A 57,059-nucleotide genomic window follows, 5' to 3' on the forward strand; every position below is an offset into this window, starting at 1 on the left:
TCGGCTCCCTACGTGTCGTTTCCGGGGCAGGAGACTTTCAAGGGACGGTTGTTCCATACGGCGCGCTGGCCGGAGCAACCTGTCGACCTCGCAGGCAAGCGCGTCGGAGTCATCGGCAACGGTGCGACCGGCATCCAGGTCATCCAGACGATCGCCGGCGATGTCGGCCATCTCAAGGTGTTCATCCGCACGCCGCAATACATCATCCCGATGAAGAATCCGAAATTTGGGGCCGCGGAGGTCGAGGACTACAAGTCGAGATTCAAGTCACTCACCGAACGCCTGCCGCGCACATTCACCGGCTTTGAATACGACTTCGAGCACGCCTGGGCAGACCTCACGCCGGAGCGCCGCCGCGCGGTGATCGAGGCCTGCTGGAATGACGGTTCTCTGAAGCTATGGATATCCTCGTTCGCCGAGCTGTTCTTCGACCCGGAGGTCAATGCCGAGATCTCCGAATTCGTGCGCGGGAAGATGCGCGAGCGGCTCGGGGATCCGAAACTGTGCGATGCGTTGATTCCTGCCGATTATGGCTTCGGAACGCACCGTGTGCCGCTCGAGCAGAACTTCCTCGAGGCCTTCCATCGCCCCAACGTCGAGATCGTCAGCGTCAAGAGCAATCCGATCGATCGCGTCACGCCCACTGGTATTCAGACCGCTGACGGTACGGTCCATGAGCTGGATGTCATTATCCTAGCAACCGGCTTCGACGCCGGCACCGGTGCCTTGACGCGCATCGATATCAGGGGCCGCGACGGCCGATCGCTGAGGGAGGACTGGGGCAGGGACATCCGCACCACGATGGGCCTGCAGGTTCACGGCTATCCCAACCTGTTCACGACCGCCGTTCCGCTCGCTCCATCGGCCGCGCTGTGCAACATGACCACGTGCCTGCAGCAGCAGGTCGAATGGATCGATGACTGCATCAAGTACATGCGCAGCAAGGATCTGAAGATGGTCGAGCCGACAAAGGACGCCCAGGACAGCTGGGTGGCCCATCACGATGAGATCGCAAACGCGACGCTGATCGCGAAAACCAATTCCTGGTACCTGGGCTCGAACGTCGAAGGCAAGCCGCGCCGTGTCCTGTCGTACTGCGGCGGCGTCGGCGCGTATCGACAGAAGTGCGACGAGGTCGCGGTGAACGGTTACGAGGGCTTCGCGATGCAATGAGCGCTCGCGACGCGAGCGTCGACCACATCAAACAATCCAGCACGGGAGGACGATCATGATCATGAATTTTGGCGCGACGGCAGATGCCGTTCTCGACGGCGTCGTCACATCCACGCCGCGCGTGCCCGGCGTTGTCGCGATGATGACGGACCGCCGGCGCAACATCTATGAAGGCGCAGCCGGCAAACGCCGTCTCGATCGGCCGGCGGACATGACCACCGACAGCGTCTTTGCCCTTTTCTCCACCACCAAGGCGATTACCGGCACGGCCGTTCTGCAACTCGTCGAGGAGGGCAAGCTCGATCTCGATGCGCCCGCGAAGCGTTACGCGAACGAGATCGGAAAGCTGCAGGTGATCGAGGGCTTCGATGCAGCGGGCGAGCCGATCCTGCGTGCACCGAAGCGCGATATCACCACGCGCATGCTGATGACCCACACGGCGGGCCTGAGCTACGATTTCATCAACCACACCTACAACCGGCTGGCGCAGGAGAAGGGGCAGCCCAGCGTGATCACCGCGACCAAGGCCTCCCTGATGACCCCGCTGCTGTTCGATCCCGGCGAGCGCTGGGACTATGGAACAAATCTCGACTGGTGCGGCCAGATCGTCGAGGCCATCACGGGCAAGCGACTCGGTGAAGTCTTCAAGACACGCATCTTCGAACCGCTCGGGATCGAGGACATGACCTTCGAGCTGACCGATGCGATGCGCCAGAAACTGGCCGGCATCCACGCGCGGAATGCCGACGGGTCCCTGGCGCCGATGGATTTCGAGCTTCCGGCAAAGCCCGAAGTCCATATGGGCGGCCACGGCCTGTACGGCACGCTCGGCGACTACATGCGTTTCATCCGCATGTGGCTGAATGATGGGGTTGGCGAACACGGCCGCGTGCTGAAAGCCGAAACCGTTCGGATGGCGGAAAGGAACCATCTGGGCGACAGGAAGGTAACGCCGATCACGGGTGTCATCCCGTCACTGTGCAACGACGCGGAATTCTTTCCGGGCCAATCCAAATCCTGGGCGTTGAGCTTCATGGTCAACGACGAGGAAGCCCCGACAGGACGTCCCGCCGGCGCGCTGGGCTGGGCCGGGCTTGCCAACCTGTTCTACTGGATCGATCGGCAGAACAACGTCGGCGGGTTCTGGGCCACCCAGATTCTGCCCTTCGGTGATCCGACATCATTCATCGGCTATATGAACTTCGAGACGGCGCTCTACCAGAGCCTGAGGCAGCGCTTGGCAAGCTAGGACCGTGCTGCGAGAGCGGCCTCGTCGCTGTCGACCGAGGCCGTTTTCTCTTGATGGTCACACGTGACCGAGCATGCCCTAGCCCCGCCCGCGATAGGGCGCCACGCCTTGCTCCGGCACCCAGAGTCCCTTCGGCACGCGGCCGGTCTGCCAGAACACGTCGATCGGGATGCCGCCGCGCGGATACCAATAGCCGCCGATGCGCAGGAATTTCGGCTTGATCTCGGACGCGATACGCTTGCCGATCATCACGGTGCAGTCCTCGTGGAAGGCGCCGTGATTGCGGAAGCTCGCGATGTAGAGCTTGAGCGATTTCGATTCCAGCAGCCAAGCGCCTGGCGCGTAGTCGATCATCAGATGCGCGAAATCCGGCTGGCCCGTAACCGGGCAGAGCGAGGTGAATTCCGGCACGGTGAAGCGCACCAGATAATCCGTGCCTTTCTGCGGATTGGGCACGCGGTCGAGTTGGGCCTCTTCCGGCGTGTGCGGCCATTCGACCGCGCGGCCGAGCTGGAGGGACTTTTTCGCCATCGTCGTCAACATCCTGTGGAGCATGATCCGGAAAAGTGGGCACCGGTTTTCCGAAAGATCATGCTCAATTAAGCAATAGGAGCGCGATAAGATCGCGCTCCAGAGGATGCCGGGATGGACGCAAACGGGCTCGTCGTCAACCGGCGGCGATTGTCTGGATCATGACGATGCGGTCGTTGCCGGACTCGCAGCCCCAAAGCTCGCCCGGCCGCCCGTCGAGCTGGCGGACATTGGCGTTGGCCTTGTCGCTGGCGAAGACGTTGAACTTCTCGGTGGCGGGATCGAAGCGCACGATGGCGTTGGCGGAGAAATCGGTCAGCCAGACCTTGTCCTTGTCGTCGACATAAACGGCATAGGCGCGGGGACGTTCGCCTGGCAGCTTCCAGGTCTTCCACGAGCGGTCCGCGGGATCATGCACCGAGACGTGGCCGCTGTTCCACTCGCTGACCCAGATCCGGCCCCTCGAATCCGACCAGACGCGCCGCGACCCCTGGTTCGGGGTCGGCGGCTCGACCACGGTCGCATTGCCGCCCGCGCGGTCGATCTTCGCGATATGGCTGCCGCCGAGGGAGGCGTACCAGATATCGCCCTTGGGCGTGACCGTGATGCCGTAGGGGCCGACCCCCTTCGGTGCCTTGAACACGTTCATCTCGCCGGTCTTCGGAGACAGCCGGCCGTAATAGCCGGACTGGCCGGTGAACCAGTAGGTGCCATCCCTGTCGAACACGCCGGTGTTGAGATTGGCGGAGGCTAACTTTTCCGGCAGGCGGAACAGCGTCACCTTGAGATCGGCAGGGTCGACCCGCGCAATCGCGTTCTGGCCGCCTTCGGTGATCCAGGGCGCACCGTCGGGCCCGACGGTCACGCCGTGTGGGGCTGCGCCCTGGCCGAGGCTGACCGTCTTGAAACGGCCATCGCGTGGATCGAGACTGCCGAGCAGACCCTTGCCCTGCGCCGTGAACCAGATGGTGCCGTCAGGGGCGGGCGTGAGATCGTGCAGGCCGATACCCGGACTGATCGGGTAGTATCTCGTCCGGAACGGGCCTTCCTGCGCAAAACCTGGGCGGGCGGCAAGCAGCGCGGCACTCGAAGCAAGAAATTGGCGGCGATTCATGGCGTTACCCCGACTGTTTGAGATTGAGGTTGGGCACGCGGACCAGATGCGGTCGAGCATATTCTGAGGCGCCTTTCGCGTCAGTCGGAGCCGTGCGTCCAAGCGTTCACATTTGCTTGCGGCCCGTGTAAGACCCGCGGCACCGATCAGCCCCAACGAACGGAAGTGGACATCATGACCGCCATCATCGACATCATCGGCCGCGAAATTCTCGATAGCCGGGGCAATCCCACCGTCGAGGTCGATGTCGTGCTGGAGGACGGGGCGCTCGGCCGCGCCGCGGTTCCGTCCGGCGCCTCCACCGGCGCCCATGAGGCCGTGGAACTGCGCGACGGCGACAAGGCGCGCTATCTCGGCAAGGGCGTGACCAAGGCGGTCGGCGCCGTCAATGGCGAGATCTTCGAGGCCCTGAGCGGCCTCGATGTCGAGCAGCAGGCCCAGATCGACCAGATCATGATCGACCTCGACGGCACGCCGAACAAGAGCCGGCTCGGCGCCAACGCCATCCTCGGCGTCTCGCTGGCCTGCGCCAAGGCGGCCGCGAATTCGCTCGACATGCCGCTCTATCGCTACGTCGGCGGCACCTCCGCGCGCCTGCTGCCGGTGCCGATGATGAACATCATCAATGGCGGCGTGCACGCCGACAACCCGATCGACTTCCAGGAATTCATGATCCTGCCGGTCGGCGCCTCGAGCTTTGCCGAGGGCCTGCGCTACGGCGCGGAAGTCTTCCACACGCTGAAGTCCGAATTGAAGAAGGCCGGCCACAACACCAATGTCGGCGACGAGGGCGGTTTCGCTCCGAACCTGCCGTCGGCGGACGCCGCGCTCGACTTCGTCATGAACGCGATCGGCAAGGCCGGCTTCAAGGCGGGCACCGACATCATGCTCGGCCTCGACTGCGCCTCGACCGAGTTCTTCAAGGACGGCAAATACGTCTATGAAGGCGAGGGCAAGACCCGCTCGATCTCCGAGCAGGCGAAGTATCTTGCCGACCTCGTCGCGCGCTATCCGATCGTGACCATCGAGGACGGCATGTCGGAAGACGACATGGACGGCTGGAAGGAGCTCACCGACCTGATCGGCAAGAAGTGCCAGCTGGTCGGCGACGACCTCTTCGTCACCAACGTCAAGCGCCTTGCCGAAGGCATCAAGACCGGCCGCGCCAACTCGATCCTGATCAAGGTCAACCAGATCGGCACGCTGACCGAGACGCTCGCCGCGGTCGAGATGGCGCACAAGGCCGGCTACACCTCGGTGATGTCGCACCGCTCCGGCGAGACCGAGGATTCCACCATCGCCGACCTCGCGGTCGCCACCAATTGCGGTCAGATCAAGACCGGCTCCCTTGCAAGGTCCGACCGGACCGCCAAATACAACCAGCTCTTGCGCATCGAGCAGCAGCTCGGCAAGCAGGCGCTCTATGGCGGCAGGGCGGCACTGAAGGCGCTGGCGTAAGCCGGCGTCTCGATCCGCGCGAACAGAAGGACAGGGGAGGATCGACATGAGTGACGGCAAGACCGGACTGGAATTGCGTTCGCTGCTCAAGAAGAGCGGCGAGCTGGAATTGTCTCTCGTGACGGTCCCGATCGCGGAGCCGGCCGACGATGAGGTCGTGGTTCGCGTCGAGGCCACCCCGATCAACCCGTCCGACCTCGGGCTCCTGATCGGTCCCGCCGACATGTCGGCCGCCAAGGTCTCCGGCAGCAAGGAGATGCCGGTCATCACCGCCACGATGCCGGAGGCGGCGATGCGGATGATGGCGGCGAGATTCGATCAGTCGCTGCCGGTCGGCAACGAGGGCGCCGGCACGGTGATACGGACCGGATCGTCGGATACGGCCAAGGCCCTGATGGGCAAGACGGTGTCGATGATCGGCGGCGCGATGTACACGCAGTACCGCGTGCTCAAGGTCCGCGACGTCATGGAGCTGCCGCCGGGCACCACGGCGGCGGACGGCGCTTCCTGGTTCGTCAATCCGCTGACTGCACTCGGCATGACCGAGACGATGCGGCGGGAGAACCACAAGGCGCTCGTGCACACGGCCGCAGCCTCCAATCTCGGTCAGATGCTCAACAAGATCTGCATCAAGGACGGCATCGGCCTCGTCAACATCGTCAGGAACAAGGAGCAGGCCGACATCCTGCACAAGATCGGCGCAAAGTACGTCGTGGATTCCAGCGCGCCCAGCTTCATGGACGATCTGACCAACGCGCTGGTCGAGACCGGCGCCACCATCGCCTTCGACGCCATCGGCGGCGGCAAGCTGGCGAGCCAGATCCTGACCGCGATGGAGATCGCGGCCAACAAGACCGCGAAGGAATACAGCCGCTACGGCTCCAACGTGTACAAGCAGGTCTACATCTATGGCAGCCTCGACACGCGGCCGACGGAGCTGAACCGCTCGTTCGGGCTCAGCTGGGGCGTCGGCGGCTGGCTGCTCACGCCATTCCTTCAAAACATCGGCCCGGCCGAGATCGGCCGCCTGCGCCAGCGCGTGGCATCCGAGCTCAAAACCACCTTCGCCAGCCATTACACCAAGGTTGTCTCGCTCGCCGAGGCGCTCGATCCCGCCAATATCGCAGTCTACGCCAAGCGGGCCACCGGCGAAAAATTCCTGATCAACCCGAACAAGTGATCGCTTCGGACCGTTACCGACGGACATCAGGCCGCCGCTTGGCGGCCTGATTGCTGTTGATCTTGGCCGGATGAAGCGCGCGCGCACCCATTTCCAGAAACGCAGCGTTTCCAAATCGGACCAGTTCATGCACTTGCATCTATTGGCCCGGATGGCTTAAGTGCCGTTCCGGCATTTCCGCTCGAGCCTTCAAGGACACCCAATGGCCTACAACATCGTCACGATCGCTGGCAGCCTGCGCAAGGACAGCTTCTCGCTCAAGATCGCCAATGCGCTCGCCAAGCTTGCGCCTGCCTCGCTCAAGCTCGAGGTGATCACGCCGGCCGGCATCTCGTTCTTCAACCAGGACCTCGAGAGCGCGCCGCCCGCGGACTGGCTCGCCTTCCGCGAGAAGCTCAAGACGTCGAATGGCGTCCTGTTCGTCACGCCCGAATACAACCGCTCGATCCCGGGCGTTCTGAAGAATGCCATCGACGTCGCCTCGCGCCCCTACGGCAAGAGCTCGTTCCTCGGCAAACCGGTCGGCATCATCTCTAATTCGCCGGGGCTGCTCGGCGGCGTCAGCGCGGCCAAGCATCTGCAGAACATCCTGCCGGGCATTTCCGGTCCGGTCCTCCAGCAGCCGGAAATCTATCTCAGTAGCGTCGGCGATGCCTTCGATGCGGACGGCAACCTGACCAAGGACTCCCTCAAGACGGTGCTGCAGCAATACATCGACGCCTTCGCCGCGCATGTGGCGAAGAATCAGGGCTGAGCTTCCGGCCAAGCCGACGCTCCGTCATGCCCGGGCTTGTCCCGGGCATCCACGTTCTTCGTTATCGCCGGCAAAGCACGTGGATGGCCGGGACAAGCCCGGCCATGACGCGTCGTGGGGATAGTGCCTCTTTCTGGCAATTAGCACTCCCTTAACCAACCTGTCCCATCTTCCGAAGATGGTCTCCCGCGCGCGCCTGAAATCGATCCTGACCGGTCTTGCCCTCTATGCGATGGCGGCGGCGATCGTTGGCTATTTCGGCGTCAACGCCTACACCGGCAAATACGGTCTCAACGCCCGCCAGGAGCTCGACCAGGAGATCATCGCGCTGACCAGCGAGCTGGCTCAGCTCAAGCGCGAGCGCGCCAGAAGCGAACAACGGGTGTCGCTGCTGCGGTCCGAGAAGATCGACCCGGACATGCTGGACGAGCGGGCGCGCTTCCAGCTCGACTATGTCCATCCGCGCGATCTCGTTCGAATGATCCCGGCGAACTAGCGGCATCCGCAGCTTTCGAACGCCGCAGGGAAAGTCGCTGCTGACATCCGACCACCACAACTTTGCCTCCTCCTGCGAAGGTCGTAACCCCCGAACCGGGCGGTTCCCTTGACGGCGGCGCCGCGGCGGGCTCATGCCTTTGCTGGCGCGCGCTGAAGTTGACGCAGATCAACCGGGGAGCACCGGCGCGTCCTACAATCGATATCCGGAGGAAACTGTGATGAATGGGACAATGCCCCGGCATCACGCGGCCCGCGTCGAGGCCGCCATCGCGTCAGGCCAGGCGGCCCGGTCCGCGCTCGTGGCCTCGTGGCGCCGTTCCTCCCGATTGCACCATCTCGATCCCGGCGGCCACGCCGCGCCGATGCGGCTGACCGAGGCCGAGCTGCAGCAGGCGCGCGAGCGCATCGCGCCGCTTCTGGCGGCCGCCCAGGGCGCCATGGACCGGCTTTATCAGGCTGTCGGCGCTGCGGGCTGCTGCGTGCTGCTCGCCGATCGCGAGGGCGTGCCGGTCGATCGCCGCGGCACGGTGGCGGACGATGCGACGTTTCAGTCCTGGGGCCTTTGGACCGGTGCACTCTGGAGCGAGGAGCACGAGGGCACCAACGGTATCGGCACCTGTCTCGTCGAGCAGCGTCCGCTGACGATCGATCGCGACCAGCACTTCTTTGCGCGCAACACGCTTCTGAGCTGCACCGCCGTTCCGATCTACGATCACGAGGCGGCGCTCGCGGGCGTGCTCGACGTCTCCTCCTGCCGCGCCGACCGCACCGACGCCTTTGCCAGCCTGATCGCGCTCGCGGCAGGCGAGGCGGCCAGGCGGATCGAGGCCGACCTGTTTCGCAAGGTCTTCGCCCATGCCCGCATCGTGCTGACACAGGCGGCGGATGGAAGCTGCGGCGGCCTCGTTGCGGTCGATGCGGACGATCTCGTGATCGGCGCAACGCGCTCCGCCCGGCTGGCGCTCGGCATCGCGCCCGGCGGTGCGTTGCGGCCGGTGCCCGCGGCCGATCTTCTCGGCGGCGATGCCGCGCGCGATCATCTTGCCGGCGGCCAGCGCGCGGTGCTGCAGCGGGCGCTGCTCCGCGCCGGCGGCAATGTCTCCGCCGCCGCCAAGGCCCTCGGCGTCAGCCGCGCCACGCTCCATCGGAAGCTGAAGCGGTTCGAGCTGAACCACTGAGTTCATCCGTCATTGCGAGCGCAGCGAAGCAATCCAGAATCTTTCCGCGGAGGGACTCTGGATTGCTTCGCTGCGCTCGCAATGACGGTAGGGTGGCCGTGAGCGCTCCATCTCACGCTTACCTCGTCCACGACTGTCGCAGTTCTGCGACAGGTCCGCCCCACCATCGCTTCCGCCCGGGCTGACAGAAAACACCTCCCGCATCATCGTCGGCGCAAGTCGCGAACAGGCGACGACAAGCGCAAACAGCAACATCGGGAGTGATCAATGAACAAGGTGGAATTCCTCAGCGTCACCAAAGTGCCCTTTGCCGAACGCTACGACAATTTCATCGGCGGCAAGTTCGTCGCGCCGATCTCCGGGAAATATTTCGACAATGCCTCCCCCCTGACCGGCCGGGTGGTCTGCAAGATCGCGCGGTCCGACGCGCAGGACATCGAGGCAGCGCTCGACGCGGCGCATGCCGCCAAGTCCGCCTGGGGCTGCACCAGCGTCGCCGAGCGCGCCGCGGTCCTGAACCGGATCGCCGACCGCATGGAAGAGAACCTCGAGCGCCTCGCGATTGCCGAGACCTGGGACAACGGCAAGCCGATCCGCGAGACGCGCGCCGCCGACCTGCCGCTCGCGATCGACCATTTCCGCTATTTCGCCGGTGTCGTCCGCGCCCAGGAAGGCTCGATCGGCGAGATCGACCACGACACCATCGCCTATCATTTCCACGAGCCGCTCGGCGTGGTCGGCCAGATCATTCCCTGGAACTTCCCGCTTCTGATGGCCTGCTGGAAGCTCGCGCCGGCGCTGGCCGCCGGCAATTGCGTGGTGCTCAAGCCCGCCGAGCAGACCCCGGCCTCGATCATGGTCTTCGCCGAGATCATCGCCGACCTGCTGCCGGCCGGCGTGCTCAACATCGTCAACGGCTTTGGCCTCGAGGCCGGCAAGCCGCTGGCGTCGAGCCCGCGCATTGCCAAGATCGCCTTCACCGGCGAGACCACGACGGGCCGGCTGATCATGCAATATGCCAGCCAGAATCTTATTCCGGTCACGCTAGAGCTCGGCGGCAAGTCGCCCAACATCTTCTTCAAGGACGTCACCGCCGAGGACGACGATTTCTTTGACAAGGCGATCGAGGGATTCGTCATGTTCGCGCTGAACCAGGGCGAGGTCTGCACCTGTCCGAGCCGGGCGCTGGTCCACGCCGACATCTATGACCGCTTCATGGAGCGGGCGCTCAAGCGCGTCGCTGCGATCAAGCAGGGCGATCCGCGCGATCCCACCACCATGATCGGCGCGCAGGCCTCCAGCGAGCAACTCAGCAAGATCCTCTCCTATATCGACATCGGCAAGCAGGAGGGCGCCAAGGTGCTGGCCGGCGGCGGACGCGCCGATCTCGGCGGCGATCTCACCGGCGGCTTCTACGTCCAGCCGACCGTGTTCGAGGGCCACAACAAGATGCGAATCTTCCAGGAGGAGATTTTCGGCCCCGTCGTCTCGGTCACGACCTTCAAGACCGACGAAGAGGCGCTCGCGATCGCCAACGACACGCTCTACGGCCTGGGTGCCGGCGTTTGGAGCCGCGACGCCAATCGCTGCTACCGCTTCGGCCGGGAGATCCAGGCCGGCCGGGTCTGGACCAATTGCTACCATGCCTATCCCGCCCATGCGGCGTTCGGCGGCTACAAGCAGTCGGGCGTCGGGCGCGAGACCCACAAGATGATGCTCGATCATTACCAGCAGACCAAGAACCTTCTGGTCAGCTACAGCCCGAAGAAGCTCGGCTTCTTCTGATCGGATCGGAGAGGGCGGCGCCGCTTCGGCGCCGTCCGCTCCGCATGTCGGGATTGGCGTCGTGCACTGTTCTTGATCCGGTCACGAATCTGCGCGCGCGATGGCGCTCATAGATTTGTTGCCCGATCAGCGCCAAAGATTTTGCAATATTTCGATCACGTTGCAGTGCGGCATAATGAAAGTCGTGCCATGCCGCCGCGGTGCTTTCCAAGGGCGTTTGACTTGGGTTAGAGAGGGCGAAAGTTTTCTCTGACCCGGAATTCCCATGGCCGCACCCAAGAAAGCCGCCGCAAGCGCTCCACAGGACAAGACCGACGGCGGTTCGCCCCCGGAATTCACGCAGGAGCAGGAACTCAAGGCGCTCCGCGACATGCTCCTGATCCGGCGCTTCGAGGAAAAGGCAGGCCAGCTCTACGGCATGGGTGCCATCGGCGGCTTCTGCCACCTCTATATCGGCCAGGAGGCCGTGGTGGTCGGCATGCAGATGGCCCTCAAAGAGGGCGATCAGGTCATCACCGGTTATCGCGACCACGGTCACATGCTTGCGACCGGCATGGATGCCAACGGTGTCATGGCCGAGCTGACGGGACGCCGCGGCGGCTATTCCAAGGGCAAGGGCGGCTCCATGCACATGTTCAGCAAGGAGAAGCACTTCTACGGCGGTCACGGCATCGTCGGCGCCCAGGTCTCGCTCGGCACCGGCCTTGCCTTTGCCAACCACTATCGCGGCAACGACAATGTCAGCGTCACCTATTTCGGCGACGGCGCGGCCAATCAGGGCCAGGTCTATGAGAGCTTCAACATGGCGGAGCTCTGGAAGCTGCCGGTGATCTACGTCATCGAGAACAACCGCTACGCCATGGGCACCTCGGTCTCGCGCGCCTCGGCACAGCAGGATTTTTCCAAGCGCGGTGCGTCCTTCAACATCCCGGGCAAGCAGGTCGACGGCATGGACGTCCGCGCCGTGAAGGCGGCGGGCGAGGAGGCGGCGGCCTGGTGCCGTGGCGGCAAGGGTCCTTTCATCCTGGAGATGCAGACCTACCGCTATCGCGGCCACTCGATGTCCGATCCCGCAAAATATCGTACGCGCGAGGAGGTCGAGAAGGTTCGCCACGACCAGGATCCGATCGAGCAGGTTCGCAATCGGTTGCTCGCCGCCAAGGTCAGCGAGGCCGATCTCAAGGCGATCGACGCCGAAGTGCGCGACATCGTCAACGCCTCCGCCGATTTCGCCCAGCATGATCCCGAGCCGGATGCCGCCGAGCTCTGGACCGACGTGTACCGCTGAACGCGCGCGCAAGCTTTCTTTGGAGAAGATATGCCAATTCAAGTGCTGATGCCCGCGTTGTCGCCCACGATGGAGAAGGGCAACCTCGCCAAATGGCTGAAGAAAGAGGGCGAGACGATCAAGTCCGGCGACGTCATCGCCGAGATCGAGACCGACAAGGCGACCATGGAGGTCGAGGCGACCGACGAGGGCACGCTCGGCAAGATCCTGATCCCCGAGGGCACCGCCGACGTCGCGGTGAACACCCCGATCGCGACCATCCTCGCAGACGGCGAGAGCGCGGCTGATCTCGCGAAGGCACCCGCAGCGGCGGCGAAGGCTGCGGAGTCCGCGCCGCCGGCCGCAGCAAACGCCGAGGCGCCCACGCCGAAAGCCGCTCCTGCTCCGCAGGCCGTCGCCGAGCCGGATCCGGAAGTCCCCGCTGGCACCGAAATGGTGACGCAGACCATCCGCGAAGCGCTGCGCGATGCCATGGCCGAAGAGATGCGCCGCGACGCGGACGTGTTCGTGATGGGCGAAGAAGTTGCCGAATATCAGGGCGCCTACAAGGTGACCCAGGGCCTGCTCCAGGAGTTCGGTGCCAAGCGCGTGATCGACACGCCGATCACCGAGCACGGCTTCGCGGGCGTCGGCGTCGGTGCCGCGATGACCGGTCTCAAGCCGATCGTCGAGTTCATGACCTTCAACTTCGCCATGCAGGCGATCGACCAGATCATCAACTCCGCGGCCAAGACGCTCTACATGTCGGGCGGCCAGATGGGCTGCTCCATCGTGTTCCGCGGTCCGAACGGTGCGGCCGCGCGCGTCGCCGCCCAGCACAGCCAGGACTATTCGGCGTGGTATTCGCACGTCCCGGGCCTCAAGGTGGTGGCGCCGTATTCGGCCGCGGACGCCAAGGGCCTGCTCAAGGCTGCGATCCGCGATCCCAACCCGGTGATCTTCCTCGAGAACGAGGTGCTGTACGGTCACACCGGCGAAGTGCCCAAGCTCGACGATTTCATCATCCCGATCGGCAAGGCGCGCATCGTCCGCGCCGGCAGCCACGTCACGATCATCTCCTGGTCGAACGGCATGACCTATGCGCTGAAGGCTGCGGACGAGCTCGCCAAGGACGGCATCGAGGCCGAGGTGATCGACCTGCGCACGCTGCGCCCGATGGACACGGAGACCATCATCAACTCCGTGAAGAAAACGGGACGTGCGGTTACGGTGGAAGAGGGGTGGGCCCAGAGCGGCGTCGGCGCCGAGATCGCCGCGCGCATCATGGAGAACGCCTTCGACTATCTTGATGCGCCGGTGACGCGCGTGTCTGGCAAGGACGTGCCGATGCCCTATGCCGCGAACCTGGAGAAGCTCGCGCTGCCCTCGGCGGCGGACGTCGTCGAAGCCGCCAAAGCCGTCTGCTACAGGTAGATCATGGCAGGCCCCAAGGAGCAGCCACTGCCGCCAGACGTCATGACCCGCGACGACGCGGTCGAGATCCTGCGCGTGTTCGTCCTGGATGGTGGGCTGTCGATGGCGTTCCAGCGCGCCTTCGAGGAGCCGGACATGTGGGGCCTCCTGCTCGTCGATCTCGCCCGTCATGCCGCGCGCGCCTATGCGCGCGAGAGCGAATATACCGAGGAGGACGCGCTGAACCGGATCCTCGACATGTTCCAGGCCGAGATCGAGCGTCCCACCGACACGGGCACCACCACGCCACGTGGCAAGGGGCACTGACCATGGCGATCGAAGCCTATCATTACGATTTCATGCTGGAGGCGATCCGCGAGGCGGAAGCCTCGATCGCGCAGGGCGGCTTGCCGATCGGCGCGGTGCTGACGCGCGACAACAAGATCATCGCCCGCGGCCACAACAACCGCGTGCAGGAGAACAATCCGATCCTGCATGGCGAGATGAGCTGCCTGCGCGAGGCCGGCGCGATCTCGTTCCACGACACCGTCATGTACACCACGCTGTCGCCTTGCTCGATGTGCGCCGGCGCGCTCGCGCTGTTCAAGGTCAAGCTGGTGGTGATCGGGGAATCCGTCACCTTCGAAGGCTCCAAGGACATTCTCGACAAGTTCGGGATTCCGTGGATCGACCTTGCCGACGACCGCTCCATCACCATGATGAAGAATTGGCGTTCCATCCCAACCAATGAGCGCCTGTGGCAGGGCGACATCGGCAACTAAACCTGGTCTGTTCGTCTTCACATCGAGGACGACGTTTTTGAGAAGTTCTTCGTGAGGTCAGCATGCCCATCAACATCCTGATGCCCGCTCTGTCGCCGACGATGGAGAAGGGCAACCTCGCCAAGTGGCTGAAGAAGGAAGGCGACAAGGTCAAATCCGGCGACGTCATCGCCGAGATCGAGACCGACAAGGCGACCATGGAGGTCGAGGCGATCGACGAAGGCACGATCGCCAAGATCCTGGTGCCAGAGGGTACGCAGGACGTTCCGGTGAACGACGTGATCGCGGTACTCGCCGGCGAGGGTGAGGACGTGAAGGCTGCAGGGAGCGCCAAGCCCAGCGCTTCGGCCGCGCCGCCGAAGGCTGCTGAGGCTCCTGCTTCGCCGGCTCCCGCGCCTGCGCCTGCCGCACCGAAAGCTGCTGCGCCCGCCGCGGCACCCGCGCAGCAGGCTGCAGCTCCGGCAGCGCAAGCCAATGGTCATGGCGGCCGTGTATTCTCGTCGCCGCTGGCGCGCCGTCTCGCCAAGGAGGCCGGCATCGATGTCGCCCTGGTCGCCGGCACCGGTCCGCACGGCCGCGTGGTCGCCCGCGACGTCGAGCAGGCCAAGTCCGGCAAGGGTCTGAAAGCGCCCGCCGCGGCACCGTCAGGCGCGCCTGCGATCGCGCCGACCATGTCGGACAAGCAGATCCTGTCGCTGTTCGAGCCCGGCTCCTACGACATCGTCCCGCATGACGGCATGCGCCGCACCATCGCCCAGCGCCTGACCGCATCGATCCAGAACGTCCCGCACTTCTACCTCACCATCGACTGCGACATCGGCAAGCTGCTCACTGCCCGCGAGGAGATCAACACCGCCGCGCCGAAGGACAAGGAGAAGAAGCCGCTCTACAAGATCTCGGTCAACGATTTCGTCATCAAGGCGATGGCGGTGGCGCTGCAGAAGATCCCGAACTGCAACGTCAGCTGGACCGAAAGCGGCATGGTCAAGCACCACCATTCCGACGTCGGCGTCGCCGTCGCGATGCCCGGCGGCCTGATCACGCCGATCATCCGGAAAGCGGAGACCAAGACGCTCTCGACCATCTCCAACGAGATGAAGGATTTTGCCGCGCGCGCCCGCTCGCGCAAGCTCAAGCCGGAGGAATACCAGGGCGGCACCACGGCCGTTTCCAACCTCGGCATGTACGGCATCAGCCACTTCACTGCGGTGATCAATCCGCCTCATGCCACGATCCTTGCGGTTGGCACCAGCGAGGAGCGTCCCGTGGTGCGCGGCGGCAAGATCGAGATCGCGCACATGATGAGCGTGACCTTGTCCTGCGATCACCGCGCCATCGACGGCGCGCTCGGCGCCGAGCTGATCGGCGCGTTCAAGCAGCTGATCGAAAACCCCGTGATGATGATGGTCTGAAGCGGCGGCAGAGGGGGCAACCTTGCATGTCCGGACCCGCTGGCCATGGATATCGCTATTGCTCGGAGTCATCGTCGCGCTCAACCCCGTCGGGCTCGATTTTCTTCACTCTGCGTTCTTTGCCGGCGAGCAGCTGGCACGGAACATCGCTCAGCCGATCGTGCTCACTGCGCTTGCCATCATAGTCCTGGTGGTGCTGCTCGAATGGCTGGTGAGGTCTTTTCTGGTCAAGCGCCGCGCCCGCGGCGCTTCTTGAGTTGAACGGGAGCCGCTATGGCCGACACATCCTTCGACGTCATCATCATCGGCTCCGGCCCCGGCGGCTATGTCACCGCCATCCGCGCCGCGCAGCTCGGCTTCAAGACCGCGATCGTCGAAAAATCCTATCTCGGCGGCATCTGCCTCAACTGGGGCTGCATTCCGACCAAGGCGCTGCTGCGTTCGGCCGAGATCTACCACTACATGCAGCACGCCAAGGACTACGGGCTCTCCGCCGAGAAGGTCTCGTTCGATCCGAAGGCGGTGGTGCAGCGTTCGCGCGGCGTCTCCAAGCGCCTCAACGACGGCGTCGGCTTCCTGATGAAGAAGAACAAGGTCACCGTGATCTGGGGCGCGGCCTCGATCGATGCGCCCGGCAAGGTCACGGTGAAGAAGTCCGACGTCGAGGGTCCGAAGGGCGCGCTGGGCGAGGGGACCTATCAGGCCAAGCACATCATCGTCGCAACCGGCGCACGGCCGCGCGTGCTGCCCGGCCTCGAGCCCGACAAGAAGCTGGTCTGGACCTATTTCGAGGCGATGGTGCCGGAGCGGATGCCGGAGTCGCTGCTGGTGGTCGGCTCCGGCGCGATCGGCATCGAGTTCGCCTCGTTCTTCCACACCATGGGAAGCGACGTCACTGTGGTCGAGGTGCTGCCGCAGATCCTGCCCGTCGAGGACGCAGAGATCGCGGGCCTCGCCCGCAAGCGGCTGGAGAAGCAGGGCATCAAGATCATGTCCTCGACCAAGGTCACCAAGCTGGAGAAGAAGGCCGACAGCGTTCTCGCCACCATCGACGACGGCAAGGGCAAGCCTGTCACATCAGAGTTCGAGCGCGTGATCTCGGCGGTCGGCGTCGTCGGCAACATCGAGAATCTCGGCCTGGAAAAAGTCGGCGTGAAGACCGACCGCGGCATCATCGTGGTCGACGGCTACGGCAAGACCAACGTCCCCGGCATCTACGCGATCGGCGACGTTGCCGGCCCCCCGATGCTGGCGCACAAGGCCGAGCATGAGGGCGTGATCTGCGTCGAAGCGATCAAGGGCCTCAATCCGCATCCCCTCGACAAGAACATGATCCCGGGCTGCACCTATTGCCACCCGCAGGTTGCATCGGTCGGCTTGACGGAAGCCAAGGCCAAGGAGAACGGCCGCGAGATCCGCGTCGGCCGCTTTCCCTTCGTCGGCAACGGCAAGGCGATCGCGCTCGGCGAGGACCAGGGCCTGGTCAAGGTGATCTTCGACAAGAAGACCGGCCAACTGCTCGGGGCCCACATGGTCGGCGCGGAGGTCACCGAGCTGATCCAGGGCTACGTCGTCGCCATGAATCTGGAGACGACGGAAGAAGAGCTGATGCACACGGTCTTCCCGCATCCGACCCTGTCGGAGATGATGAAGGAAGCCGTGCTGGATGCGTATGGACGGGTGTTGAACATTTGAGGGGCGAGCGCGTCGCCCGCCGCCGTCATTGCGAGCGAAGCGAAGCAATCCAGACTGCTGCTGCGGAAAGATTCTGGATTGCTTCGCTTCGCTCGCAATGACGAGCAGAGAGAGCTGTTTGCAGAACAAGAAGGAAATCATCCCATGAACGACAACGACAATCTCACCATCGAACGTCCGACCTTCGTCACCCATCTCGAATGCGCGATGGAGGGCGATCATTACGCGGCCGACGAGGTTCACAACCTCTCCAAGGCCGGCAAGCCGCTTCTGGTCCGCTACGACCTCGCGGGCGTGAAGAAGGCGCTGACCAAGGATGCGCTCGCCCAGCGCCCCGGCGACATGTGGCGCTACCGCGAGCTCTTGCCCGTGCGCAAATGCAAGGACATTGTCTCGCTCGGCGAAGTCACGACGCCCCTGGTCCGGCTGCCGAAGCTCGGCGCAAAACTCGGCGGCGGCGAGGTCATCGTCAAGGACGAGGGACGGCTGCCGACCGGCTCGTTCAAGGCGCGCGGCCTCGTGATGGCGGTGTCGATGGGCAAGGCGCTCGGCATCAAGCACATGGCGATGCCGACCAACGGCAATGCCGGCGCGGCGCTGGCGGCCTATGCCACGTCCTGCGGCATCAAGACCACGATCTTCTGCCCGGCCGATACGCCCGAGGTGAACGTCAGCGAGATCGAGCTGCAGGGCGCGACCGTCTACCGCGTCAACGGCTATATCGACGATTGCGGCAAGATCGTCGGCGAGGGCAAGGCGAAAGTCGGCTGGTTCGACACCTCGACCTTGAAGGAGCCGTACCGCATCGAGGGCAAGAAGACGATGGGCCTCGAACTCGCCGAGCAGCTCGGCTGGGACGTGCCCGACGTGATCTTCTATCCGACCGGCGGCGGCACCGGCCTGATCGGCATGTGGAAGGCGTTCGACGAACTCGAGAAGATCGGCTTCATCGGCTCAAAGCGCCCGCGCATGGTCGCGGTGCAGGCCTCCGGCTGCGCGCCGATGGTGCGCGCCTATGAGGCCGGGACCGAGCATGCGACGCGCTGGGAGGACGCACACACCATCGCCTCGGGCATCCGCGTGCCGCAGGCAATCGGCGATTTCCTCATCCTGCGTGCCGTGCGCGAGAGCAAAGGTTTTGCCATTGCCGTCGATGACGACAAGATCTCGGCGGCGCTGAACGAGGTCGCGCGCGAGGAGGGGCTCTTGCTCTGCCCCGAGGGTGCCGCGACCTACGCCGCCTACAAGGAAAGTCTCGCCGACGGCCGGGTCAGCAAGACCGATCGCGTCATGCTGTTCAACTGCGCGACCGGCCTGAAATATCCGCTGCCGCCGGTCACCCGCACGCTCGATCGCCACATGCCGATTGACTATTCGAAGTTCTAACTTGCTTCTCCCTCTCCCCGTTCTTACGGGGAGAGGGTCGGGGTGAGGGGCTGCTTCCGCAAACACAGTGACAGTTGAGTTCGCGGAGACTCCCCCTCACCCGAATTGCTTCGCAATTCGACCTCTCCCCGCAAGCGGGGCGAGGTGAAGAAAAAGACATCACTGGGGAGAAGACAATGAAGAAGGCCTTCTGGGCTGCGCTGATTGCTGTTCTCGCTGTTGCAGGCGCCGCGCGCGCCGACGATTTTCCCTCGCGTCCCATTACCATCATCGTGCCGTTCGCGGCCGGGGGCCCTTCGGACGCAATGGCGCGGGTGCTCGCCGAGCGTATGCGGGTGCCGCTGGGCCAGCCGGTCGTGATCGAAAACGTCACCGGAGCAGGCGGCTCGATCGGTGTCGGCCGTGCCGTGCAATCGCCGCCCGACGGCTACACCATCTCGTTCGGCCATCTCGGGACCCACGTCGCCAACGGCGCCGTCTACAAGCTCAAATTCGACCTCGTTGCCGACCTCGAGCCGGTGGTGCTGCTGCCGAGCAACCCGATGATCGTGGTCAGCAAGAATGCGGTGCCGGCGACCTCGCTGAAGGAGCTGATCGACTGGCTGAAGTCGCGACCGTCGCCGCCGACCGCCGGCACGGCCGGCGCGGGCTCCGGCAGCCACATCGCCGGCGTCTATTTCGAGAGCGTCTCCGGCATCAAGTTGCAATACGTGCCGTATCGCGGCACTGCACCGGCATTGAACGATCTCATCGCCGGCCAGATCGACATCATCGTCGATCAGACCTCAAATTCCATCAGCCAGGTCCGTGCCGGCACCATCCGCGCCTATGCCGTCACCGACGACAAACGCCTCGCCTCCGCACCCGAGATCCCGACCGCGGAGGAGGCGGGCTTGAAAGGCTTCAACATGACGCTGTGGTCGGGCATGTGGGTGCCGAAGGGCACACCGAAGGAGATCGTCGCAAAGCTCAACGCCGCGGCCGTGGAGGCGCTGAACGATCCTGCGGTGCGCAAGCAGCTCGAAAGCCAGGGTCTCGAGATGACACCGAAGGATCAGCTCACGCCCGAAGCGCTCGGCACGCGGCAAAAGGCCGAGATCGCGAAATGGTGGCCGATCATCAAGGCGGCGAACATCAAGGTGGATTGAACCGGGCGGCGCACTCCTCGCGGCGTCACCGCCGCGTTTGCTGGCGGCGGGGCGCTCACGACGTGGTTTGGTGACCTGGTGCCAGCGCACGGTCCAGGCATTGCATCAGATCCGAGGCGGCGAACGGCTTACCGAGAAAACAGATTGCGCCCGCATCGAGCGCTCGCACACGCACGACCTCATCCGGGAAAGCTGTGATGAATATGAACGGCGTAGCCGAACCCTGCGCCCGCATTTGCGTCAACAGATCGATTCCGCTCATCAGCGGCATCTGCACGTCGGCGATCACGCACGAGGTGTCGCTCGAATCGGTCGAGCTCAGGAACTCTTCCGCCGAGGCGAATGTGTGGACGTTGTATCCGCGCGATTCCAGCAGATTGTTGATCGCGGCCCGAACGTAGGGGTCGTCGTCAAGCACCGAGATGACCGAAGCCACTGACAAGACGTCCGCTCCTCGCCGGGAATTACGCTTGCCGTCGCCACGGCTAGAACATAAAGGCGCAAGGTGGACCTGCCGGTCACGATTGGAAACTCATACTTAGGTTTGTGCATCGGGCTTGTTCGGGCCGATCCCGAGCGCCTCGCTCATTCTCACCAGATCGGCCAGCGACTTCGCGCCCATCTTCCGCATGATCTGGCCGCGGTAGATCTTGACGGTGATTTCGGCCAATCCGAGCTGGGCGGCGACCTGCTTGTTCATCAGGCCGGACGTCACCAGTGACAATACGTCTCGCTCCCGCGAGGACAGTGACTCGAAGCGTGATCTGACCGTCGAGACCATCCTGTTGAGGTCGCGGCGCTTGCGGTCTCGCTCGATCGCGGCCTGAACTGCGTCGAGAATGTCCTGATCGCGGACCGGCTTGGTCAAAAAATCGATCGCCCCGCTCTTCATGGCCCGAACCGTCATGGGAATATCGCCATGACCGGTAATGAAGATGATAGGCGTGTGGATATTTGCCCTGGCAAGATCGGCCTGCAGCTCGAGGCCGCTCGTTCCGGGCAGGCGGATGTCGAGCACCAGGCAGCTCGGGACGTCTGGCGGCTTGGCCTGCAGGAGCTGCGGCGCCGAGCCGAATGCTTCGACCTTGAGACCGACCGACTCGAACAGATTGGTGAGCGCACGGCGCATGGACGCGTCGTCGTCGACGATGAGGACAAGGGGCTGATCGCCGTCCTTCTGCGGCGGCGAAGAGTCCGCGCGCTCGGTCACGATGCTTCCTCTCGGTGGAGGGGCAAGGTGATCTGAAAAGTCGCGCCGCGCTCCTGGTTTGATATGGCGGAAAGTCGCCCGCCATGGGCCTCGATGATCGATCGACAGATCGACAGGCCCATGCCCATGCCGGAGGACTTCGTAGTGAAGAACGGCGTGAACAGGCGGTCTATCGCCTGTTCGCTGATGCCGGTTCCGCAGTCGGAAACGCTCACCTGCATCGCGCTATCGCCACTCGCCTGTGAGCGAATCGCCAGCTCGCGCGGGCGATCGTGGACGTCTGCCATGGCCTCGATCCCGTTCATGATCAGGTTGATCAGGACCTGCTGCAATTGGATGCGATCGCCAAAGATCCTCGGCAGTGCCGACGACAGCTCCATGCGGACGGACACGGCGTGGCTGGCCATCTCGCGTTGAACCAGCGCGACGGCCTCCCGCACGACCGCATTGGCGTCGAGCGGAACCATCTCGATGTCAGAACGCTTGGCGAGCGCCCGAACGTGACGGATCACGTCGCCGGCACGCCTGCCGTCCTCGATGATCCACTCGACCGAGCGGCGGGCCGCTTTGAGATCCGGCGGACTGCGCTGCAGCCAGGCGAGGCAGGCGTCGGCGTTTGCGATCACTGCAGCGAGCGGCTGATTGATTTCGTGCGCAATCGAAGCGGTCAGCTCACCCAGTGTCGTGACACGTGTCACATGGGCGAGCTCGGCCTGGGCCTTGCGCAGTGCGTCTTCGGCTTGGTTGGCCCGGATGGCGGCGGTTACGTCCGTGCAAACGCCACGGTAGCCCAGGAAAGTGCCGTCCGCGTCGAAGAAGGGTTTGCCGCTGGTCCGGACGTAGATCGGCTGCCCACTACGGTCTTTGCTGCGGTACACCAGGTCGCGGAACGGGACGTGGGCGTCGAGCGCCGCTCGATGTTGTCGCCATTTTTCGGGCTCGAGAGCGGCGTCGGGCGCAATGTCCCAACGCGTGAGCCCGATCAGGCCGGCGGGGGCGGTGTTGGTATCGGAGTGCTCGGATATCTGGGTGACCCGGTGGTCCGGCCCGGTTTCCCAGAACCAGTCAGACGCAGTTTCGGCATAATCGCGAAAGCGCTGCTCGCTGTCACGAAGCCTGCGTTCTGCCTCCTTGGTCGCCGTGATGTCGGTGACCGATCCGACGAACTCAACGCGACCGCTCGCATCTCGCGTTGCCCGTGCCACCGCTCGGACGTATTTGATGGAACCGTCGGGCATCACCAGCCGGTATTCGTGATCATAGTCCTTGCCCTCGCGCGCCGCCCGGCCCGTCGTCTGCTGCACGGCGAGCCGGTCCTCCGGATGGATCCGCTGGAGCATGAAGGGGATCGCGGGCTTCGTCCCTTCCTCGCATTCGAAGATGCGATAGGTCTCCTTGGACCAGGTGATCTCGCGGGTTGCGGCCTTCCAGCCAAAACTACCAGTGTGGCTCAATTCCTGCGCCTGGGCGAGATAAGCCTCGCTCTGTCGCAGCGCGTTCTCGGCCTCCTTGCGTTCGGTGATGTTCTCGCAGGCGACCAGCACGATCGGCCCGCCATTGGCTCGCAGCATGGCCTTGGCGTTCTCGCGCACCCATAACATCGAGCCGTCCTTGCGAACCTTCCGGATCTCCCAGGTGTGTGACTGATCAAGGGTCTTGAGGCACAACGCGACACAGGCGCGGACAGTGGCGCGATCTTCCGCGAGGAAGACATCCAGCACGGATCGGCCGATCAACTCCGCCGGCGTGTAGCCCAGCTGCTCGGCGCCGAATGTGTTCACGTTGATCACGGTACCGGCCGGATCGACCATGAAGTACATGACCGGCGTGTGCTCGAAGACCTGCTGCCATTGCTTGACGGCCTCGAGCAAGTCGGCGGCATTGGCATCAGTGCGCTGCTTGGCGGGAACAGTTTGCCTCAAGCAGCCGACGAGGAATTGCGCGGCTGACTTTCCGAACGTCGCTGCCCGGCCAGGCTTCATCGCTGACGCTCCCGGCACTCTCTGCGTGAACAGGAGTAGAGCACGTTGCGGCCAGAGGAGCAATTCCAGCCAAAGTCGGGTCGGCCGTCATGACGTTCGCCTTTGGACCGTCCGCTCACCGCCAGGTCCATTGCGGCGCCTCAAGGACACCGTGCCGGCCGAGGTTCACGGTGACCGTGCAGCCGGTGCGTCGTGCGCCGTCTCGTTGAACTCGGGCCGCGTGGGCCCGGGCGAATACGGGACAAACTTAGGTATAGCTCCTCCATGCCTACTCATGTCGGCCATTTTACCTCCGTACAATTGAGCGTTTCGTGCCCGGCGGACTAGCCTCTCGACCATCGGGAGTGTCGAAGCGAACAGCCGAGAAAAGCGCAAGCAACAGAGGGAGACAGCAATGTGCGATATGTCGGTACTTCCTGAGCGTCGCCCATCGGCGTCCGAAAGTTGCTCCTCAGTCAAGGGCTGTGCGGTGTGCGGCGGCAAGTTTGGCCTGATCCGCTACTATTCCTGGCGCACGGCGCTCTGCTCCAAGAAGTGCGTTGATCGTTTCCGCACGCGAAGCGAACGCGACCGCCGGTGGTTGTTTCGGGCCCAGGTCGCATAAGGCTGGATTGGAGAGTTGATCCGGGAGGCCGTGCGTTGAACCGCTCATGCAAGCTCTTCTGCTGGATCGTTCTCATCGCCCCCATCGCGGCCGGCCAGGCACAGGAGACGGGACACGGTGCCGTTCATCGCAAGCACCCACCCCAGGACCAGGCGCTGCACGAAAAGTTCTATTCCACCTGGCACATGCCTGATAACCCGAGCCTCAGTTGTTGCAACAGCGCCGACTGTTATCCGACCGACATCAAGTACATCGACGGCCAGATCTATGCGCGGCGCCGGGAGGACGGGAGATACATTCTGATCCCACCGCAAAAGGTGGAGCGAAACAGGGATAATCCGGACGGCCGGAATCATCTGTGCGCTCCACCGCCCGCACTGTCTCCGCTCGACAGCGTTTACTGCTTCGCTTTGGGAGGTGCCACATGAGATTCGCTTTCGTGCTGGTCAACGGCCGGACCCCGTTCCGGCAGACCTCGTGCATGCAGTGCTGCGAGCCGATCAGCGGCAGCTATTTGCGCGAGATCGCGACCCGTCTGCCTTACTGCGATCATCAGTGCTACGCGCTGTTCTGCGAGACGCTCGCGAAAGATGGCGTGAGAGCGGCTTCATGAAGTTCGTGGTGGTCAATCACGAGCCCCCGTTGCACGCGGCCGCGTGCAGCACATGCTCGCGGTCGCTCCGCTCCGGCTATGTCCGCCATGCGCGGACGCAGCGCCGTTACTGTGACGACGATTGTTACCGGCGCGGCGAATTCTCCACGCTGTTCATGCACTGGCCGGTGCCTGGGCGGACGGAACCAATTGCCGGCAAGGTCGAGTTCGCCGCTGGCAGCATGATCCAGACGTTGACGGTGATGAGTGCCGTCTGGTGCTGGAGCTGCACGATCACCGCCTGGACCTTCGCGAGAGCTTTGACCGGCGCATATTTGGACAGTCGCGACCCGATCACGATGGAAGGAGGTGACACCTAGAGCATGATCCGGAAAAGTGTGAAGCGGTTTTCCGAAACGATCATGCTCAAACAATAACCTAAAGCGCGATGACGATTCATCCTAATCGCATCGCGCTTTAGCTGCGCGGCTGCACGCGCGTAGAAGCCGCAGCACCGTATTCTTGCAGGCGCCGCGTCCAGCCCCGGCGGCGTCGATCAGGGAATGGGTGCTGCGGCCGCCGCTGGCTCCGTTGCGCTGGCCTCGTGCGTCACCACGCGTTGGTCGCTCTTGCCGGCGATCATGCTGCTGCCCTCGAACCTTGCCCGGTAGACCAGCACGTTCTCCATCACGCGCTGGACGTAGTTGCGCGTCTCGGACAGCGGGATGCGCTCGACCCAGTCGACCGGGTCGACGTTGGGGTCCCGGGGATCACCGCGCTTCTGCACCCATTCGCGCACGCGGCCGCGGCCGGCATTGTATCCGGCGAAGGTCATGATCTGGTTACCGCGATATTCCGAGAACAGCGCGCTGAGCTCGGCGGCGCCCATCTGCGTGTTGTAGACGGGGTCGGAGACCATCCTGTCCCAGTCGTAAGTCAGGCCGAAGCGCTTCGCGGTGTCGCGTCCCGCTTCCGGCGTCACCTGCATCAGCCCGACCGCGTTGGCATGCGACTTGTCGCGCTGCTCGAACGAGCTCTCGGTGCGTGCCACCGAATAGATCACGCTGGTCTCGATCGCCGGTGCGACCTGCTTGTGCTCGGGGATGCCGATGGTCGGGAAGGCGTAATGGTCAAGCGCGAGCCCGCGCGCCAGCGCGGTCTTGCCGACCTCCAGCATCACGCGCGCATCGTTGCGCCGGCCCGCAAGCTCGCCGAGCGCTTCCAGCGCGGCGACGTCGGTGCTCTCTTTGGCGAAATCCTCGGCGTAATAGAACACCATGTCGCGCTCGCCGATGCCGTAGAGCATGTCGGCGGCGCGCACGCGCTCGTCCGCGAGCTGCGCATCGGCCGAGGCCAGCACCGGCGAGGGCGGACGCAGTTCGATGCCGTCGAGGCCGAGCCTGGCGCGGGCGAGCTGGCCGTAATAGGCGGTGTGATAGCGCGCCGCCGCCCGGTAGCTCATGCGCGCGTCGGCCGCCGCGCCCATGGCTTCGGCCGCGCGGCCGCGCCAGTAATGCGCCCGCGACAGCGCGATCGGATTGGACGAGCCAGCGTCGATCGAGGCGAAATGCACCATCGCCGTCTTGGGATCGTCGAGATAGCGTAGCGCGATCCAGCCGCACATGAAGTGATAGTCGACGCGGTAGACCTCCTTTTCCGGCACCGCGGCCGTGTGCACCACGTCATAGGCGATCCTGGCCTTGCCCTGATCGAGCAGCTTGCGCGCCAGCATGCGGCGCTCGCGCCACCAGGCATCGGTGTCCTGCGCGGCCATCATGTCGGGCTTGGCAGCGAGGATCACCTCGGCCGCGTCGTCGATGCGGTCGTTCTGAAGATGCCACTGCGCGCGGCACAGCACGTAACCGAGATCGCGTCGCTCCTCGGCCGCGACGTCCTCGAGCAGATCCTTGGCCTTGCTCGCCTTGCCGGTGACGGCGGCGCAGGCCTTCACGATCGCGAGCGCGTCCTCGCCGAGCCGCTTCGCCGCGCGCCGCGCACCTGCATAATCCTTGGCGCCGAGGCGCTTGTCCATGCGCGCGCGGTGATCGTCGGCGGACAGAAGGTCGCCGAACGCCGCATAGGAGTCCTCTTCGCTCCGCTCGGACAGTTCCTCCGCGCGCCAGGTTTCCCGGACCAGCCGCGCAGCCCTGTCGGTTTCGCCTTCGGCGAGCAGGACGCGCGCGAGTGCGAACTTGCCCTTGGCGCTGGTCGGGCGATCCATCGTGAACTTGTGCACGATGGCCGCGTCGGCCTTCTCCTGCCACAGCCGTGCCTCGGCACGGCGGCGGAGCAGGGCGCTGCTCGGCCAACCGGGATTGGCGGCGAGGAAGGCGGCGTAGCGCTTGAAATTCGCGGTGCTGTCGGGATGGCGCAGCATGAACCAGTCGGCGAGCTTCTGTCCGGCAGGGTCCGTGATGCGGTCGCGCGCAGCGCTCGCGTCTTCGGTCTTGCCCTTGCGCGTCAGGTCGATGGCGTCCTTGAGCGCGGCAAGGTCGCCGGTCAGCGGCGGCTTGGCCGCGGGCTCCTCGACCGCCTTCTTCGATTTGCGCTTGGCCTCGGCGTGCTTGCCGTGCCGCGCTTTGCCGGCGGAGGCGTGGCGGTGCTTGCCCGCTTTCGCCTCATGCGTCTTCTTCGGTGCGGATGATTTTTGACTGCTCTTCGCCGCAAGCTCGGTGGGAAGGAGGGCCATCGCGGCCACGGCAACGACACACGCGAGCGAGCGTAGGCACTGGTTCATTGGATGGTCCCCCTGCGAAAACCACTACAAACCAAGGTCCGCGACATGCGGCTTGCGAATCAAAGTACCGAACGATGCGTCGGCATCGTGTCGCATCCTCAGGCTGTCGCAACAATGCGGCAAAATACGGATTGGAACTGGGGAACTTCCGAAAGGACGGAAGAGGCAGTGGCTTTAACCTTTGTTAACGATCTGGACTCGCGCGACGATTGCGCACGGTACAGGACGCCGGAACGGTCAGATTGCGCGTGTTCCCTCGGCGAAATCCGGTGTATGAGTTCCTTCTCTTCATCCTTTCAACCTTTGCCCTGTACCTATGCCGATTTTCAACCAGTCGATCCGGCGCAAGATCGTCGGCATCGCGCTCGGATTGATCGTCCTGATGCTGGTCACCTCGATCCTGTCGATGGTGATGTCCAGCCAGGTCGGCATTTTGCTCGACGAGCTGACCAACCGCTACATCCCGGCCTATAGCCATCTGGCGCGCGCGAACATCCGCTCGCTGGAACGGGCGCTGGCGCAGCGGCGGATGGTGATGACCAGGATGGAGGCGCCGTCGGACGAGGAGGCCTACGCGGCGCGGCTTCGCGACTTCGAGGCCTTGGACCGCAATTTCGAGCGGGAGGCCGAGGCCGCTCGCAAGCTCATCAACGCGATCATCGACGACCCCAGGACGTATTCCGACAACGCCGCGCTGGCACGGCTCGACGTCCGGATCGAAAGCTCCGTCACCGAGCTGCGGCGCGATCTGGACGAGGGCAATGCGAAACTGCTCAAGCAGGTCGACGCCAAGGATATGGCCGCGGCCCGCGGCACGCTGGAACACCTCGACACGCTGCGCGATGCGTTCAACCGGAAGGTCGATGCGATCCGCGCCGACATGCTGGCGCAGGTCTATTTCTCGACGTCTCAGGTGATCGGCCGCCAGCACCAGACCATCATCGTCTCGGGGGTCGTAACCCTGCTCGCGGCGATCGTCGGCTTCGTGTTTGCGCTGCTGGTGAGTAGCGGCATTACGCGACCCGTGCGCCTGCTGCTGGCCGGCGCCCGCGAGGTCGAGGCGGGCCGGTTCGACAAGCCCATCACCGTCTCGACACAGGACGAGATCGGCGAGCTCGCTGCCGCCTTCAACCGCATGATCGAGCAGCTCAGGCACAACGAGCGCATTCGCGAGACCTTCGGCCGTTACATCGACCCGAAGGTGGTGCAGGGCCTGATCGACCGGCCGGAGGTCGCCATCGACGGTGAGCGCCGGGTGATGACCATCTTGTTCTGCGACATGAGCGGCTTCACCTCGATGAGCGAGGGCATGACGCCGCGCGGCCTCGTCAAGGTGATGAACCACTACTTCACCGTGATGTCTGCTCCCATCAGGAACAATCGCGGGATCATCGACAAATATATCGGCGACGCCATCATGTCCTATTGGGGGCCGCCCTTCATCGAGGAGGAGGAGCAGGGTCTGCTCGCAGGGCTCGCCGCCGTCGAGATGACCGATCAGGTGCCCGCGCTGCAGAAGCAGCTGCCGGACCTGCTCGGCATCCGCGCCATGCCGGCGCCGTGCGATCTTCGCATCGGCATCGCCACGGGCGAGGTCCTGACCGGCAGTATCGGTTCCGAGCTGATGATGAGCTTCACCGTGATGGGCGATGCCGTGAATCTCGCCTCGCGGCTGGAGGCCGTCAACAAGGTCTACGGCACCCGCATCCTGATCTCGCAGGCGACCGCGGACGGGATCGGATCGCGCCTGGAATTGCGCGAGATCGATCGTCTGGCGGTCGCGGGCCAAAGCGCGCCGCAGGCGATCTTCGAGCTGATGGCGAGACCGGGCGCGCTCAGCGATGCGCAAGTGAGCTTGCGCACGCATTATGCCGATGGTCTCGCCGCCTATCGTGCGCGGCGCTTCGACGATGCCCGAGCCGCCTTCAACGCGGCGCTCGAGGCGGTCCCCGGCGACGGCCCCTCGCGCACGATGCTCGGCCGCATCGCTCAATTTGTGGCCAATCCGCCGGATCCCGATTGGGACGGCGTCTGGCGGCTGGAGCAGAAATAGCCGTGCCTTTGCGGTCGGCACGCCGCGCCGGAAAAAAGATGCTACTCCATAACGATGTTCGCCGTGACCTATTTCCCGGGCTTAGGTTGGGTGTCCATGAGGCGTCTGATGGGGACACGCCGATGACACATCTCGAGGACAGGCTGGAACGGTTCGAGACGCTCAGCGCCGAATGCGAGCTGATCGCCAAGCTCGCCACCGACAGCAGCAAGCGCGAGTTCTATTTGAAGCTCGGGGAACAGTACCGTCAGCTGGCCGTCGATATCCGGCAGGCGATCGCGACGACGGCTGCGGCCTGAGCCGGCTGAAATCCGTTCTTAACGTTTGGCGCGCATCCTTGGAGCAAGCGAGCATCGCCGGTCGGCGACACTCGTTGGTGGGAAGGCCGGGGTTCGCTGCAATGCAGCGCGCCTCGTGAGTGTGATTTGCCATGTCTGACAGGGCAATCCCATGCGCCTCGTTGCAGTGATCATATTCGCGCTCATGACGGCGGCCTGCGATCAGGAGCAGGACATCACCGGCTCGACGAATCCGGCCTGTCCGTTGCGCAACTACAGCTACAATCCACGCGACATGAACCAGTGCGTCAGCGCCTGTAAAACGTGCGACCGCGGCACGACGGTCACCTGCACGACCTCCTGCACCCTCAAGGGCGCCCGCTGAGCACTTTGCGGATGCGCGGAACCGGTAGGGCACTCGAGCCAATGCCGGCGGTGCTGTAGCACCGGAACGATTCACATGGATTAATCATTGAAGGAGGCGGCAGGACGCGGAGTCCAATGGAATGGGTATGCTCGATCCCGGTCGATTTCTGGTGTCGTGCTCGCATTGCGATGCCTGGCCGATGGCGGCCAATGTAAAACGGTCGAGCTGGTCGGCGTCGCCGCACGAGGTCCGCTTCGTCTGCACGCGTTGCCGCCGCGAAGAAACGGCGATCGTCTCGGCCTCCGGCGAATTGACCCCCATCAAGCGCGTGGATGCCCCGCCACGCGATGTCGCTGTCGCCTGGGCCCAGGCGCAACGCTCGCGCGGGCGGTCCTGACGTTCGGCGTCGCCGTCTCGTCGGTGTTTCGCTTCTCTGTCAATCTGCCCGCATAAAATATTCCGCTTTACCGAAATTCGGAAATGACGTATGTGTCGCCCAACCCGGCTCAATCTCGAGGGGCGATCATGAGGTCGTCATTGTCGCGAGCCGGGCTTGCGGTGGACGCGGCAGCGTCGTGTACGAGAGCTGAGGGCAGGGCGGATTGCTCTCCGTGAGCCCCGAGGCTTCGTACGGACGAGCGGCGCTGTCAGGTTCGTCGTGCCGGCATTTCGATGGCAACGTGCACAACGCCGTCGAACCCTGCGGCGCCAACGAACCGCGCGTACGGCAAAACCGTGTGGTCCTGGCCGTCGTTGCTACGGTCAAGCTCTGGCAAATGCGGCATTGGCGTCAACCGGCGCGGTGCCGGTGACTTTCGCGGGAGCGAGGGAGGCCAGAAGGAACTCGGCTCCCAGGAGAGCGCGGCATAAGCCGTCCGACCATCGCGCAGGGAAGGCCGTGTGTTGGGCTTCACCTGTATGCTGCTGTGCGGTTCTTCCTGCGTGTGCTCTAGCGCAGCGGACCGCGGGTGCCGCCGGCACCCGGCCTTCCCTGCGCCCTCTTGGCTATGAGGGCGGCGAGATCAAGCAAAGCTCGGGCGAAATGCGCTGCGGGGCCGAATACGCACGTCTGCGTCCACACATTCGGTGTCATCGCCCGGCTTGACCGGGCGATCCAGTACTCCGAGACGCCAGTGATTGAATCGAGAGGCCGCAGCGTACTGGATTCCCCGCTCCAGTGCGCGATTGCGTACAAGGCGGGGAATGACAGTGTTACTTGGAGAACGCAGCGTCGCCTCACACTCCGTCATTGCGAGCGCAGCGACTTGTCCGCGGAAGCCTTTGGCGAAGGCGGAAGCAATCCAGAATCTTTCCGCGGCGGGATTCTGGATTGCTTCGTCGCAAGGGCTCCTCGCAATGACGAGGAGGAGAGAGCGAGCGCTACTCTTCGCTCTCGTGCCCCGGACGCAGCGCAGCGTCCCCCGGCGATGCGAAGCATCGTCCGGTTCAACGGTGCGCTGCCGAGCCGGCGCCCATCTATCCGCAATCGCCGTGTTGCCTGGGGTGCCGACTCCGCGCCGCAACGCCCGCGCGTTGCAACTTGTCCGGGACACGAGCGATGCGCATCGCTTCGCGTGGGGCTGCCGCCGACTCACTTCGGGAATGCCCGCCTGTCGTCCAGAGCGGATGTTCTGTGCCTTCCCAAAGATCTCAGGTTGTGGATCGTCACTTTAGCGAGGTATCGCCGTAAGCAAACCCGTGTCTTCCCGGTAACGATTGTGCTGTCTGTGCAACACCCACATCGGATTTAACCCTTATCACCGGCGGTTCGCATCGCCGCCGCTTTTTGGCCACACCCGAACATGAATAAAATCGCTCTAATGTTTTAAGGGCAGTGGCGGTCTTCGAAGGCGACGAGAAAATCCCAAGGTCGATTCAAATCTTGGCTCTGATTTTTCGGGTCTGAAAGGGTTGGCCGGAGAAGCTGGTTGCGATGGGCGCGAAGATCAACAAGCAAAGGCTGCCGAGCCGTCACGTGACGGAAGGCCCTGCGCGCGCGCCGCACCGGTCCTATTTCTACGCCATGGGTCTGACCACCGAGCAGATCCACCAGCCCTTCGTCGGCGTCGCCTCGTGCTGGAACGAAGCTGCTCCCTGCAACATCGCGCTGATGCGTCAGGCGCAGGCGGTGAAGAAGGGCGTCGCGTCCGCCGGCGGCACGCCGCGCGAATTCTGCACCATCACCGTGACCGACGGCATCGCCATGGGCCATGACGGCATGCGCTCCTCGCTGCCGTCGCGCGAATGCATCGCCGATTCGGTCGAGCTGACCGTGCGCGGCCATGCCTATGACGCGCTCGTCGGGCTCGCCGGCTGCGACAAGTCGCTGCCGGGCATGATGATGGCGATGGTCCGCCTCAACGTGCCCTCGATCTTCATCTATGGCGGCTCGATCCTGCCCGGCAATTTCCGCGGGCAGCAGGTCACCGTGCAGGACATGTTCGAGGCGGTCGGCAAGCATTCGGTCGGCGCCATGTCGGACGAGGACCTCGACGAGATCGAGCGCGTCGCCTGTCCCTCGGCCGGCGCCTGCGGCGCGCAGTTCACCGCCAACACCATGGCGACCGTGTCTGAGGCGATCGGCCTCGCGCTGCCTTACTCGGCCGGTGCCCCCGCACCGTATGAAATCCGTGACGCCTTCTGCATGACCGCGGGCGAGAAGGTGATGGACCTGATCGCCCAGAACATCCGGCCGCGCGACATCGTTACCCGCAAGGCGCTGGAGAATGCGGCCGCCGTGGTCGCTGCATCCGGCGGCTCGACCAATGCTGCGCTGCACCTGCCTGCGATCGCGCACGAGGTCGGCATCAAGTTCGACCTGTTCGACGTCGCTGAAATCTTCAAAAAGACACCATATGTCGCGGATTTGAAGCCGGGTGGCCGTTATGTCGCCAAAGACATGTTTGAAGTAGGTGGCATACCGCTTCTGATGAAGACGCTGCTCGACAACGGCTTCCTGCACGGTGATTGCCTTACCGTCACGGGCCGCACGATCGCCGAAAACCTCAAGAGCGTGAAATGGAATCCGCACCAGGACGTGGTGCACCCGGCAGACAAGCCCATCACCGTGACAGGCGGCGTGGTCGGCCTGAAGGGCAATTTGGCGCCAGAAGGTGCGATCGTGAAAGTCGCGGGAATGTCCAACCTCAGGTTTACCGGTCCCGCCAGGTGCTTCGACCGTGAGGAGGACGCGTTCGAGGCGGTCCAGAATCGCACCTACCGCGAAGGCGAAGTCATCGTGATCCGCTACGAGGGGCCGAAGGGCGGTCCCGGCATGCGGGAAATGCTCCAGACCACGGCAGCGCTGACCGGCCAGGGCATGGGCGGCAAGATCGCGCTCATCACCGACGGCCGCTTCTCCGGTGCCACCCGCGGCTTCTGCATCGGCCATGTCGGGCCGGAGGCGGCGGTCGGCGGCCCGATCGGGCTGCTCGAGGACGGCGACGTCATCGAGATCGACGCGGTGGCCGGTACCCTTAACGTAAAATTGAGCGACGCCGAGCTCGCCCAGCGCAGAACCAAATGGAGCGCCCGCGCGACTAACCACACGTCGGGTGCGCTCTGGAAATATGCTCAGCAGGTTGGACCGGCGGTCGGGGGGGCAGTGACCCATCCGGGCGGCGCGCGCGAGAAACAGTGCTATGCGGACATTTAGGCGTGCCACAGTTGCGTTTGTGTTGGGGGCGGCTGCGCTGGCCGCGCCGGCGTTCGCCTTCGACGGTGCGCCGGTCAACCCGAAGGATGCCGCCATCCCGGTCGTGACGACCTTGCCCGGCGCTGCGGGTGCGGTGCGCACCAAGGTTCCGCCGCAGGTCGCAACCCAGGAAACCTCGCTCAGCGCCTTGCAATATGCCGCCGAGGGCGGCCACCCCATCGCGCAGTGGAAGCTCGGCCGCATGTACGCCAACGGCGACGGCGTCGCCCAGGACGATTTGCGTGCCTTCGAATATTTCAGCCGGATCGCCAACGCGCATGCCGAGGACAGCCCGTCAGCGCCGCAGGCGCAGATCGTGGCCAACGCCTTCGTCGCCCTCGGCCGCTACTATCTGGCCGGTATCCCGAATTCGAAGGTCAAGGCCGACCCGGACCGCGCCCGCGAGATGTTCTCCTATGCCGCATCCTATTTCGGCAACGCGGACGCGCAGTACGACCTCGCCCGTCTGTACCTGAAGACCCCGGACGCTTCGCGCGAGGACTACCGCTATGGCGCGCGCTGGCTTGGCCTCGCCGCGCAGAAGGGCCAGCATCAGGCCCAGGCCTTGCTCGGTCAGATGCTGTTCAACGGCGACCGCCTGCCGCGGCAGGCCGCACGCGGCCTGATGTGGCTGACGCTGGCGCGCGACAGCGCCGGTGCCGACGAGGTCTGGATCAAGGAAAGCTACAACCGCGCCTTCGCCAAGGCCTCCGACGACGACCGCGCCATGGCCCTGCAAATGCTGGAGCAATGGGTGCAGGGGCGTCGGGAGTGATCGGCTGAGGCGGCCTTAAGCCGCCTCGAGATCCAGATCCGCCCACACCGGCACGTGATCCGACGGCTTCTCCCAGCCGCGCACATAGCTGTCGATGCCGACATTGGCGAGCTTGTCGCTGGCCTGCGGCGACAGCAGCAGGTGGTCGATCCGCAGCCCCTGGTTCTTCTGCCAGGCCCCGGCCTGGTAGTCCCAGAACGTGTAGAGCCCGCCCTCGTCGGTGACGGCGCGCAAGGCGTCGCTGAGGCCGAGGCCGAGCAGGGACTGGAAGCTCTCGCGCGTCTCGGTCTTGAACAGCGCGTCCTCGGTCCAGGCGGCCGGATTGTGCACGTCGCGGGCATGCGGGATGACGTTGAAGTCGCCGGCCAGGATCAGCGGGACCTCCTCCTTGAGTCGCTCCTTCGAATAATCAAGAAGCCGCGACATCCATTTGAGCTTGTAGGGATATTTATCGGTCCCGACCGGATTGCCATTGGGCAGATAGAGGCAGGCGATGCGCAGCACCCCTCGCTTCAGCGTCACCACGCCTTCGAGGAAGCGGGCATGGCTATCCTCGTCGTCGCCGGCGAGGCCCGACTTGGTCTCGTCGAACCTGAGCTTGGAGAGCAGGGCGACGCCGTTGAACGTCTTCTGCCCGTGCGTCACCACGTTGTAGCCGAGTGCCTCGATCTCCAGCCGCGGAAAGGCCTCGTCGACGCACTTGATCTCCTGCAGGCAGACGATGTCCGGCTGGCACTCTTTCAGCCAGGTCAGGAGCAGATCGATCCGCTGCCGGACCGAGTTCACGTTCCAGGTGGCTACTCTGATGGGCATTGGCAGGGCTCCGGGCGGGGGTCTTGGTTAGAACAAAATGCAAACGCACCCGTCAAGCCGGCCGCAAAATCTCCCACAAAATTAACCCGGCTTAAGCAGGCCGCAGGCCATTGATCGTCAAGAGGTTCCTCGGATGGATGGCCGGACAAGGCGATGAATCGAACTCAGCCGCGTGACGGCCTGATCGGCGCGTTCCTGTATTGGCTCGGCGGCTTCGAGATCGAGGACGGTCTGACCGCCGATCTCAGCGAGCGCGAGATCCGCCGCATCCGCGCCAAGCAGATCGACGCGGTGACCCAGCTGATCCCCGTGACGATGGCCGTGACGATGCTGAACGTCGCCATCGTGCTGATCCTGTTCTGGGGCAGGGGCTGGAACGACTTCCTCGCCATCTGGGGCCTGACGCTCGCCGCCACCGCTTCGCTCGCGGTGCGCGCGTGGCACAAGTCGCATCAGAACCCGCCGCAGGAGACATCGCCGCACGCGGCGCGGCAGATGCTGCGGCAGGCGTTTTTTCTCGCCGCGATCTGGGGCGCGCTGCCGCTCGCTCTGTTCAGCCGCATCGAGCCGACCAGTCAATTGCTCCTGGCCTGCCTGATGGTCGGCATGATGTCCGGCGGCGCTTTCACGCTCTCGACCTTCCCGCGCGCGGGCCTCGTCTATCTCGCGACCATGACGATCGCCTGCGCCGGCGCGCTCCTCCTGTGCGGCACCGGCCCATATCTGGTGACCGCCGTGTTCCTGCTGCTGTTCGCATTTTTCATGGCGCGTAACATCGTCTCCCAGGGCAACCTCTTCCTCGGCAATCTCAAGGCCCAGCTCGAGCTCGAGCGCCAGACCGAGATCATCTCGCTGCTGCTGAAGGATTTTCAGGAGAACGCCAGCGACTGGCTCTGGCAGACCGATGCCGAGGGACGCCTCGTCGACGTGCCCGAGCGCTTCGCGGACGTCGCGCAGCTGCCGCTTCCGCTGCTGAAAGGCGCGCAGTTCGCCGACGTGCTCGACATGCTCTGCCCCGAGGACAAGTCAGCGGCCTACAACATCGTCGGCCTGATGGAGCAGGCCGAGCCGCTGCACGAGATGAATCTCAAGGTCGTCGCCGGCGGCGAGGCCCGGCTGTGGTCGCTGACGGCGAAGCCGGCCCATGATCGTGACGGTCATTTCCTCGGCTATCGCGGCTTCGGGCGCGACGTCACCGAACGCTGGCGCGCGGAAAAGGCCGAGGCCGAAAGCCGCGCCAAGTCAGACTTCCTGGCGGTGATGAGCCACGAGATCCGCACGCCCATGAACGGCGTGCTCGGTCTTGCCAGCATGCTCCTCGAAACCAGGCTCGATCCGGAGCAGCGCGAGGCCGTCACCACGATCCGCGAGTCCGGCGACAACCTCCAGCGCATCCTCAACGACATTCTCGACCTCTCCAAGCTGGAAGCAGGCCGCTTCCAGTTCGAGGCGATCGACTTCGCGCCGCAGGCGCTGGTCGAGACGGTTGCGACCGTGGTGCGCGCCAGCGCCAAGAGCAAGGGGCTCACGGTCAAGGTCGAGCTCGATCCGAACCTGCCGCCGACGCTCCGCGGCGACGTCGCGCGCATCCGCCAGGTGCTGCTCAATCTCGCCTCCAACGCGGTGAAGTTCACCGACGAAGGCGAGGTGACGATATCGGCGACCTGCCAGGCGCGGCGCGACCTGCTGGCGACCGTCGAATGGACGGTGACCGACAGCGGCATCGGTATCGCGCCCGACAAGCTCGACCTGCTGTTCAGCGACTTCGCCCAGGCTGATGCCTCGATCAGCCGTCGCTTCGGCGGCACTGGCCTCGGCCTTGCCATCAGCAGGCGGATCATCGAGCAGATGGGCGGCACGATCGGCGTCATCTCGACGCCGGGAGAGGGCTCGACCTTCCGCTTCACGCTGGTCCTGCCCTGGAGCCAGGCGCAGGCGTCCGATCAGGCTGGCGGCCGCGACGAAGCCGACGAGCTCCAGGCCCGGATCTCCGGTCTCGACCGGCCGCTGAAGGTGCTGGTCGCGGAGGACGATGCGGTCAACCGCATGGTCGTGAGCAAGATGCTGGGGGCATTCGACATCGAGCTGCGTGTCGTCACCGACGGGACCGAAGCCGTCGCGGCAGCCTGCGAGGGCAATTACGACGTCGTGCTGATGGACGTGCGCATGCCCGACATGGACGGGCTCGCCGCCACCCGCGCGATCCGCGCGCAAGGCGAGCGCTTCGAAGCCATGCCGATCATCGCGCTGACCGCCAATGCCTTCCCCGAGGACATCAAGATCTGCCGCGAAGCCGGCATGTCGGACTTCCTGGCCAAGCCGCTGCGCAAGCCGGCACTGGTCGGAGCGCTCCTGCGGGCGCTGGACGGTCACGTCATGTCGGAGGACGCACCGCTCCAGCCGACGTTGATGCCGGTCGAGGTGGCCTGGACGGACGAGGAAAGGGAGATAACGGGCGCGTAGGCGCGCTAGACCGAGAAGCTCGTCCCGCAGCCGCAGGACGCGGTGGCGTTGGGATTGTTGACGCGGAACGAGGCGCCGATCAGGTCGTCGACGAAATCGACCTGCGACCCCGCCAGGAACGGCTGGGAGGCGGAATCGACCAGCACCACCGCATTGTCCTGCTCGATCACGAGATCGTCGTCGGTGCGGGCGCGGTCGATGTCGAACTTGTACTGGAAGCCGGAGCAGCCGCCGCCCTCGACCGAAATGCGCAGCATCGCGCCCGAGCCTTCGCCCTTGAGGATCTCCCCAATCCGGCGTGCGGCCCGGTCGCTGATGGTCACGGCAGTCGTCATTGCTGGTCTCCGATAGTCCCGGCGTCATACCCAATTCATTTGGTATCCCGCGCCCGACATAGTTAAGTGCCACCATACGCAGAATCAAATGGATAGGGACTAAATTCGCCGTGTCCGTCGGAATGGCAGCCCCCCGCGCGCCCTATGCCTGCGACCCCGATCGCAGCCGCGGCCGGCTGGTCGCCGAGCCTCCGAGCCGGACCCGCAGCCCGTTCCGGCGCGATTGCGATCGGGTGATCCATTCCACCGCGTTCCGCCGCCTCAAGTACAAGACCCAGGTGTTCGTGTTCCACGAGGGCGACCACTACCGCACCCGGCTGACCCATTCGCTGGAGGTGGCCCAGATCGCCCGCGCGCTGGCCCGCCAGCTCGGGCTCGACGAGGACCTCACCGAAACTCTGGCGCTCGCGCACGATCTCGGTCATCCGCCGTTCGGGCACGCGGGGGAGCGGGCGCTGGATGCTTGCCTGAAGCAGTTCGGGGGATTCGACCACAATGCCCAGACGCTGCGCGTCGTGGCTTCGCTCGAGCACCGCTATCCCGAGTTCGACGGGCTCAACCTGACTTGGGAATCGCTGGAAGGCATCGTCAAGCACAACGGGCCGCTGACCGATCGCAGCGGCGCCCCGGTCGGGCGCTACCGCGAGCATGGCGTTCCCGTCGGGATCGCCGACTACGTCAAGACCTACGATCTCGAATTGTGGAGCTTCGCCTCGCTGGAGGCGCAGGTCGCCGCGATCGCCGACGACATCGCCTATGACGCCCATGACATCGATGACGGTCTGCGCGCCGGCCTGTTCCAGCTCGACGATCTCAAGGTGATGCCGCTGACGGCGGAGATCATCGCCGAGACTGCGGCGCATTATCCCGATCTTGAAGACGTCCGGCGCGGTGCCGAGCTGGTGCGGGAGCTGATCTCGCACCTGATCGGAGCGGTGTTTGCGGAGACAGGGAAGAACCTCGCGGCCGTGAAGCCGCAATCGGCCCAGGATGTCCGCCGGCAGAGCCGGGCGCTGGTCGCGTTCCCCGCCGAAGTGGCCGAGGAAGAGGCCGCCATCAAACGCTTCCTGTACCAGCACATGTACCGCCACGCGCGGGTGATGCGGGTGATGGGCGAGGCCGAGCAGATCCTGTTCGATCTGTTCGCAAAATACCTGAAATCCCCCAGCGAGCTGCCGCCGGAATGGCTGCTGGGGGCTGAGGCCGACGACGAGGGCGACCGGGCCCGCCGGATCGGCAATTTCATTGCCGGAATGACCGACCGCTTCGCCCTGACCGAGCACCAGCGGCTCTTTGACTCGACCCCGGATTTGCGTTAGGCGGCGGCCATGCCCCAGACATCCTCATCGCTGCATCTGTTCGCCGACGTGCTCGCACGCGTGCACGGCGCCTGCCGCGCGCTTGCGGCGGATTCCAGCTGGCCCGAGGGCATCGATTTCTCCCGCGTCGTCGTCGAGCCGCCGCGCGATGCCTCCCATGGCGACATGGCGACCAACGCCGCCATGGTGCTTGCGAAAGAGGCAAAGGCAAAGCCGCGCGATCTCGCCGAGCAGATCGCCGAACGGCTGCGCACGGATGCGCTGATCGCCAAAGTCGATGTCGCCGGTCCCGGCTTCATCAATCTGACTCTGAAGCCCGCCGCCTGGGCCGAGGCGCTGCGCACGGTGCTGCGCGAAGGCGCCGATTACGGCCGCATCCGGGGCGGCACCAAGGTCAATGTCGAATACGTCTCCGCCAATCCGACCGGGCCGATGCATGTCGGCCATTGCCGCGGCGCCGTGTTCGGCGACGCGCTGGCGAGCCTGCTCCAGTTCGCCGGCCACGATGTCACGCGCGAATATTACATCAATGACGCCGGCGCCCAGGTCGACGTGCTCGCGCGCTCAGCCTTCCTGAGGTATCGCGAAGCGCTCGGCGAGGACATTGGCGCGATCCCGGAAGGGCTCTATCCCGGCGACTACCTCAAGCCGGTCGGGCAGGCGCTGGCGACGGAGCATGGCGACAAGCTGCTCGCGATGAGCGAGGCCCAGTGGCTGCCGACCGTGCGCGCCAAGGCGATCGCGATGATGATGGACGAGATCAAGGACGATCTCGCCGCCCTCAACATCCGCCACGACGTGTTCTTCTCCGAGCGCTCCCTGATCGAGACCGGCAACAACAAGGTTGCGGAGACCATCGACTTCCTGAAGGCCAAAGGCGACATCTACGAAGGCCGCCTGCCGCCCCCGAAGGGCGCGCCGGTCGAGGATTGGGAAGACCGCGAGCAGCTGCTGTTCAGGGCGACCGCCTACGGCGACGACGTCGATCGTCCGCTGATCAAGTCGGACAATTCCTACACCTACTTCGCCTCCGACATCGCCTATCACAAGGACAAGTTCGACCGCGGCTTTGCCGAGATGATCGACGTCTGGGGCGCCGATCACGGCGGCTACATCAAGCGCATGCAGGCGGCGGTGAAGGCGACGACGTCGGCTAAGGGATCGCTGGACGTCAAGATCGTCCAGCTCGTGAAGCTCCTGCGCAACGGCGAGCCGGTGAAGATGTCCAAGCGGAGCGGGGACTTCGTCACCTTGCGTGACGTGGTGGATGAAGTCGGCCAGGACGCCGTCCGCTTCATGATGCTGTACCGCAAGAACGACGCGGTGCTCGATTTCGACCTCGCCAAGGTCATGGAACAGTCGCGGGACAACCCGGTGTTCTACGTCCAGTACGGCCATGCGCGCGGCCATTCGATCTTCCGTAACGCGCGGGCCGAGGTGTTCCCGGAACTCCCAGAGGATGCCGGCGCGCGGATCGCATGGCTCGCTGAGTCGGCGGTGGAACGGTTGTCGGACCCCGTCGAGCTCGATCTTCTTAAGCGCCTCGCAATTTATCCGCGCATGCTGGAAGCTGCCGCCGCGGCCCATGAGCCGCACCGAATTGCCTTTTATCTCTATGATTTAGCCAGCGAATTTCATGCGCTTTGGACGAAAGGGCGCGATTTGCCCTATTTACGCTTCATTATCAATAATGATGCAGATCTTACAAAGGCGCGATTGGCAATGGTCCAGGGCGTCGTCTCGGTCCTGGCATCGGGCCTCGCCATCCTCGGCGTCCATGCCCCGGACGAGATGCGGTAGTTTGGGGCGAACTACTTAAGGGGAATTCGGGGGTAACCGGCAGAAGCCGGATCGCTTAGACTTGGTTGAAAGCCTTGTGGGTCGAAAGCCGTGCCTTGGTCGAGGGGCGCGCGGCTTTCCCGAAGGGACGCATCATCACGATGGCCGAACGATATCAGGACAGACCGTTTCCTTCCGATGACTATGGTCGCGGCGGCGACCAGCATGGGAAGGCGGATAGCGATCCGTTGGCCGAGCTCGCCCGTCTGATCGGGCAGACCGATCCGTTTGCGGCGCAGTCGCGTCCGCCCGCGGCGCCCGCCCAGAGCTATCAGGACCACGATTACCGCCAGCTCGACGATCAGCAGGACCACGCGGAGCAGGCACCGTCGCCGCCCTCATGGATGCGGCGTGCCAACGTGCAACCGCAGCCGGCACCCGCGCCGGAGCCTGACTATCCGGTCACCGTAAGCCCGGTCCACCCGCTGCATCGCTACGCCGCCAAGTCTGCCGCGCCCGAGCCTGTCGTTTATCAGCCCCAGGCCTATCAGGACACCTATCAAGATCAGGCTCATCAAGATCAGGCTCATCAGGAGCAGGCCTATCAGCAGCATGGTCAGGCCTACCAGGAGCAATCCTATCAGGAGCCGTATGCGCAGCCCGATCCGTCGCGCTACGACGATGCGCTCTATGGTCGGCTGGAGACAGGCGAGCAGGACTATCAGCGCGAGCCGGCCTATCCCGACGACCCTTACGCCGACCAGAGCGACTATCCGGAGGACGAGGTCGAGGAGCCGAAGAAGCAGCGCGGCGGCATGATGACGGTCGCGGCGATCCTGGCGCTTGCCGTGCTCGGCACCGGTGCTGCATTCGCCTACAAGACCTATATCGGCTCGCCTCGCAGCGGCGAGCCGCCGATCATCAAGGCCGACAACACCCCGACCAAGATCGTGCCGGCGCCGACGGACTCCGCGGCCAAGGTGCCGGATCGCATGGTCAGCGGTGACGGCACTGAAAAGATCGTGCCGCGCGAGGAGGCGCCCGTCGACGTCAACGCCAAGGCGGGCGGGCCGCGCGTGGTGTTCCCGCCGCTGAACCAGAATGCGAATCCGCCCTCGGTGGCGAGCGTGTCACCATCCACCGTGCCGCCGCCGAGCGCGGGTCCGAGCCCGAGCAACGGCACGCTGCCGAACAATTCGCCGCGCGCGATCAGGACCGTTGCGGTGAAGGGCGATCAGACCGATAGCGCCGTGCCGCAATCGGCCGCCGCCAAGCCGGCGCCCGCGGCGCCGAAGCCCGTTGCCGCGCCGGTTGCGCCCGCCGCGCCGCGCAATCCGCCGACCTCGGCCAATGCCAGCGCCAACCAGCCGATGTCGCTGGCGCCGCAATCGTCCCCGGCGGCCGAGCCGCCGCAGCGGATAGCTGCGACCAACCCGACGCAGATCGCGCCCACCAGCAGCGGTGGCGGCTACATCGTGCAAGTCTCCTCGCAGCAGAGCGAGGATAGCGCCGCCGCATCCTACCGGGTGCTTCAGAGCAAATACGGCAGCGTGCTCGGCTCCCGTTCGCCCGTCATCAAGCGTGTCGACCTCACCGACAAGGGCAAGGGAGTCGTCTACCGCGCCTTCGCCGGCCCCTATGGTTCGGCCGAGGAAGCGACGCAAGCCTGCAACAATCTGAAGTCCGCAGGCCTGTCTGCCTGCTTCGTCCAGAGGAATTAACGGTCGTTTCCTTGACCCCCTCGCGGGGCAGAGTTAATCGGCCGTTATGAGCACGCGGGCCTTCATTACCGGCGTATCCGGAACGGAACTGACCGCCGCCGAGCGGGAGTTTATCCGTGCCGAACGCCCATGGGGCTTCATCCTGTTCAAGCGTAATGTCGCAACACCAGCACAAGTTGCTGCGTTGGTTGCAGAATTGCGTTCGGTCGCGAAGGCCCCCGACGCGCCGGTCCTGATCGACCAGGAGGGGGGACGGGTGCAGCGGCTGGGGCCGCCACACTGGCCGGTCTATCCGCCGGGGGCCGTATTCGCGAATTTGTACGACACTGATTCGGCCCTCGGGCTCACTGCGGCGCGCCTCAGTGCCCGCCTGATCGCAGCCGATCTCGCCGATCTCGGCATCACCGTGGATTGCCTGCCGCTGGCCGACGTGCCGGTGCCGGGCGCCGATGCGGTCATTGGTAACCGGGCCTACGGCACGGAGCCGGGCAAGGTCGCGGCCATCGCCCGTGCAGTCACCGAGGGCCTGGAGCAGGGCGGCGTGCTGCCGGTGCTCAAGCATATTCCCGGGCATGGCCGCGCCACCGCCGACACCCATTTCAAGCTGCCGACCGTCGACACGCCGCGGGACGAGCTGGAGCGGACCGATTTCGCCGCATTCAAGCCGCTGGCTGATCTGCCGATGGCCATGACTGCACATGTTGTGTTTAGCGCCTTCGACCCCGCCCATCCGGCGACGACATCTGCGACAATGATTGCTGACGTGATTCGCGGCGCAATCGGGTTCCAGGGTTTGTTAATGAGTGATGACGTGTCGATGAACGCGCTGTCGGGAAATATCGCCGAGCGGACTCGCGCGATCTTCGCGGCCGGCTGCGACGTGGCCCTGCATTGCAACGGCAACATCGAGGAGATGCGCGACGTCGCCGGCGAGACACCTGAACTGGCCGGTGGGGCGCTGGAGCGGGCGAACGCCGCGCTCGCCGCACGCAAGCCGCCGCAGCCGTTCGACCGCGTGGCCGCACGCGCCGAACTGGATGCATTGATCGCACGGGCAAACACGGCATCGGCATGACTGCAGAAATCCTATCGTTCGAAACCGGGCGGCCCGCAGAGCTCGCCGAGGGTGAGCCGGCGTTGGTGGTGGACGTCGAGGGCTATGAGGGCCCGCTCGATTTGTTGCTTGCGCTGGCGCGGCAGCAGAAGGTCGATCTCGCCAAGATTTCGATTCTCGCGCTCGCCGACCAGTACCTCCATTTCATCGAAGCCGCGCGAAAGATCCGGCTGGAGCTCGCCGCGGACTATCTGGTGATGGCCGCATGGCTTGCCTTCCTGAAGTCGCGCCTGCTGCTGCCGGAGCCGCCGAGCGCGGAAGGCCCGAGCGCCGAGCAGATGGCGACGGCGCTCGCCAACCGGCTGCGCCGCCTGGAAGCCATTCGCGAAGCCGCCAACCGGCTGATGAACAGGCCGCAATTGCAGCGCGACATCTTCGCGCGTGGCGCGCCCGAGCACATCGCCGAGATCAAGCACCCGAAATACACGGCCACGCTCTATGATTTGCTCACCGCCTATGCCGCGCAACGCCAGTCGCGCGTGCTGGCGAGCGTGCATCTGGCCAAGCGCACGGTGTGGTCGCTCGCCGAAGCACGTGCCACGCTGGAGCGGCTGGTCGGCAGCATCACCGAGCAGGACGATTGGGGTGTTCTCGACGACTTCCTGATCCGGCATGTCGCCGACCCGACGCAGCGCGCGACGGTGTTCGCCTCGAGCTTTGCCGCCGCGCTCGAACTGGTGCGCGAAGGTCAGCTCGAGCTGAATCAGAAGGAAGCGTTTGCGCCGATCTATTTCCGGAAGGGGCGCCCAAAACCGGTCCCGGACGCAGCTCCTGCGCCTGATGCGCCGGTCGCTTAAGTGCAAGAAGGAGAATCTGCCATGGCAAGCCTGGCTGAAGTGCGGGTAGAAGAGGCCGAGCCGATGGAGAACGAATCCCAGGCGCGTCCCGAGGAGTTGCGGCTGCTGGAGGCGCTGCTGTTCGCCTCGAATGAACCGCTGGACACCGCGACGCTGGCCAAGCGCATGCCCGAGGGAGTCGACGTCAAGGCTGCGCTCGAGCAGTTGCAGGCCGATTATGCCTCGCGCGGCGTCAATCTCGTTCGCGTCGCCAACAAATGGACGTTCCGCACCGCGGGCGATCTGGCCTGGCTGATGACGCGGGAGAGCACCGAGACCCGCCGCCTGTCGCGGGCCGCAATCGAGGTGCTCGCGATCATCGCCTATCACCAGCCGGTGACGCGGGCCGAGATCGAGGAGATCCGCGGCGTCGTCACGTCGAAGGGCACGCTCGACGTGCTGCTGGAGACCGGCTGGATCAAGCCGCGCGGCCGGCGCAAGACGCCGGGCCGGCCCTTAACCTTCGGAACCACCGAGGAGTTCCTGTCGCAGTTCACCCTGGAACAGCTCGGCGACCTGCCGGGCCTGGAAGAGCTGAAGGGAACGGGACTGTTGGATTCGCGTCTGCCCACCGGGTTCAGCGTGCCGACGCCGTCGGATGATCCGGCCCTGCGGGAGGACGAGGATCCGCTGGAACCGGGCGATGACCTCGATCTCGCCCTTGCGCCTGCGGTCGAGCCTGAGAGCCCGCCAGAAGGCGGCAATGAGGGTGGCAGCGAAGGCGGCGCCGAGGACTGACGTACCGGCGAAATACGGGCCCCTGCGACCAGTTAACACTAGCAAGATTGCGTAGCGCCGACAGCGAATTGGCGCTGCCTTGGTCCTTGTTTTTGAGGTCTGCCAAGCCTAGGTTTCGGTGAGATCGGCCGAGTCCCCGGCCATGCGCGTTTGGAGGGTTGCAGGATGGGTTCACTCAGCATTTGGCACTGGATCTTGGTGATCGCAGTGGTCCTGCTGCTGTTCGGCCGCGGCAAGATTTCGGATCTGATGGGCGACGTGGCTCAGGGCATCAAGGCGTTCAAGAAGGGCATGCAGGACGACGACAAGGCTGCCGAGAAGCCCGAGCCGGCGAAGTCGATCGAGCACAATGCTGCGCCGACCGCGACACGGTCCGACGTCGGCAGCAAGGCCGTCTGAGCCGGAAGAAGCACGCGAGACGCGGGTAGCGGCCCGATCCTGCGCGCAAGGGATTGGGCCGGCTCCGGCTTCGCGTGAACGGAAGACCTCATGTTCGACATCGGGTGGAGTGAACTGGTCCTCATCGGGGTCGTGGCCCTGATCGCCATCGGCCCGAAAGAGCTGCCGGGCGTGCTGCGCATGGTCGGGCAGTGGATGGGCAAGGCGCGCAAGATGGCGGCCGAATTCCAGGGCCAGTTCCAGGAGGCGATGCGTGAGGCCGAGATGGCCGACCTCAAGAAAAGCTTCGACGAGGTCAAGGAAGCCGCCACGGGTTTCAATCCGATGAGCTCGCTCCAGAAGGACGTGAGCGACGCGCTTCGCATCGATGCGCTGGACAAGCCGGCCGAGACGCCGGCCGCTACTGCCGTCGATCCGCCCGTCACGCCCACGACACCGGAGACCCCGACGCCGTCGACCTTCATGGAAGCCGAAGCGCATGCGGCCGCGAACGAGCCGCTCGCGATTACCCGTGAGGTCGAACAGGCAAAGGTTGCGCAGGACACCGCGCCATCCGAAGCGATCAAGGACGCCAAAGCGTCATGACCGACGCCGATATCGAGGCCAGCAAAGCCCCGCTGATGGACCATTTGATCGAGCTGCGCTCGCGGCTGATCAAGGCGCTGCTCGGCTTTGGCCTGGCCTTCATCTTCTGCTTCTTCTTCGCCAAGCAGATCTACAACGTGCTTGTCTGGCCGTTCGTGTGGATTGCGGGGCCGGAGAACTCGAAATTCATCTACACGGCGCTGCTCGAATATTTCATCACCCAGCTCAAGCTGGCGCTGTTCGGCGCCGGCTTCATCTCGTTCCCGATCGTGGCGACGCAGATCTACAAGTTCGTCGCGCCCGGGCTCTACAAGCACGAGAAGCAGGCGTTCCTGCCGTATCTTGTCGCGACACCGTTCTTCTTCGTGCTGGGCGCGGCGCTGGTCTATTTCGTCGTGCTGCCGATGCTGGTGCGCTTCTCGCTCGGCATGCAGCAGACCGGCGGCGACGAGACCGCGCAGATCCAGCTGCTGCCCAAGGTCGGCGAATATCTGTCGCTGATGATGTCGCTGATCTTCGCCTTCGGCATCGCCTTCCAGCTGCCGGTGATCCTGACGCTGCTCGGGCGAATCGGCATCGTCAGCTCGACAATGTTGCGCGAGAAGCGCCGCTATTTCATCGTCTTGGCCTTCGTGATCGCAGCCGTGCTGACGCCGCCCGACGTGCTCAGCCAGTGCTCCCTCGCGTTTCCGCTGATGGCGCTCTACGAGGGCTCGATCCTCGCGGTGGCGATGGTGGAGAGGAAAGCGGCCGCCGCACAGGCTGCCACCGGCACTGACGTGTCGACGCCGGCCAATCCGGCGGAGTAGGGCGACCAAGCCCACCGGTGTCATTCCCCGCCTTGTGCGCAATTGCGCACTGGAGCGGGGAATCCAGTACGCCGCGGCCCCTCGGGGAAACACTGACGTCTCTGGAATACTGGATCGCCCGCTTTCACGGGCGATGACGGAATGCTAGGGGAAAGCGCGCCAACGTAAGTTGTCGGCATAAACGTTGACTATTTACGCGCTGATCCAGGACCACAGCCATGCACGACATCAAAGCGATCCGCGACAATCCGCAAGCCTTCGACGCCGGCCTCGCACGGCGCGGTTTGAAGCCGATGTCGGCCTCGCTGCTCGCGATCGACGAGAAGCGGCGTGCGGCGATCCTCGCCTCCGAGCAGGCGCAGGCGCGGCGCAATGCAGCTTCGAAGGAAATCGGCGATGCCAAGAAGGCCAAGGACGAGCCGCGTGCGGCCAAGCTGATGGCCGAGGTCGCCGAGCTCAAGACCACGATGCCCGAGCTCGAAGCGGCGGCAAAAGCCGCTGACGATGAGCTGACCAAAGCGCTGGCCGCGATCCCGAACATTCCGTTCGAGGACGTGCCCGACGGTCTCGACGAGCACGGCAACGTGCAGCATCACGTGTTCGGCAACAAGCGCAACTATGGCTTTGCGCCGAAGCTGCATGACGATCTCGGCACCGCGCTCGGCTACATGGATTTCGAAGCGGCGGCAAAACTCTCCGGCGCGCGTTTCGTCGTGCTGAAGAAGGGGCTGGCGCGGCTCGAGCGTGCCATCGGCCAGTTCATGCTCGATCTGCACACCACCGAGCATGGCTACACCGAGATCAATCCGCCGCTCCTGGTGCGCAACGAGGTGATGTTCGGCACCGGACAATTGCCGAAATTCGAGGACGATCAGTTCTGGGCGATCAAGGGCGAGCTGCTCGCCTCGCCGGACCATGAGCGGCTGAAGACCGAGCGCCTCGGTCTGATCCCCACCGCCGAAGTGTCGCTCACCAATCTCGCCCGCGAATCCATCCTCGATGAGAAGCAATTGCCGATGCGGCTGACCGCGCTGACGCCATGCTTCCGCGCCGAGGCGGGTGCGGCGGGGCGCGACACTCGCGGCATGATCCGCCAGCACCAGTTCACCAAGGTCGAACTGGTCTCGATCACGACGCCGGAAGTGAGCAAGGACGAGCTGGAGCGGATGCTGTCCTGCGCCGAACAGGTGCTGCAGAAGCTCGACCTGCATTACCGTGTGATGACGCTCTGCGCAGGAGATATGGGCTTCTCGGCGCAAAAAACCTATGACATCGAGGTCTGGATGCCCGGGCAGGGCGAGGGCGGGGCGTTCCGCGAGATCTCGAGCTGCTCGGTCTGCGGCGACTTCCAGGCACGGCGCATGGATGCGCGCTCGCGCGGGCCCGACGGCAAGCCGCGCTTCGTGCACACGCTGAACGGCTCCGGCACCGCAGTCGGCCGCGCGCTGATCGCCGTGATGGAAACCTATCAGCAGGAGGACGGCTCGATCGCGGTCCCGGACGTGCTCCAGCCCTATATGGGCGGGCTGAAGGTGATCGCGCGCGACTAAAGCGTTTTCCCGCGAAGTGGGCACCGGTTCGCGTCCGAAAACGCGGCATGACGAGAATCGCGTTGCGAAGATCGGGCGGCCGGCTATCCTGCCGGCCCGTCCACGCGAACCCTCCCTTCATGGCCTTGCACCGCGACATCTTCTGGGTCGGAAGACAATGGGCGGTGACCGGGGCCGGGATCCAGGCCATCGACCAGCGCCTCCGCGGCGTTCTCGACATCGGGATCGCGCGGCTCTGGGACGACGATCTCGTGCAGAGCCGGCGGGCCAAGCCCGGGGTCAATGCCGCGGATTTCGACAAGGCGTTGAGCGTGGCACGCGAACGCTTTCCGCAGGAGCCGACCTCCGATCCGTTCCTCGCGCAGCTGAAGGCGCTCGGCGTCATCGAGGCTTCCGTCGTGAACCCGGTCGTGCCGGCGATGCAACTGCGTGCAGAAGGCCGGCTTGCGCGCTTCCTGCCGCAATGGCGCGTTCGCCGCTAGCGGGACCAGCCAGGGAACCAGCCGCCGGACCGCAATCGTCCGGTTTGCCTGATCGGCGCTGGCCGGATAAGACGGCTCAGACCCGCTTTCAGGAATCGAACCTTCCGCATGCGCATTCTCTGCACCAATGACGACGGCATCCACGCTCCCGGCCTCAAGGTCGTGGAGGAGATTGCGCGCGCTTTGACCGATGATGTCTGGGTGGTGGCGCCCGAGCTCGACCAGTCCGGCGTGTCGCACTCGCTGTCGCTGAACGATCCCTTGCGTCTGCGCGAGGTCGGCCCACGGCACTTTGCCGTGCGCGGCACGCCGACCGACTGCGTCATCATGGGAGCGCGCCATATCCTGGGAGCCAAGCTGCCCGATCTCGTGCTGTCCGGCGTCAATAAGGGCCGCAACGTCGCCGAGGACGTGGTCTATTCCGGCACCATTGCCGGCGCATTGGAGGGCACCATCCTGGGGTTGCCGTCATTCGCATTGTCGCAGGAGTTCAGCGTCGAGACCCGCGAACGGCCGCCGTGGGACACGGCCCGCAAATTCGGGCCCGATATCCTGCGCAAGGTGATCGCCGCCGGCGTTCCGAAGGACACCGTCATCAACATCAACTTCCCATCCTGCGCGCCGGAGGATGTGCTTGGCATCCGCGTCACGCGGCAAGGCAAGCGCAATCTCGGCTTCCTCAGGATCGACGAGCGCCGGGACGGCCGCGGTAATCCTTATTTCTGGATCGGCTTCGAGCGGACCGCGATGCTCGACACGCCCGCCGACGGCACCGATCTCGCGGCGCTGCGCGAGCGCTACGTCTCGGTCACCCCGCTCAGGCTCGACCGCACCGACGAGGCGTTTTCGGAGCAGCTTGGCCTCACCCTGAAATAAAGGTTAGCTGCCGCGAAGCGCGGCCTCGATGGTCTTGCCGAGCGCGTCGAGCTGAAACGGCTTCTGGAGCGCCGGCCGGTCGCGATATTGCTCGGGCAGGCCGGAGGAGCCGTAACCGGTGGCGAAGATGAACGGGCAGCCCTTGGCCATGATGACATCGGCGACCGGCGAGATGACCTTGCCGTTGACGTTGACATCGAGAATGGCGAGATCGAACTCGGTGGATTGCGCAAGCCGCATGGCCTCATTGATGTCGCCCGCTTCGGCGGCAACCTTGTAGCCAAGCTCCTCCAACATGTCTGCGACCATCATTCTGATCATGACCTCGTCCTCGACGAGGAAAACAGAGCGGCCCGAAAGCCCTGTCGCAGTCATGGTTGAGTCCTTGCCCATTCTCGTAAACGTTCGCAGATAACGATAGGCGACGCAATGCGCGTTTCGACGAACGCAAACCTCGCAAATGGCTTAGCGCTTTGAAGGCCTTGTTGTGGTCAAATGCTGTGCCGAAAGGATATCATGAGTTCCTGAGCCGGAACAAGATTCTCGTCTCGGGTTCTTGCGGTGCAGTACGGCGATCCGCCAGACGAGACGAGCGATAGCAGCAATGACGTCCCACCAGCACCCGCCGGAAAAGATGATGTTTCAGCTCACGCTGAGGCGTCGGGGCATCAGCGATCAGGCCGTGCTGCGGACCATGGAAGAGGTGCCGCGCGAGCTTTTCGTCGACGAGGCCGATCGCGAGGGCGCCTATCGTGACAGCGCGCTGCCGATCGCCTGCGGGCAGACCATCAGCCAGCCCTTCGTCGTCGCCTACATGACCGAGCAGCTCCAGCTCCAGAAGCAGCACCGGGTGCTCGAAATCGGCACCGGCTCCGGCTACCAGGCCGCCGTGCTGTCGCGGCTCGCCGGCCAGGTCCTGACCGTCGAGCGCTATCGCAAGCTCGCCGACACGGCACGCGCCCGGCTTGAGAAGCTCGATTGTCACAATGTCGAGGTGATGCTCGGTGACGGTCTCAATCTGCCTCCCAACATCGGCCCGTTCGATCGCATCATCGTCACCGCGGCGATGGAGCAGATACCGGAGAACCTGGTCGAGCGGCTTGAGGTCGGGGGCATCCTGATTGCCCCGGTCGGCCCGCATCAGGGCGTGCAGACGCTGACCCGCCTGGCCCGCAGCGAAACCGGAATCGAGCGCAAGGAACTCGTCGAGGTCCGCTTCGTGCCGGCACTGCCCGGGGTGGCGCGGGAGCTGTAGAATCCCGGATCGGCAGTGCCGCCAACATCTTATTGTGAGGGTTAAGCCGTTATTTACTCGCCGCGTGTTTACTTAAAACACCAGTTCTGTTGCGTACGAGTGAGTAACCATGTCCGCTGTCGCCGAGTTGCTTTACTCGCGCCGCGTGCCGCAGGTCGCGGTGCTGGCGCTGATCTCCTTCAGCTTTGCAGGGTGCAGCGCCGACATGTCGTCGCGGCTGTCCCAGACCAACTTCTCCAATCCTTTCGCCTCCGAGCAGACCGGTTCGGTGCAGCAGCCGCCGCCGCAGCGTGAGTTGCCGCAATATGCGCGGCCGCAGACGCAGCCCGGTTACTACCAGTCGCAGGCTTTGCCTCCGCCCGCGGTATCTGCCCCGCAGTCCTATCCCGTTGCCTCCGGGGGCGGGGTGTCCGGCGGCGGACGCGGCGTCAGCTCATATGCGCCCCCGGCACAACCGCACCTGGAAACCACGGCGACCGTCCCGCCGCGGTCGGTCGCGGCCGCCCAGCCGGCCGGCGGAACCAAGATCATCGTCGGGACCAGCGACACGCTCGACGTGCTCGCCAAGCGCTATCGCGTCACGCCGCAGGCGATCCTTGCCGCTAACGGCTACAAGGGTCCGCGGGCGCTCTCGCCCGGCCAGCAGTTGATCATTCCGTCTCCTGCCACCGCAGCTGCACCGGCGCCCGCGATGGCTCCGGTCGCGGCAGCGCCTGCGGCGAAGCCGGTTGCTGCCGTCGCGGCACCGCCGAGCACGCACTTCGTCAACCGTGGCGACACGCTCGCCAGCATCGCGCGCAAGAACCGCATCTCGGCGGCAGAGCTCGCCCGTGCCAACGGCATCGATCCGTCGGCAAAGCTGAAGCTCGGCACCAAGCTGACCGTGCCCGGCGCCAAGACCGCCGCCGTCGCGGCGCCGGTTGCTGCGGCTCCGGTCGCGGCTGCACCGGTGGCCGGAACGCTCCAGCCTGTTGCGGCAGCTCCGGCACCCGCGACCAAGATGGCCACTGCCGCCGCGCCCGTGCAGAGCGCGCGGCTCGCCCAGGCCACGAGCAATGTGGAAGAGAAGGCTGCCGAGACGCCGGCGAAGGCTGCGGAGGCCACCGGCGCGCTGCCGACCTTCCGCTGGCCCGTCCGCGGCAAGGTGGTCACGAGCTACGGTGCCAAGACCAATGGCAAGTCCAATGACGGCATCAATCTGGCGGTGCCCGAGGGGACGCCGGTCAAGGCGGCCGAAGATGGCGTCGTCGCCTATTCCGGCAACGAGCTGAAGGGTTACGGCAATCTGGTTCTGGTTCGGCACTCCAACGGCTACGTCACCGCATATGCCCATGCGAGTGAGCTGTTGGTGAAGCGCGGCGATACCATCAAGCGCGGCCAGGTCATTGCCAAGTCGGGTCAATCCGGGGAGGTGGCGTCGCCGCAGCTCCACTTCGAGATCCGCAAGGGATCGAGCCCGGTTGACCCGCTTCAATTCCTCAACGGGGCGTGAGACTTACGTAGCCTCCGCACGAACCGTGTCGTCGCCCGGCTCGACCGGGTGACCCAGTACGCCGCGGCCTCTCGATTGACAACAAACGTCTCTGGAATACTGCATCGCCCGCTCCAGTGCGCAAGTGCGCACAAGGCGGGCGATGACAGTTGAATTCGGGGTAACAGCTCGCGCTACTACGCCGTCAGCTTCACACCCAGCCGTCCCGCCAGCTCCTGCACGAACTGCCAGGCGACGCGGCCCGAGCGCGAGCCGCGCGTCGTCGACCATTCCAGCGCCTCGCGCTCGAGCGTCTCGTCGTCGACCCTGATCCCGAAATGGCTGCAATAGCCGCGCACCATGGCGAGATATTCGTCCTGGCTGCAGCGGTGGAAGCCGAGCCAGAGGCCGAAGCGATCCGAGAGCGAGACCTTCTCCTCCACCGCTTCGCCCGGATTGATCGCGGTCGAGCGCTCGTTCTCGATCATCTCGCGCGCCAGCAGATGGCGCCGGTTGGAGGTGGCGTAGAGGATGACGTTCTCGGGCCGGCCCTCGATGCCGCCTTCGAGGACCGCCTTGAGCGACTTGTAGGAGGCATCATTGCCGTCGAAGGAGAGGTCGTCGCAGAACACGATGAAACGGAAGGAGGAGGCCCGCAGCTGCTCCATCAGGGCCGGCAGGCTCTCGATGTCCTCACGGTGGATCTCGATCAGCTTGAGCTTGTCGGCCGGTTTGCGCTCCGCGTTGATGCTGGCATGCGCCGCCTTCACCAGTGACGACTTGCCCATGCCGCGTGCGCCCCAGAGCAGGGCGTTGTTGGCGGGCAGGCCGTTGGCGAAGCGCTCGGTGTTCTCCATCAGGATGTCGCGCATCCGGTCGACGCCCTTGAGCAGGAACAGCTCGACGCGGCTCACGCGCGGCACCGCCGAGAGGCGTCCGTCGGGATGCCAGACATAGGCGTCCGCCCGCTTGAACGACTCGGCCTCGGTCGCCGGCTTGCCCTGCGCGGAGAGGTGCGCCGCAATGGTCTCCAGGGCGCGGACGATGCGCTCCTGCGGGAGGTCCGGGCCTGCCTTGGTGACCGCCGCCGTGGGGCGTTTTGCCGCGAGGCGGGTGGGCTTGTTGGCAGGGGTGCGGGGGCCTTTGCCGGCCGGGCTTTTGCTATGGTTTTTGGGCATGTCCGAAGTTCCTGAGAACGCAGCCTTATCGGGCCTGACGGGCCGCCGCAAGGTGGCCCAAAAGGGCAGTCTGGCAGCGTTGCAATTGGGGCAATGGCCGCTATAGTCCGCGCGAATTTGACCGAACCGGTCGCCTTTGAGGGCCTGACCGGCTTTCCCCCGTTCTCGCGAGGATCGTCCGAATGCTGATTACCCCTGCGTATGCCCAGGCCGCGGCCGCTGGCGACACCAACAGCATGTTGATGTCGCTGCTGCCGTTCGCCCTGATCTTCGTGATCATGTACTTCCTGATTCTGCGCCCGCAGCAGAAGAAGGTCCGCGACCACGCCGAGCTCGTGAAGAATATCCGCCGCGGCGACACCATCGTGACCTCAGGAGGTCTCGTCGGCAAGGTCACCAAGGTGGTCGACGACGACCAGATCGAGTTCGAGATTTCCGACGGCGTGCGCGTGCGGCAGATGCGCCAGATGATCTCGGGCGTGCGCGCCAAGGGCGAGCCGGCCAAGGAAAGCGCAAAAGAGAGCGCCAAGGACGACACCGCGGCGAAGTGAGAGCTTCACCGCGAGTCTCAAGTCTCCTGATCTGACAGGTCCAGTCGATGTTGTATTTCACGCGGTGGAAGGCGCTGGGGATTATCCTGACGGCGCTGATCGTGTGCCTCTGCGCGGTCCCCAACTTCTTCCCCGAGGCGCAAGTCAAGAGCTGGCCCGCCTGGGCGCAGCGCCGCATCGTGCTCGGCCTCGACCTCCAGGGCGGCTCCTATCTGCTGCTCGAGGTCGACGCTGCCTATGTGAAGAAGGAGCGGCTCGACCAGGTCCGCGACGACGTTCGCCGGACCCTGCGCGACGCCAAGATCGGATTCACCGGCGGCGTCACCGTGCGCAACGATGCCGTCGAGGTTCGCATCACCAAGGAGACCGATGCGCAGCCGGCGCTTGCCAAGCTGCGCGAGCTGTCCCAGCCGCTGGGCGGCCTGATGGGATCCAGCGGTCAGCGCGACCTCGAGGTGACTGATGCCGGCGGCGGGGTGATCCGCCTGAGCGTCCCGCAGGCTGCGGTGCTCGATCGCCTGCGCAAGACCATCGAGCAGTCGATCCAGATCGTCGAACGCCGCGTCAACGAGCTCGGCACCGTCGAGCCCGTCATCCAGCGCCAGGGCAACGACCGCATCCTGGTGCAGGTCCCCGGTCTTCAGGACCCGACCCGCCTGAAGGAACTGCTGGGCAGGACCGCGAAGATGGAATTCCGCATGGTCGACACCTCCGTGCCGCCGGATCAGGCGCAAGCGGGCAGGGTGCCGCCGGAATCCGAACTGCTGATGAGCGCCTCGCCTCCGCCGACGCCCTATGTGGTCAAGAAGCAGGTGCTGGTCGCCGGCGGCGACCTGACCGATGCGCAGGCGACCTTCGACCAGCGCACGGGTGAGCCGGTCGTCAGCTTCAAGTTCAACACCTCGGGCGCGCGCAAATTCTCGCAGGCCACGCAGGAGAACGTGGGACTGCCGTTCGCGATCGTGCTGGACAACAAGGTGATCTCGGCGCCCGTCATCCGAGAGCCCATCACCGGCGGCCAGGGCCAGATCTCCGGCAATTTCACGGTGCAATCGGCCAACGATCTCGCGATTCTCCTGCGCGCCGGCGCATTGCCGGCACCGCTCACGGTGGTCGAGGAGCGCACCGTGGGTCCAGGACTCGGTCAGGACTCGATCGAGAAGGGCCAGCTCGCGGCCTATGTCGGCTCGATCCTCGTCATCATCTTCATGCTGCTGACCTACCGGCTGTTCGGCGTGTTCGCCAACATCGCGGTGGCCATCAACGTCGCCATGATCTTCGGCTTATTGTCGCTGCTCAACGCCACGCTGACGCTGCCCGGCATCGCCGGCATCGTGCTCACCGTCGGCATCGCGGTCGACTCCAACGTGCTGATCTACGAACGCATCCGCGAGGAATTGCGCGGCGGCCGCAATGCGATCTCGGCGATCGACGCCGGATTCAAGCGGGCGCTCGCCACCATCCTCGATTCCAACATCACCACCTTCATTGCTGCCGCGGTGCTGTTCTACATCGGCACCGGTCCGGTGCGCGGCTTTGCCGTGACGCTCGGCATCGGCATCATCACCACGGTGTTCACCGCCTTCACCCTGACCCGGCTGATCGTCGCCTGGTGGGTGCGGTGGAAGCGGCCGCAGAGCGTGCCGATCTAGGAGCCTGATCGTGACTCACACCGTTCTCATCGGGCTCGGCGTCCTCATTGCCATCCTCACCGTGGTCTCGGCCCTCGGCCTGCTGCCGTCGCTGCGCATCGTCCCCGACGATACGCATTTCGACTTCACGCGCTTCCGTCGCATCAGCTTTCCGATCTCGGCGGCGCTGTCGATCGTCGCGATCGTGCTGTTCTTCACCCATGGCCTGAACCTCGGTATCGACTTCAAGGGCGGCACGCTGCTGGAGGTGAAGGCGAAGTCCGGCACCGCCGACATCGCGGCAATGCGTACCTCGCTCGACGGCCTGGGCCTCGGCGAGGTCCAGCTGCAGCAGTTCGGCGGTCCGGAGAACGTCCTGATCCGCGTTGCGGAGCAGCCGGGTGGCGACGCGGCCCAGCAGGCAGCCCTGCAGAAGCTTCGTGGCGCGCTTGGCGACAGTGTCGACATTCAGCGCACCGAGGTGCTGGGTCCGCGCGTCGCGGGCGAGCTCCTGGCCTACGGCATGCTCGGCCTGATGCTCGCGATCGTTGGGATCCTGATTTATCTCTGGTTCCGGTTCGAATGGCAGTTCGCGCTGGGCGCCATGATCGCCAACGTGCACGACATCGTGCTGACGATCGGCTTCATGTCGATCAGCCAGGTCGATTTCGACCTGACCAGCATCGCGGCGTTGCTGACCATTCTCGGCTATTCGCTCAACGATACCGTCGTCATCTACGACCGCATCCGGGAAATGCTGCGTCGCTACAAGAAGATGCCGATGCCCCAGCTGCTCAATGAATCCATCAACTCGACGCTGTCGCGCTCGATCATCACCC

At 64.7% G+C, this 57,059-nt stretch carries 54 protein-coding genes (2 of these 54 running past the window's edge); 44 read left to right on the forward strand and 10 right to left on the reverse strand.

Annotated features, from left to right (window positions below; genetic code table 11):
- Positions 1-1,173, forward strand: partial view of a flavin-containing monooxygenase gene (locus tag I6F20_RS04730; protein ID WP_225125252.1) — the 3' portion only. It extends 468 nt beyond the left edge of the window; only the last 1,173 of its 1,641 coding nucleotides appear in the window; the start codon falls outside the window, past its left edge; its stop codon occupies positions 1,171-1,173.
- Positions 1,174-1,228: 55 nt separating this feature from the next.
- The gene (gene acmB / locus I6F20_RS04735) at positions 1,229-2,422 is read left to right on the forward strand and encodes a methyl acetate hydrolase AcmB (RefSeq protein WP_225125253.1); all 1,194 of its coding nucleotides are present in this window, start codon (positions 1,229-1,231) and stop codon (positions 2,420-2,422) included.
- Between the two features lie 78 nt (positions 2,423-2,500).
- Here acmB and queF read toward each other — a convergent pair whose 3' ends face one another.
- Together queF and I6F20_RS04745 are read right to left on the reverse strand one after the other, a co-directional pair.
- The gene (gene queF / locus I6F20_RS04740) at positions 2,501-2,977 is read right to left on the reverse strand and encodes a preQ(1) synthase (RefSeq protein ID WP_192893427.1); all 477 of its coding nucleotides are present in this window, start codon (positions 2,975-2,977) and stop codon (positions 2,501-2,503) included.
- A 112-nt stretch (positions 2,978-3,089) separates the two neighbouring features.
- Positions 3,090-4,067, reverse strand: a complete 978-nt coding sequence (locus tag I6F20_RS04745; RefSeq protein WP_225125254.1) for a Vgb family protein — start codon at positions 4,065-4,067, stop codon at positions 3,090-3,092.
- A gap of 174 nt (positions 4,068-4,241) precedes the next feature.
- On the opposite strand from I6F20_RS04745, the gene eno reads away from it, so the two are divergent.
- From eno to I6F20_RS04820, 15 genes are all read left to right on the forward strand, one after another.
- On the forward strand, positions 4,242-5,525 hold the full coding sequence (eno, locus tag I6F20_RS04750; protein WP_036009930.1) for a phosphopyruvate hydratase: 1,284 nt from the start codon (positions 4,242-4,244) through the stop codon (positions 5,523-5,525).
- A gap of 46 nt (positions 5,526-5,571) precedes the next feature.
- The gene (locus tag I6F20_RS04755; protein ID WP_225125255.1) at positions 5,572-6,705 is read left to right on the forward strand and encodes a zinc-binding dehydrogenase; all 1,134 of its coding nucleotides are present in this window, start codon (positions 5,572-5,574) and stop codon (positions 6,703-6,705) included.
- A 202-nt stretch (positions 6,706-6,907) separates the two neighbouring features.
- Positions 6,908-7,459 carry an NADPH-dependent FMN reductase gene (locus I6F20_RS04760; protein ID WP_225112505.1) on the forward strand — a complete coding sequence of 184 codons (552 nt, stop codon included), beginning with the start codon at positions 6,908-6,910 and terminating at the stop codon, positions 7,457-7,459.
- A gap of 178 nt (positions 7,460-7,637) precedes the next feature.
- Positions 7,638-7,955, forward strand: a complete 318-nt coding sequence (locus I6F20_RS04765) for an FtsB family cell division protein (RefSeq protein ID WP_025036496.1) — start codon at positions 7,638-7,640, stop codon at positions 7,953-7,955.
- A gap of 220 nt (positions 7,956-8,175) precedes the next feature.
- On the forward strand, positions 8,176-9,135 hold the full coding sequence (locus tag I6F20_RS04770) for a helix-turn-helix domain-containing protein (protein ID WP_036009867.1): 960 nt from the start codon (positions 8,176-8,178) through the stop codon (positions 9,133-9,135).
- Positions 9,136-9,402: 267 nt separating this feature from the next.
- Complete coding sequence (gene adh, locus I6F20_RS04775) at positions 9,403-10,920, forward strand: aldehyde dehydrogenase (protein ID WP_225125256.1); 1,518 nt, start codon at positions 9,403-9,405, stop codon at positions 10,918-10,920.
- A gap of 265 nt (positions 10,921-11,185) precedes the next feature.
- Positions 11,186-12,208, forward strand: a complete 1,023-nt coding sequence (pdhA, locus tag I6F20_RS04780; protein ID WP_036009862.1) for a pyruvate dehydrogenase (acetyl-transferring) E1 component subunit alpha — start codon at positions 11,186-11,188, stop codon at positions 12,206-12,208.
- Between the two features lie 30 nt (positions 12,209-12,238).
- On the forward strand, positions 12,239-13,621 hold the full coding sequence (locus I6F20_RS04785) for a pyruvate dehydrogenase complex E1 component subunit beta (protein WP_225125257.1): 1,383 nt from the start codon (positions 12,239-12,241) through the stop codon (positions 13,619-13,621).
- A 3-nt stretch (positions 13,622-13,624) separates the two neighbouring features.
- A complete protein-coding gene (locus I6F20_RS04790; RefSeq protein WP_008547332.1) occupies positions 13,625-13,927 on the forward strand; it encodes a DUF5076 domain-containing protein in 303 nt (100 codons plus the stop codon).
- 2 nt (positions 13,928-13,929) lie between these two features.
- Positions 13,930-14,382 (forward strand): nucleoside deaminase, encoded by a 453-nt coding sequence (locus tag I6F20_RS04795; RefSeq protein ID WP_057030140.1) that lies wholly within the window; start codon positions 13,930-13,932, stop codon positions 14,380-14,382.
- Positions 14,383-14,444: 62 nt separating this feature from the next.
- The gene (locus tag I6F20_RS04800) at positions 14,445-15,794 is read left to right on the forward strand and encodes a pyruvate dehydrogenase complex dihydrolipoamide acetyltransferase (protein WP_036009848.1); all 1,350 of its coding nucleotides are present in this window, start codon (positions 14,445-14,447) and stop codon (positions 15,792-15,794) included.
- Positions 15,795-15,843: 49 nt separating this feature from the next.
- The gene (locus tag I6F20_RS04805) at positions 15,844-16,050 is read left to right on the forward strand and encodes a hypothetical protein (RefSeq protein ID WP_225124159.1); all 207 of its coding nucleotides are present in this window, start codon (positions 15,844-15,846) and stop codon (positions 16,048-16,050) included.
- 17 nt (positions 16,051-16,067) lie between these two features.
- Positions 16,068-17,489 carry a dihydrolipoyl dehydrogenase gene (lpdA, locus tag I6F20_RS04810; protein ID WP_225125258.1) on the forward strand — a complete coding sequence of 474 codons (1,422 nt, stop codon included), beginning with the start codon at positions 16,068-16,070 and terminating at the stop codon, positions 17,487-17,489.
- A 144-nt stretch (positions 17,490-17,633) separates the two neighbouring features.
- Positions 17,634-18,875, forward strand: coding sequence for a threonine synthase (locus tag I6F20_RS04815; RefSeq protein ID WP_225125259.1), 1,242 nt, complete (start codon positions 17,634-17,636; stop codon positions 18,873-18,875).
- Positions 18,876-19,051: 176 nt separating this feature from the next.
- Entirely contained in the window at positions 19,052-20,023 is a 972-nt protein-coding gene (locus I6F20_RS04820; RefSeq protein ID WP_225125260.1) for a tripartite tricarboxylate transporter substrate binding protein BugD, read from the forward strand.
- 55 nt (positions 20,024-20,078) lie between these two features.
- Here I6F20_RS04820 and I6F20_RS04825 read toward each other — a convergent pair whose 3' ends face one another.
- From I6F20_RS04825 to I6F20_RS04835, 3 genes are all read right to left on the reverse strand, one after another.
- Positions 20,079-20,465, reverse strand: a complete 387-nt coding sequence (locus tag I6F20_RS04825) for a response regulator transcription factor (RefSeq protein WP_225125262.1) — start codon at positions 20,463-20,465, stop codon at positions 20,079-20,081.
- A 96-nt stretch (positions 20,466-20,561) separates the two neighbouring features.
- Positions 20,562-21,233 carry a response regulator transcription factor gene (locus I6F20_RS04830; protein ID WP_109143650.1) on the reverse strand — a complete coding sequence of 224 codons (672 nt, stop codon included), beginning with the start codon at positions 21,231-21,233 and terminating at the stop codon, positions 20,562-20,564.
- A complete protein-coding gene (locus I6F20_RS04835) occupies positions 21,230-23,215 on the reverse strand; it encodes a PAS domain S-box protein (protein WP_225125343.1) in 1,986 nt (661 codons plus the stop codon). Before I6F20_RS04835 ends, I6F20_RS04830 begins: the two co-directional genes overlap by 4 nt.
- Before the next feature lie 639 nt (positions 23,216-23,854).
- Between I6F20_RS04835 and I6F20_RS04840 the strand changes: the two genes are divergently transcribed.
- From I6F20_RS04840 to I6F20_RS04850, 3 genes are read left to right on the forward strand one after another with little or no spacing between them, the layout of a single operon-like run.
- Positions 23,855-24,247, forward strand: coding sequence for a hypothetical protein (locus I6F20_RS04840; protein WP_036031659.1), 393 nt, complete (start codon positions 23,855-23,857; stop codon positions 24,245-24,247).
- On the forward strand, positions 24,244-24,432 hold the full coding sequence (locus I6F20_RS04845; protein ID WP_036009825.1) for a hypothetical protein: 189 nt from the start codon (positions 24,244-24,246) through the stop codon (positions 24,430-24,432). Before I6F20_RS04840 ends, I6F20_RS04845 begins: the two co-directional genes overlap by 4 nt.
- Positions 24,429-24,791, forward strand: a complete 363-nt coding sequence (locus I6F20_RS04850) for a hypothetical protein (RefSeq protein ID WP_225124142.1) — start codon at positions 24,429-24,431, stop codon at positions 24,789-24,791. Before I6F20_RS04845 ends, I6F20_RS04850 begins: the two co-directional genes overlap by 4 nt.
- Before the next feature lie 176 nt (positions 24,792-24,967).
- On the opposite strand, the gene I6F20_RS04855 is transcribed toward I6F20_RS04850, so the two are convergent.
- Positions 24,968-27,148, reverse strand: coding sequence for a lytic transglycosylase domain-containing protein (locus I6F20_RS04855; protein ID WP_109143654.1), 2,181 nt, complete (start codon positions 27,146-27,148; stop codon positions 24,968-24,970).
- A gap of 316 nt (positions 27,149-27,464) precedes the next feature.
- Here I6F20_RS04855 and I6F20_RS04860 point away from each other — a divergent pair, with 316 nt between their 5' ends.
- The 6 genes from I6F20_RS04860 (at position 27,465) to I6F20_RS04885 (ending at position 34,315) form a co-directional block, all read left to right on the forward strand.
- Entirely contained in the window at positions 27,465-29,201 is a 1,737-nt protein-coding gene (locus I6F20_RS04860) for an adenylate/guanylate cyclase domain-containing protein (protein WP_225125264.1), read from the forward strand.
- A gap of 122 nt (positions 29,202-29,323) precedes the next feature.
- Positions 29,324-29,500, forward strand: coding sequence for a hypothetical protein (locus I6F20_RS04865; RefSeq protein ID WP_192893196.1), 177 nt, complete (start codon positions 29,324-29,326; stop codon positions 29,498-29,500).
- A gap of 151 nt (positions 29,501-29,651) precedes the next feature.
- Positions 29,652-29,864 (forward strand): hypothetical protein, encoded by a 213-nt coding sequence (locus I6F20_RS04870; protein WP_109143656.1) that lies wholly within the window; start codon positions 29,652-29,654, stop codon positions 29,862-29,864.
- 121 nt (positions 29,865-29,985) lie between these two features.
- On the forward strand, positions 29,986-30,243 hold the full coding sequence (locus tag I6F20_RS04875) for a hypothetical protein (RefSeq protein ID WP_036009816.1): 258 nt from the start codon (positions 29,986-29,988) through the stop codon (positions 30,241-30,243).
- A 1,536-nt stretch (positions 30,244-31,779) separates the two neighbouring features.
- Complete coding sequence (ilvD, locus tag I6F20_RS04880; RefSeq protein ID WP_225125266.1) at positions 31,780-33,501, forward strand: dihydroxy-acid dehydratase; 1,722 nt, start codon at positions 31,780-31,782, stop codon at positions 33,499-33,501.
- Complete coding sequence (locus I6F20_RS04885) at positions 33,488-34,315, forward strand: tetratricopeptide repeat protein (protein ID WP_225125268.1); 828 nt, start codon at positions 33,488-33,490, stop codon at positions 34,313-34,315. The genes ilvD and I6F20_RS04885 overlap by 14 nt, the downstream gene beginning before the upstream one ends.
- 15 nt (positions 34,316-34,330) lie before the next feature.
- Here I6F20_RS04885 and xth read toward each other — a convergent pair whose 3' ends face one another.
- Positions 34,331-35,128 (reverse strand): exodeoxyribonuclease III, encoded by a 798-nt coding sequence (gene xth / locus I6F20_RS04890; protein ID WP_036028256.1) that lies wholly within the window; start codon positions 35,126-35,128, stop codon positions 34,331-34,333.
- A gap of 153 nt (positions 35,129-35,281) precedes the next feature.
- Between xth and I6F20_RS04895 the strand changes: the two genes are divergently transcribed.
- Complete coding sequence (locus I6F20_RS04895) at positions 35,282-37,591, forward strand: ATP-binding protein (protein ID WP_225125269.1); 2,310 nt, start codon at positions 35,282-35,284, stop codon at positions 37,589-37,591.
- A gap of 5 nt (positions 37,592-37,596) precedes the next feature.
- Here I6F20_RS04895 and erpA read toward each other — a convergent pair whose 3' ends face one another.
- Positions 37,597-37,926, reverse strand: coding sequence for an iron-sulfur cluster insertion protein ErpA (erpA, locus tag I6F20_RS04900; RefSeq protein WP_024342679.1), 330 nt, complete (start codon positions 37,924-37,926; stop codon positions 37,597-37,599).
- Between the two features lie 110 nt (positions 37,927-38,036).
- Here erpA and I6F20_RS04905 point away from each other — a divergent pair, with 110 nt between their 5' ends.
- From I6F20_RS04905 to surE, 12 genes are all read left to right on the forward strand, one after another.
- A complete protein-coding gene (locus I6F20_RS04905; RefSeq protein ID WP_225125271.1) occupies positions 38,037-39,245 on the forward strand; it encodes a deoxyguanosinetriphosphate triphosphohydrolase in 1,209 nt (402 codons plus the stop codon).
- Between the two features lie 9 nt (positions 39,246-39,254).
- Complete coding sequence (argS, locus tag I6F20_RS04910; protein ID WP_225125274.1) at positions 39,255-41,045, forward strand: arginine--tRNA ligase; 1,791 nt, start codon at positions 39,255-39,257, stop codon at positions 41,043-41,045.
- Positions 41,046-41,185: 140 nt separating this feature from the next.
- Entirely contained in the window at positions 41,186-42,745 is a 1,560-nt protein-coding gene (locus I6F20_RS04915) for an SPOR domain-containing protein (RefSeq protein WP_225125345.1), read from the forward strand.
- Positions 42,746-42,791: 46 nt separating this feature from the next.
- Complete coding sequence (gene nagZ, locus I6F20_RS04920) at positions 42,792-43,820, forward strand: beta-N-acetylhexosaminidase (protein WP_036028239.1); 1,029 nt, start codon at positions 42,792-42,794, stop codon at positions 43,818-43,820.
- Positions 43,817-44,656: a segregation and condensation protein A gene (locus I6F20_RS04925; protein ID WP_225125276.1), complete on the forward strand. Its 840-nt coding sequence runs from the start codon at positions 43,817-43,819 to the stop codon at positions 44,654-44,656. Before nagZ ends, I6F20_RS04925 begins: the two co-directional genes overlap by 4 nt.
- Positions 44,657-44,677: 21 nt before the next feature.
- Positions 44,678-45,433, forward strand: a complete 756-nt coding sequence (gene scpB, locus I6F20_RS04930; protein ID WP_036012763.1) for an SMC-Scp complex subunit ScpB — start codon at positions 44,678-44,680, stop codon at positions 45,431-45,433.
- Positions 45,434-45,598: 165 nt separating this feature from the next.
- Positions 45,599-45,832 (forward strand): twin-arginine translocase TatA/TatE family subunit, encoded by a 234-nt coding sequence (locus tag I6F20_RS04935; RefSeq protein WP_036012762.1) that lies wholly within the window; start codon positions 45,599-45,601, stop codon positions 45,830-45,832.
- Between the two features lie 90 nt (positions 45,833-45,922).
- Positions 45,923-46,417 carry a Sec-independent protein translocase protein TatB gene (gene tatB / locus I6F20_RS04940; protein ID WP_225125278.1) on the forward strand — a complete coding sequence of 165 codons (495 nt, stop codon included), beginning with the start codon at positions 45,923-45,925 and terminating at the stop codon, positions 46,415-46,417.
- The gene (gene tatC / locus I6F20_RS04945; RefSeq protein WP_036044242.1) at positions 46,414-47,226 is read left to right on the forward strand and encodes a twin-arginine translocase subunit TatC; all 813 of its coding nucleotides are present in this window, start codon (positions 46,414-46,416) and stop codon (positions 47,224-47,226) included. Before tatB ends, tatC begins: the two co-directional genes overlap by 4 nt.
- A gap of 218 nt (positions 47,227-47,444) precedes the next feature.
- The gene (gene serS, locus I6F20_RS04950; RefSeq protein ID WP_057029283.1) at positions 47,445-48,776 is read left to right on the forward strand and encodes a serine--tRNA ligase; all 1,332 of its coding nucleotides are present in this window, start codon (positions 47,445-47,447) and stop codon (positions 48,774-48,776) included.
- A 119-nt stretch (positions 48,777-48,895) separates the two neighbouring features.
- Positions 48,896-49,258: a hypothetical protein gene (locus tag I6F20_RS04955; protein WP_057029282.1), complete on the forward strand. Its 363-nt coding sequence runs from the start codon at positions 48,896-48,898 to the stop codon at positions 49,256-49,258.
- A gap of 108 nt (positions 49,259-49,366) precedes the next feature.
- Complete coding sequence (gene surE, locus I6F20_RS04960) at positions 49,367-50,134, forward strand: 5'/3'-nucleotidase SurE (protein WP_036012754.1); 768 nt, start codon at positions 49,367-49,369, stop codon at positions 50,132-50,134.
- A 3-nt stretch (positions 50,135-50,137) separates the two neighbouring features.
- Here the strand turns inward: surE and I6F20_RS04965 are convergent, their stop codons facing one another.
- Positions 50,138-50,509: a response regulator gene (locus I6F20_RS04965; RefSeq protein WP_036044248.1), complete on the reverse strand. Its 372-nt coding sequence runs from the start codon at positions 50,507-50,509 to the stop codon at positions 50,138-50,140.
- A 229-nt stretch (positions 50,510-50,738) separates the two neighbouring features.
- Here I6F20_RS04965 and I6F20_RS04970 point away from each other — a divergent pair, with 229 nt between their 5' ends.
- Both I6F20_RS04970 and I6F20_RS04975 read left to right on the forward strand, forming a co-directional pair.
- Entirely contained in the window at positions 50,739-51,389 is a 651-nt protein-coding gene (locus tag I6F20_RS04970) for a protein-L-isoaspartate(D-aspartate) O-methyltransferase (RefSeq protein ID WP_085969151.1), read from the forward strand.
- Positions 51,390-51,498: 109 nt separating this feature from the next.
- Positions 51,499-52,881, forward strand: coding sequence for a LysM peptidoglycan-binding domain-containing M23 family metallopeptidase (locus I6F20_RS04975; protein ID WP_225125279.1), 1,383 nt, complete (start codon positions 51,499-51,501; stop codon positions 52,879-52,881).
- A 176-nt stretch (positions 52,882-53,057) separates the two neighbouring features.
- Here the strand turns inward: I6F20_RS04975 and I6F20_RS04980 are convergent, their stop codons facing one another.
- On the reverse strand, positions 53,058-54,038 hold the full coding sequence (locus tag I6F20_RS04980; protein WP_225125280.1) for an ATP-binding protein: 981 nt from the start codon (positions 54,036-54,038) through the stop codon (positions 53,058-53,060).
- A gap of 182 nt (positions 54,039-54,220) precedes the next feature.
- Here I6F20_RS04980 and yajC point away from each other — a divergent pair, with 182 nt between their 5' ends.
- The 3 genes in view from yajC to secF are tightly spaced (at most 47 nt apart) and all read left to right on the forward strand, a layout consistent with a single transcriptional unit that may run on beyond the window.
- Positions 54,221-54,589, forward strand: coding sequence for a preprotein translocase subunit YajC (gene yajC, locus I6F20_RS04985; RefSeq protein ID WP_036012751.1), 369 nt, complete (start codon positions 54,221-54,223; stop codon positions 54,587-54,589).
- 47 nt (positions 54,590-54,636) lie between these two features.
- A complete protein-coding gene (gene secD / locus I6F20_RS04990; protein WP_036012748.1) occupies positions 54,637-56,241 on the forward strand; it encodes a protein translocase subunit SecD in 1,605 nt (534 codons plus the stop codon).
- 10 nt (positions 56,242-56,251) lie between these two features.
- Positions 56,252-57,059, forward strand: the 5' portion of a protein-coding gene (secF, locus tag I6F20_RS04995; protein WP_036012746.1) for a protein translocase subunit SecF. The gene runs 212 nt beyond the window's last position; the window shows 808 of its 1,020 coding nt (coding positions 1-808); the start codon lies at positions 56,252-56,254; its stop codon lies beyond the right edge, outside the window.

Source organism: Bradyrhizobium sp. IC3123, assembly GCF_020193625.1.
In the GTDB taxonomy this organism is placed as follows: domain Bacteria; phylum Pseudomonadota; class Alphaproteobacteria; order Rhizobiales; family Xanthobacteraceae; genus Bradyrhizobium; species Bradyrhizobium yuanmingense.

Bases quoted from the DNA above. Each gene is read 5' to 3' on its own strand.
- acmB (WP_225125253.1), top strand. From the start codon at position 1,229: ATGATCATGAATTTTGGCGCGACGGCAGATGCCGTTCTCGACGGCGTC.
- queF (WP_192893427.1), bottom strand. From the start codon at position 2,977: ATGCTCCACAGGATGTTGACGACGATGGCGAAAAAGTCCCTCCAGCTC.
- I6F20_RS04745 (WP_225125254.1), bottom strand. From the start codon at position 4,067: ATGAATCGCCGCCAATTTCTTGCTTCGAGTGCCGCGCTGCTTGCCGCC.
- eno (WP_036009930.1), top strand. From the start codon at position 4,242: ATGACCGCCATCATCGACATCATCGGCCGCGAAATTCTCGATAGCCGG.
- I6F20_RS04755 (WP_225125255.1), top strand. From the start codon at position 5,572: ATGAGTGACGGCAAGACCGGACTGGAATTGCGTTCGCTGCTCAAGAAG.
- I6F20_RS04760 (WP_225112505.1), top strand. From the start codon at position 6,908: ATGGCCTACAACATCGTCACGATCGCTGGCAGCCTGCGCAAGGACAGC.
- I6F20_RS04765 (WP_025036496.1), top strand. From the start codon at position 7,638: ATGGTCTCCCGCGCGCGCCTGAAATCGATCCTGACCGGTCTTGCCCTC.
- I6F20_RS04770 (WP_036009867.1), top strand. From the start codon at position 8,176: ATGAATGGGACAATGCCCCGGCATCACGCGGCCCGCGTCGAGGCCGCC.
- adh (WP_225125256.1), top strand. From the start codon at position 9,403: ATGAACAAGGTGGAATTCCTCAGCGTCACCAAAGTGCCCTTTGCCGAA.
- pdhA (WP_036009862.1), top strand. From the start codon at position 11,186: ATGGCCGCACCCAAGAAAGCCGCCGCAAGCGCTCCACAGGACAAGACC.
- I6F20_RS04785 (WP_225125257.1), top strand. From the start codon at position 12,239: ATGCCAATTCAAGTGCTGATGCCCGCGTTGTCGCCCACGATGGAGAAG.
- I6F20_RS04790 (WP_008547332.1), top strand. From the start codon at position 13,625: ATGGCAGGCCCCAAGGAGCAGCCACTGCCGCCAGACGTCATGACCCGC.
- I6F20_RS04795 (WP_057030140.1), top strand. From the start codon at position 13,930: ATGGCGATCGAAGCCTATCATTACGATTTCATGCTGGAGGCGATCCGC.
- I6F20_RS04800 (WP_036009848.1), top strand. From the start codon at position 14,445: ATGCCCATCAACATCCTGATGCCCGCTCTGTCGCCGACGATGGAGAAG.
- lpdA (WP_225125258.1), top strand. From the start codon at position 16,068: ATGGCCGACACATCCTTCGACGTCATCATCATCGGCTCCGGCCCCGGC.
- I6F20_RS04815 (WP_225125259.1), top strand. From the start codon at position 17,634: ATGAACGACAACGACAATCTCACCATCGAACGTCCGACCTTCGTCACC.
- I6F20_RS04820 (WP_225125260.1), top strand. From the start codon at position 19,052: ATGAAGAAGGCCTTCTGGGCTGCGCTGATTGCTGTTCTCGCTGTTGCA.
- I6F20_RS04835 (WP_225125343.1), bottom strand. From the start codon at position 23,215: ATGAAGCCTGGCCGGGCAGCGACGTTCGGAAAGTCAGCCGCGCAATTC.
- I6F20_RS04845 (WP_036009825.1), top strand. From the start codon at position 24,244: ATGAGATTCGCTTTCGTGCTGGTCAACGGCCGGACCCCGTTCCGGCAG.
- I6F20_RS04850 (WP_225124142.1), top strand. From the start codon at position 24,429: ATGAAGTTCGTGGTGGTCAATCACGAGCCCCCGTTGCACGCGGCCGCG.
- I6F20_RS04855 (WP_109143654.1), bottom strand. From the start codon at position 27,148: ATGAACCAGTGCCTACGCTCGCTCGCGTGTGTCGTTGCCGTGGCCGCG.
- I6F20_RS04860 (WP_225125264.1), top strand. From the start codon at position 27,465: ATGCCGATTTTCAACCAGTCGATCCGGCGCAAGATCGTCGGCATCGCG.
- I6F20_RS04865 (WP_192893196.1), top strand. From the start codon at position 29,324: ATGACACATCTCGAGGACAGGCTGGAACGGTTCGAGACGCTCAGCGCC.
- I6F20_RS04870 (WP_109143656.1), top strand. From the start codon at position 29,652: ATGCGCCTCGTTGCAGTGATCATATTCGCGCTCATGACGGCGGCCTGC.
- I6F20_RS04875 (WP_036009816.1), top strand. From the start codon at position 29,986: ATGGGTATGCTCGATCCCGGTCGATTTCTGGTGTCGTGCTCGCATTGC.
- ilvD (WP_225125266.1), top strand. From the start codon at position 31,780: ATGGGCGCGAAGATCAACAAGCAAAGGCTGCCGAGCCGTCACGTGACG.
- I6F20_RS04885 (WP_225125268.1), top strand. From the start codon at position 33,488: ATGCGGACATTTAGGCGTGCCACAGTTGCGTTTGTGTTGGGGGCGGCT.
- xth (WP_036028256.1), bottom strand. From the start codon at position 35,128: ATGCCCATCAGAGTAGCCACCTGGAACGTGAACTCGGTCCGGCAGCGG.
- I6F20_RS04895 (WP_225125269.1), top strand. From the start codon at position 35,282: ATGAATCGAACTCAGCCGCGTGACGGCCTGATCGGCGCGTTCCTGTAT.
- erpA (WP_024342679.1), bottom strand. From the start codon at position 37,926: ATGACGACTGCCGTGACCATCAGCGACCGGGCCGCACGCCGGATTGGG.
- argS (WP_225125274.1), top strand. From the start codon at position 39,255: ATGCCCCAGACATCCTCATCGCTGCATCTGTTCGCCGACGTGCTCGCA.
- I6F20_RS04915 (WP_225125345.1), top strand. From the start codon at position 41,186: ATGGCCGAACGATATCAGGACAGACCGTTTCCTTCCGATGACTATGGT.
- nagZ (WP_036028239.1), top strand. From the start codon at position 42,792: ATGAGCACGCGGGCCTTCATTACCGGCGTATCCGGAACGGAACTGACC.
- I6F20_RS04925 (WP_225125276.1), top strand. From the start codon at position 43,817: ATGACTGCAGAAATCCTATCGTTCGAAACCGGGCGGCCCGCAGAGCTC.
- scpB (WP_036012763.1), top strand. From the start codon at position 44,678: ATGGCAAGCCTGGCTGAAGTGCGGGTAGAAGAGGCCGAGCCGATGGAG.
- I6F20_RS04935 (WP_036012762.1), top strand. From the start codon at position 45,599: ATGGGTTCACTCAGCATTTGGCACTGGATCTTGGTGATCGCAGTGGTC.
- tatB (WP_225125278.1), top strand. From the start codon at position 45,923: ATGTTCGACATCGGGTGGAGTGAACTGGTCCTCATCGGGGTCGTGGCC.
- tatC (WP_036044242.1), top strand. From the start codon at position 46,414: ATGACCGACGCCGATATCGAGGCCAGCAAAGCCCCGCTGATGGACCAT.
- serS (WP_057029283.1), top strand. From the start codon at position 47,445: ATGCACGACATCAAAGCGATCCGCGACAATCCGCAAGCCTTCGACGCC.
- I6F20_RS04955 (WP_057029282.1), top strand. From the start codon at position 48,896: ATGGCCTTGCACCGCGACATCTTCTGGGTCGGAAGACAATGGGCGGTG.
- surE (WP_036012754.1), top strand. From the start codon at position 49,367: ATGCGCATTCTCTGCACCAATGACGACGGCATCCACGCTCCCGGCCTC.
- I6F20_RS04965 (WP_036044248.1), bottom strand. From the start codon at position 50,509: ATGACTGCGACAGGGCTTTCGGGCCGCTCTGTTTTCCTCGTCGAGGAC.
- I6F20_RS04970 (WP_085969151.1), top strand. From the start codon at position 50,739: ATGACGTCCCACCAGCACCCGCCGGAAAAGATGATGTTTCAGCTCACG.
- I6F20_RS04975 (WP_225125279.1), top strand. From the start codon at position 51,499: ATGTCCGCTGTCGCCGAGTTGCTTTACTCGCGCCGCGTGCCGCAGGTC.
- I6F20_RS04980 (WP_225125280.1), bottom strand. From the start codon at position 54,038: ATGCCCAAAAACCATAGCAAAAGCCCGGCCGGCAAAGGCCCCCGCACC.
- yajC (WP_036012751.1), top strand. From the start codon at position 54,221: ATGCTGATTACCCCTGCGTATGCCCAGGCCGCGGCCGCTGGCGACACC.
- secD (WP_036012748.1), top strand. From the start codon at position 54,637: ATGTTGTATTTCACGCGGTGGAAGGCGCTGGGGATTATCCTGACGGCG.